Consider the following 56,492-nt stretch of genomic DNA (forward strand, 5'->3'; position numbering starts at 1 on the left):
AAGAACTCACAGACTTGACTTGGAGTACTCTCATGCAGAAGAAAAATCTGGCAGCACTTGTTGCATCCCTGTTCATCGTCCCGGTCGCCGCGCACGCTGACGTCACCATCTACGGCTTCATCAGCGGTGGGATTGAATCCTCCAAGGCCACCGGCAACACTGCCTCCCCGTACAGCTCCCGCACCCGCGTAGTCGATGACAACTCGCGCATCGGCTTCAAAGGCAGCGAAGACATCGGCAACGGCACCAAGGCCATCTGGCAAGTGGAAAGCAGCCTGCGCAACTTCGAGCAAGGCGGTGTCAACGACAAGGGCCAAAGCGCGACTCTCGGGACCCGCAACACCTTCGTCGGCATCAGCGACAGCGACATCGGCAAGGTCATCTTGGGCAACAACGACACCGCCTACAAGATGTTCACCGGCAGCGGCAACAGCGCTCTGGGCACCGACGTCATGGTCAACACCACCGCAGACAACTTCGGCTCCAGCTCGGTCAACAGCCGCGGTGAAACCCGTCTGGTTAACTCGCTTCACTGGTTCTCGCCGAACTGGTCCGGCTTTACCCTGGGCGCTTCTTGGGGCGTGGACGAAGCTCGCGCCAACGACGCGAACAAGCAAAGCACTGACGCCAAGCGCATCTCCCTGGGCCTGGGCTACAACTGGGGCGGCTTGAACCTGGCCACCGCCTATGACAAGCAATACGACAAGGGCACTTCCTTTGACCCGAAATCCGGCGCCCTGACCACGGCAATCGGCTCGGGTAAAAATGTTACGTTCTACAGCATTGCAGCCAGCTACAAGTTCGACTTCGGCACCTTCATCGGCGGCAACTACGAATGGGGCACCTACGATCAACTGGCTGGCGGCCAAGTCAAGCAAGACGACTGGCTGATCGCTCTGGGACAGGATTTTGGCGCTGCTTCGGTTAAGTTGTCCTATGGCGAACTGGGCACCCTGAAGAATGTCGCAACCGGCATCAATGGCGATGACTTCAAGGCCAAGCAATGGACCCTGGGCGGCACCTACAATCTGTCCAAGACCACCCAGCTGCTGGCCTACTACACCAAGATCACCAATAACGCCAAGCAGAACGCCAACTTTGCCAACAACCCGGTTTTCGACAACGGCACCTCCTTGTCCGTTGGCAACGATCCGCAAGCTCTTGGCATGGGCATCAAGGTTTCGTTCTAAGAAGAACGACACTTCAAATCAAAACCCTGCGGATTTCCGCAGGGTTTTTTTATTGAAGCCATTCCGTCAATGACGGACTAGGGTCCGTTTAGCTCTTATGCATCATGATCCGCAAAATCTGGGTATCGGTCTGCGCCATGCCGTCATAAGCCAGCTTGCCGAGATTGGCGATGGACACATCGACATCATGCGCCACGATGCCTTCATTGCCGGTCACTCGCGTGCCGTCCAGCGCCATCAGCACTGACTTGTAGGCAGATCCAGCCGAGGTGGACACCTTCATCGCGCAGCTATTGGATGCGCCGTCGCAGATCATGCCGGCCAAGTCGCCTATCATGCTGGAAATCGCCATGCTGACCGCCGGATAGCCGCCATTCAGCAGCTCGGCCATGCCCGCCGCGGCGCCCATCGACGCCGTTGTCACCGCGCATAGCGCGGACAGCCTCGGCAGACGCGTATGAATATAAATGGCGATCAGGTGCGACAACACCAAGGCGCGCGTCAGCCTCTCCTGGTCCGCCTTGACATGTTCCGCCACCACCACCACCGGCATGGTCGCGGCGATGCCTTGGTTGCCGGAGCCGGAATTGCTCATCGCCGGCAGGGTGGCGCCGCCCATGCGCGCATCGGACGCGGCCGTGGTGCGCGTGAGAATTCGAGACAGCAAACCTTCGGACAACAGGCCGGCCTCGATCTGACGCTGCAGCGTCGCGCCGATATGCAGGCCATAGCGGCCGCTCATGCCCTCATCCGCCAGGGCGCCGTTCAACACAGCGGCCTCATGAATGAAATACATCATCTCCAACGGCGCATGCATGGCGAAGTCATAGACATCGCGCGCGGTCGCCCCGTCGATATCGTACTGTTCCACCGGCTGCCGTTGCGACAGATCTCGCTTCAGCAGCACTTCGCCATTATGTTCGATCGCCACCACATTGGTATGTGCGTCGGCGATGGCTACGCGAGCGTACTCCTCGCCATGCCAAACACAGGCCTCGGCGTAAAGGATGTTCGGCACATCCGCCACGCCCAGCTTGACCTTGCCCTCTTCCAGCATGCGCTTGCCGCTCTGCACATGCTCAAGCGTCAAGCTCTTCAACACCTCAAGCTTGGCATCCGCATCGCCGCCCAGCGCCCCGACAGCCGCCGCGATAGGCAAACCCACCGTCCCCGTTCCCGGCACCGTCACGCCCATGCCGTTTTTCATCAGGTTGGCAGAAACCCATGCCTCGATGCGCTCGGGCTGCTTGCCTAGATGACGAGCGGCCAAGGCCGAAGCCAAAGCCAGGGAAATCGGCTCGGTGCAACCCAAAGCCGGCACCACCTCCTGCTTCAACGCTTTGACGAACTCGGCCCACAGGTTTGCATCACGTTCTGACATGCTCGCTCCACCACACAAAACAAATTGATATAAGCAAATAACTTTCAGCTTACTTTACCATCAACTTGCCCTGCTGTGGCTTAAAAAATAGGCAAACTGCGCCTGCTCAAGCTTACAGACATCACGCGGCCTCCCCTCGCCTGGCCAATCCATCGCCAGGCAGGGGCTCACATAAGCTTGCAGACCATCAGGCCCGAATCCAGCCTGCCGCGATAGGCCTGGCCAACAAGCGTCGATAGCATGACTCCAGCGCGGCAACGACAGCTGTCTCATACCGCCCCCACAACGGGGACAATGCGGCGTACCAACACAGCGACACCAGCAGCGCGCCCAACATGTCCAATGGGAAATGCACGCCCAGAAAAACCCGGGACCAAGCCACCAGCACCCCGGCAATCGCCAGCAAGCAGCCCCAGCCTCGCGCCGGACTAAAACTCCAGCACAACGCCATCATGGCGAAAATGCTGCCGTGATTGCTGGGGAAGGACGGCGTCGCATCGTGCGCCAGAAAGGTATAGCCGATAGGCATGGCGAAAGGCCGAGGATGCGGCCAGACCAACCCGATAAGGTAATTTCCCAGCAGCGCGATGATCGTCAACACGCTGCTTTTCACGATGGCGCCGCGCAACTCTGGCCTGCCCCATAGCCATAACGCGGCCAGCATGACCGGCAGCAATTTCAAAACATCGCGGGCGATGAACATCGCGACATGAATGGCCATGGCCGAGCTTGCTGGCGTCGCATTGATTTGCAGAAACAGGGCGAGATTCAGTTCTTCAACAAAGGACATAAATAGATAGGCGCTTACTGCTGCGCTGAATTGAAAATGAAAGGTCGTAATGTTAGGACTATTTCGCTTGTTTTGGTTCCACATCAAATAAAAATACCATTGACATCAATCAAAAGGCTATGTCCCAATTCCGTGTTGGGAGCTATGCTGAATACAGTAGCAGACCGGGAGTCGCGCCATGGATGCCCAGAGTTTTCAGCGTTTTCTTGCCCAACTGGATCAGCTCACGCTCAAACAGAGGAGCTTGCTGTCTTCTGCGCTTAAACATCCCACTCACCATGACGCCATTCAGGACGCCTTGCCTGACCTGACGGCTTGCCCACACTGCCAGGCCGAGGCCAACCAGTTGGCGTTATGGGGCTGGAGCCGAGGCCTGCGGCGTTATCGCTGCAAACAGTGCCACCGGACCTGCAATGCCTTGTCGGGCAGTCCATTAGCCAAATTGCGCAAGGCCGATCGCTGGCTGAGCTACGCCCAAGCACTGCAGGATGGCTTGACCGTGCGAGCAGCCGCTCGTGCATGCGGCATCAGCAAGAACACGGCTTTCCTATGGCGGCATCGCTTCTTGCATCGCGCATCAGACCATCTGGCGGCGCAAGCCCGAGGCATCGTCGAAGTAGATGAAACCTTCATTCTGGAATCATTCAAAGGGCAGCGGTGCCTCCCCCGCGCGCCGCGCCAGCGGGGTGGCGTCAGCCAAACACGGGGAACCGGGCCGGATCAGATTCCCATCATGGTGGTGCAGGACCGAGAGGGACATATAGCGGACTTCAAGTTGAAGAAGCTCAATGGCGCTCATGTGGAAGCGGCTTTAGCCCCGTTGGTGGATAGCGACGCCATCCTGTGTTCGGACGGCGCAGCGGTGTACTCGACCTTTGCCAGGCAGCATGGCATTACCCATCGAGTCGTGCATGCCAAGACGGGACAGCGGGTACGCGAGGGGGCGTTCCATATCCAGCATGTGAATGCCTACCATAGCCGCTTGAAGCTTTGGATGGCTCGATTCCACGGGGTTGCCACCAAATACCTTGAAAACTATCTGGGGTGGCGACGGATGCTGGAGCGCTATCAGCAAACCATGCAGCCTTGCCACTGCTTGCAGGAGGCAGTGGGTCGTCCCTTGCAACACATTATTGGGACATAGCCAATCAAAAACAGAGACAAGCCAATTTTAAATTTAGACTTACAACTGCACTAAAGTACAGCTCACGCCATTTGCATGCGCGCCTGTCCCCTTTCTATTCTGGCAAGAGATTCCCCCATTCCTTGATGCCCTGGAGATTCGGACATGAGCTATCTCGATACGCCCCGCATCCACTTCGCCGGCGTGTTTCAAGCAGACCCCTCCACCGTCAACAACGATGTCCGCTACTACAACAATGACACCTTCCGCGAGCGCTACCAGCATCAGCACTATCCCGGCGGAGATGCATCGTACGATGCCGCCGAGGGTTACTGGAACCCGGACGGCACCGGCATTTTCCGTTTCATCGATTGCAAGGTGACCGGCGCGCGCCTGGGCGACCAACTACTGACCTGTTGCGATGACGACCCTGTCATCGGCATGCGGATTGAAAACGCCGACCGGCAAGCGCCCGGCAAGATCGTGGATCTGGATCCGCAAATGCAATACGTCTCCCAGGTCTGGGGCCTTCAGGTCCGTTTAGCCAGCGCCACTCAACGCGCCTTGTTTTGCGGCGACTTACTGCCCGTCGCCTTGATGAATCTATGGAGCCGCCAGCTGAATAAGACATTGCGCTGGGAGCAGACCATGGCGGCGAACTTTCAATCACTGCTTCAACAGGTGGAATGGGGCGATGATTTGAACTCCCCGCTGCTGCAAGCCCTGCGCGACAACAGTGATGACGGCCTTCTGTCCATTAACTTCAACCTGTACGGCTACACTCGCGAAAGACAAAGCCAACGCTTCACCATGGGCCTGCTCAGCGGCAGCATCGGCCCAGGCCGCAAACATGAACCCAAGCATTTCGTGCTGGGCAGGCACCTCAGCACCGCCTTGATGCCGGCGCAAGGCGCGCCCTTCCCAACCCAGCCCTTGGGCGGCGTCTATGGCTTTTCCTGTTCGCACCACACCGATAGCCAGGCGCTGACCGCCGATTTCGGCCTGGCGCTCCCCATAACGGACGGCAGAGGAAAACTGCACAACCTCGGCACTTTGACCCTTGCGCTGACGAACCCGAAAGAGGGATTCGATCCGACGCAAGACACGATCACCCGGCAATATTTCGCCATTCTTGGCGAGCTGGATTACCAGCAAGCCGATTGGTATTTGCAGAACGCCGGCATCCAGACCTTTAGCTACAAGCTTGGCGAGGAAGACCAAGACCAGGACGGCGATACGCTGGAAGAACAGACTCGCAAGAAGCAAAGGCGGGAAGACAAGGCGTTCATCGCTGAGCATATCAACGAACTGCCCTTGCTGCTGCTGGGGCCCCAGCGTTGCGACGGCAGCTACCCCATCTTGACCAGAGAGTCATTGGATGGGTTTTACGCCCGCGCCGACGGACACGTCTTCCGGCTGAACCCCGATCAGCCGCAAACCGTCGAATTTTGGAGCACGCAATTCGGCCAGCCGCTGGCCTCTCGCCTGCACGTCTGGCAACAGCCACCCGGCAACCAGAACAGCAATCCGATGGGCGGCACCGGCATGGGCGACAACTCGCTGCATCCGCCGGTCAACACGCCGGCAGTCGGCGCGCCGGAACGCAATCTATCCTTTCCCGATACCGTTGACACCAACGCGGACGGCAAAGGCAGCCTGGCTTTGACAGCCAGCCCGCCGCCCGGCGATTCCCCGCGCGGCTATATAGACGGCCAGCTTTACGCGCTGCGCTGCAGCTTCCAGCCGCCGCCGGCCTCGCTAGAGCAAAAGCAAGCCACCCCGGCTGGCGGCCCGTTCTGCGAATACTGGAATTTCATCAGCGCGCTCGCCTTCAATCGCATCGTCGCGCCGGAGCGGCCAAATTGGGAACGAGACATCCGGCCCATTCTGCGACAGTACGGCAACCTGTACCCGATCATGAGCAAGCATCTCGTCGATCTGGGCTGTTACGACTCGGTGTACGCGCATCGGTACGCACTGCGCCAGGCATTCTCGCTGCCGCCGTCCGACCCCAACTACATGCCGGTGACCCGCGATCTGTCCGACGCCAAGCGCGCCATGCTGCTGGCCTGGCTGAACGAGCAGATAGAATCGCCGCCGGCCGCCGTTCCTGGCAGCAAAACCGAACCCGCCGCGCCCCAGGATGCCGGCGCGCAAACCGCGCGATAAGGAGCCGCCATGCACAAGATCGACCCCAAATTCATCAATCGGCTCCTGGCCGCCACAGAACCGGCGCAATTGCACGAGTTCCTGCAAAAGGCGGTTGAACTGGAGCACAGCACCATTCCGCCCTATCTGGCTGCGATGTTCTCGCTGAAGCCGGGATGCAATCGTGAAATCGGCGGCATTCTGCACGGCATCGTGATGCAGGAAATGCTGCACATGACCATCGCCGCCAACATCCTGATCGCCATCGGCGGCCACCCCAAAATCAATACCCCGGAATTCATTCCAAAGTACCCTGGCCCGCTGCCGATGGGCATAGGCGATGGGCTGATCGTCGGCATCGAAGCCTTCAGCCTGGAACTGGTGAGCACAACCTTCATGTCGATCGAGGAGCCTGAGCACCCCATTCCCATCCAGAAACTGAAGATGCAGCAGGACTACCGCACCATCGGCCAGTTCTATCAAGCCATCAAGGACAAATTGATCGAGCTGCAGGATGCGCTCACCTTTGGCAATCGCGAGCGCCAAGTCCTGAACTACTTCCCCGATGATGAGCTATTCGCAATCGACAGCCTGGACAGCGCGCTTGACGGCATCGACATCATCGTCAGGCAAGGCGAAGGCGCCTGCGATACGCCATACCAGAACCCCAATGCGCCGGAGCGCTTCGACGATCTGGCCCACTATTACAAATTCGAATCCATCGCCAATCAGCGGCAAATCAGCCCCTGTCCTGACCAGAAAGGCTATTGCTTCGGCGGCCCGGCGATTCCTTTCGACAAGAACGGCGTCTGGGAGATGAGACCCGACCCCAAACCGGAAGATTACCCGCCCAATAGCCAAGCCAGAGCGTTGATCGAACGGTTCGCCTACAGCTACAGCAGCCTGCTCAATTGCCTGCATCAGGCCTTCAATGGCCAGCCCGAGAAAATGGATTCCGCCATAGGCTTGATGTTCGACCTCAAGGTGCTGTCCGCCAGCCTGATGAACCCCTCGATCCTGCTTGGCTTCGACGATAAACACCAGCCCCTGCCGCCCATAGGCCTCAGCTTCGTCTACCGGGACGTTCAGAGCGGCATGAGTTACGACTGAAATGGCCAAGCCTACATCACCATCGGAGCCTGACATGCCGGTATTGGACCACGCTTTGCAAACGGACAGCGCCCCCTGCGATGCCGTCCACCAGAAGATCACCGTGACGTTCGACTATCCGGTTCTGTTCACGCGCAAATTGCTGGAGCCCGCCAACACCACCCTGCTCCACGCTATCTCGCGCAATGAGCCCCAGCGCCGCCACCGTTTTGTCGTGGTCATCGATCAAGGCGTCGCCAAGCTCCGGCCCGATATGGCGGAGGAGTTTGAGCGCTATGCGGACCATCATCGCCATCAATTGCAGCTTGCCACCACGCCGCGGATTCTGCCGGGAGGCGAATCAGTCAAAAACAACACCGCCATGCTGGAAGCCTTGCAGCAATGGCTGCACGATGAGCACATCGATAGGCAAAGCTGCGTAGTCATCGTGGGCGGCGGCGCGCTGCTGGACATGGCGGGCTTCGCCGCCGCCACCGTGCATAGAGGCGTCCGGGTCATCCGAGTGCCGACCACGGTGCTGTCGCAGAATGACTCCGGCGTCGGCGTCAAAAACGCGGTCAACGCATTCGGCAGCAAAAACTTCCTCGGCAGCTTCGCCCCGCCCTATGCCGTCATCAACGATTATGACTTCATCGCCACGCTGCCGATGCGCGACAGGATAGCCGGCATGGCCGAAGCGGTAAAAGTGGCCGCCATCCGCGACCTGGCTTTTTTCAATTGGCTGCAAGCCCACGCCACCGCTTTGCGTCTGGGAGAGGAGGCGGAATGCCAATACATGATTCGGCGCTGCGCCGAATTGCACCTGGCCCACATCGCCCAGGCCGGCGATCCTTTTGAATTCGGCAGCGCCCGCCCTCTGGATTTCGGCCACTGGGCCGCGCATAAGCTGGAAGCCATGAGCGGATATCAGCTCAGCCACGGAGAGGCGGTGGCCATCGGCATGGCGCTGGATACCTGCTACGCCGTGCTGACCGGGCTGCTGACCATGGGTGAAGGCAGCCAGTTGTGCCGGCTGCTGGAACAGCTGGGCTTCACGCTATGGACCCCTCTGTTGGAGTTGAAGGACGAATCCGGCCGCCATCTCTTGCTCAATGGCCTGGACGAATTCCAAGAACATCTCGGCGGCGAACTGACCGTCACCCTGCTCCAAAAGCTGGGACAGGGCATCGAGGTCCATCAAATGGACAAAGCCATGCTGGCAGCCGGCATTCAATGGCTAAGGCAGGGCCTGCCTGAGACCTGCGCATGAAACTATCGCCTCCCGAAAGCGTGGATCTGGGGCACCTGTGCTATTGCGCCAACATCCATCCCGGCGAAAGCTGGGATGAAACCCGAGCGGCGCTGGGGCGCTTTCTTCCCCTCGTCAAAGCCCGCATCTCGCCGGATGCGCCATTCGGCGTGGGCCTGCGGCTCTCTGCGCTCGCGGCTCAGCAGCTGGAGCAACAAGCGCCGCTCCTGGCCGAATTCCAACAATTCCTGGCGCGGCATCAGTTCTATGTCTTCACGATCAATGGTTTTCCCTACGGCCGCTTTCACGGCGCCAAGGTGAAGGAACAGGTCTACCAACCGGATTGGCGACACCCCGCCAGGCTGGAATACAGCAATAGATTGGCCAGACTGCTGACCGCGCTATTGCCAAAAGATCAACCGGAACTGAACGGCAGCATCAGCACGGTGCCCGGAGCCTTCGCCGCGCACCTTGCCGACGCCGGCGGGCTGGATCTCATTATCGGCCAGCTCTTGGCCCATATCGCCGAACTGCATCGGCTGCATATGGAAAGCGGCCGCCAGATTCAATTGGCGCTGGAGCCCGAACCCGGCTGCCTGCTGGAAACCTGCGACGATGCCATACGGCTTTTCCAGCAGCGCCTGCTCTCGCCGGATACGCTGGCGGAGCTGGCGCGGCTGTGCAGCTGTCCGGCCAATCACGCGGAAACGCTGTTGCGCCGCCATCTGGGCCTGTGCCTGGACTGTTGCCACGCCGCGGTGGAGTTTGAAGACATCGAAACCAGCCTGAATCGCCTGCGACAGGCAGGCATCGCCATTGCCAAACTGCAATTGAGCGCCGGCTTGCGGCTTCCTTCGCTGCACAAGCGGCACGAACCCGCCCTCCAGGCTTTCGCCGAAGATGCCTATCTACACCAGGTTGTCCAACAGGCTAACGGCCAGCTGACCCGCTTCAACGACCTGCCCGAAGCGATGGCCCGACTGGACGCGGCCTACGGCGCGGAGTGGCGCATCCACTTCCACGTGCCGCTGTGGGCCGAGCGATTCGGCGAACTGGAAAGCACGCGCGATCAAGTGGAGCGGTTGCTGGCCCTCCATCGCGCGCACCCCGTCAGCCGCCACCTGGAAGTGGAAACCTATAGCTGGGGCGTTTTGCCGGAGACCTACCGATCCATGCCCCTGGAAGACAATCTGGCGCGCGAGCTCGCCTGGGTGAAGGAGAAACTGCAATGATGAATTGGCGCGTCGCCTTGCGTCTAGGACGGGTTTCCAACCTGCCGACGGTGTGGAGCAATGTCGCCGCCGGCGCGGCGCTATCCGGCCGGTTGCCCGCAGCCCAGACCCTGCTCTCGCTGCTGTTGGCCATGTCGCTGATCTACTGCGCCGGCATGTTTCTCAACGATGCCTTCGACCATGAGATCGACGCGCTGGAGCGCCCGGAACGGCCCATCCCCTCCGGCCAGGCCTCCCGACGCGAAGTATTGGCTTTCGGCTTCGCCATGCTGGCGGGCGGCGTCGCGCTATTAAGCAGCCTGGGCCTGCCCGCCTTGCTGGCCTCGCTGCTGCTGGCCGCTTGCGTGGTGTTCTATGACTTGCGCCACAAACAAAACCATTTCAGTCCGCTGCTGATGGGTTTGTGCCGGGCGCTGGTTTATTTCACCTCCGCCCTCGCCGCAACCGGGGGGCAACTGCCCGCGCCGGTATGGCTGGGCGCCATGCTGCTGCTGGCGTACCTGATGGGGCTGACCTATGCCGCCAAGCAGGAGGGAGCCGGCCGCATCACTCGCGCCTGGCCCCTGCTGGGGCTGGCCGCGCCCGCGCTCTACTTGCTGACCCAGCCCGCCAGTTGGCAAGCCTGGCTATGCCTGGGACTGTTCTCCGCCTGGGTCAGCCGTTGCGCCTGGCTGTCGCTGTTCCGCGCCAAACCGGACATCCGCGCCGCGGTCGGCGGATTGATCGCCGGCATCTCGCTGTACGACGCCTTCCTGATGGCCATGCACGGCCTCCCTCTTTGGGCGCTGGGCGGCGGAGCCGCCTTCCTGCTCACTTGCGGATTTCAAAAAAGGATAGCGGGAACATGAGGGTACTCGACGAACTGCTATATCGCGAACTGCGGGAGCGCGCCTCGCCCGCAGGGCTGGCTTGGCTTGAACGCTCGACCGAAAGCTCGATGCGGCAGGATGACGGGAATTTCCTGCGTTTGTACGCCAGCGCCGCGCGCAAGCTATCCAATCGTCCTCTGCAAGAGCCGGAACTGAACGCGCTCAGCCGCGCGGGGGTGACCGATGCCAGCGCTTGGCATGCCGCCGTTATCGGCCGCCTGCTGTTGTTGCGCGCCGTTCTGCTCGACAGAGCGCAGGCCTCGGCCCATAAACTGGTATTTGAACTATATCGGCAAGGCGATGCCGGCGAACAACAAAGCTTGCTGCGCTCGCTGCCGCTTCTCCCTATGCCAGAAATCCATCTGGACACCGCGATAGGTGCCTGCCGCAGCCATATCCAGGGCAATTTCGAGGCCATCGCCTGCGACAACGCCTATCCGGCGCGTTTTTTCCCGGAACTGAATTTCAACCAGATGGCGATCAAAGCCCTGTTCACCGGCGCGCCCCTCGCCAAGGTGCAAGGCCTGGCCCAGCGCCTGACGCCGGAACTGATCCGCATGGCCGAGGATTTCCTCAGCGAGCGCCAAGCGACCGGATACGCCATTCCCGCCGACATCCAGCTGATACTGAAAGGAAGCCGCCATGAAAATGTTTGATCCGCACATCCATATGAGCTCCCGCACCACCGACGACTACCAGGCCATGCAGCGCGCCGGCATCGCCGCCATCGTCGAGCCGGCTTTCTGGATGGGCCAGCCGCGCACCCATGTCGGCACTTTCGAAGACTATTTCCTGTCCCTGCTGGGCTGGGAGCGATTCCGCGCCGGCCAATTCGGCATTCGCCATTACTGCACGCTGGGCCTGAATCCCAAGGAAACCAATAGCGCAGACATCGCAGACGGCGTCATTGAATTGCTGGACCGCTATCTGGATAAAGAAGGCGTGGTCGCCGTGGGAGAAATCGGCTTCGATGACGAAACCGAAGCGGAAGAGCGTTACTTCCTGCTGCAACTGGAGTTGGCCATCAAGCATGACTTGCCGGTGCTGATCCACACCCCTCACCGCGATAAAAAGAACGGCACCATCCGCAGCCTGGCGCTGGTGCGCGAAAGCGGCATAGACGAAAACCTGGTGCTGATAGACCACAACACCGAGGAAACTTTGCCGCTGGTGCTGGAAAGCGGCTGCTGGGCCGGACACTCCATCTATCCCAACACCAAGATGAGCGAACCCAGGATGGTGGCCCTGGTGCAGCAGTACGGCAGTGAACGCATCATCATCAACAGCGCCGCCGACTGGGGCATCAGCGATCCGCTGAAAGTGCCAAAAACCGCCCAAGCCTTCCGCGAGGCCGGCATCAGCGAAGAGGCCATCGAGACCATTGTATGGCGCAACCCGGTGCGCTTCTTCGCGCAAAGCGGCAAGCTGGACATAGAGGAAACCGAGTCCGAGCTGCCGGTAGACCAGCGCAAGCAATGGGAAGGCAATTCCGTGCTACGCGGCCAGCAACCGCGGGTAGACGAACTGGAAAACTGATATGCCGCGCCTCATGGTCCTCAATGTTGTGGGCTTGACGCCCTCTCTGCTGCGCCATGCGCCTGCCCTGTCCCGTTTGGCGCGCGAAGGCGGCTGCCGCCCCATCCGTGCCGTCACGCCCGCCCTCACCTGCCCCGCCCAGGCCAGTTACCTGACTGGCCTGCCGCCATCCGGGCATGGCTGCGTAGCCAATGGCTGGTACTCGCGCGAATTGGCCGAGCCGATGTTCTGGAAGCAGAGCAACGCGCTGATGCAGGGAGAAAAACTGTGGGAGGCTGCGCGCCGCCGCCATGCCGACTTCAGCTGCGCCCAGCTGTTCTGGTGGTACAACATGTATGCGGACGTGGAATGGAGCGTGACGCCGCGGCCCATCTACAAGGCAGATGGCCGCAAACTGCCCGACTTCTACAGCGCGCCCAGCCCATTGCATGCCGAACTCAGGCAAAAACTCGGCGACTTTCCGCTGTTCCATTTCTGGGGGCCGGCCAGCGACATCCGCTCCAGCCGCTGGATCACCGATTGCGCCTTGCATCTTTATCGCAGCCGCAAACCTATGCTGACGCTGGTCTACCTGCCGCATCTCGACTATTGCTTGCAAAAACTGGGGCCGGACCACCCTTCCATTGCGGCGGAAGTGGCGGCGGTAGACGCATTGTGCGAAGAACTGATCGCCGCGGCCCAAGCCGACGGCACGCGGGTTCTGGCGCTTTCGGAATACGGCATCACGCCGGTTCGCGGCGATATCGCCATCAATCGGGCTTTGCGCCGCGCGGGCTGGCTGAGCGTGCGGGAAGAGCAAGGAGAAGACAAACTGGATTGCGGCGCGTCCGAAGCCTTCGCGCTGGCCGATCACCAGATTGCCCATGTCTATGTCCGCAACCCCGCGCGCATCGCCGAAGTCAAGGCCATGCTGGAGCGGCTGGATGGCGTGGAAACCGTGCTGGATGCGGAGGGCAAGCGCGCGGCTGGGCTGGATCACGCCCGCTCGGGCGAGCTGATAGCCATCAGCTCAGCCGAGCGTTGGTTCAGTTACTACTATTGGCTGGACGAGGCCAAAGCGCCTGACTTCGCCCGCACCGTCGACATCCATCGCAAGCCCGGCTATGACCCGGTCGAGTTGTTTCTCGATCCGCAGCTGCCTTCGCCCAAGCTCAAGATCGCCTGGACCCTGCTCAAACGCAAGCTAGGACAACGCAGCCTGATGGAAGTGATTCCCCTAGATGGCTCGCTGGTAAAGGGTTCGCATGGCCGGCCCACCGATCATGCCGAACACTGGCCCTTGCTGATCAGTTCCGAAGGCATGCCCGCCGGCGATGGCGCCATCGCCGCCGAAAGCGTCCGCGACATCATGCTGGCCCACCTTGAAGCCAACGCCTGGCCAAGCAGGCCCAGCAGCGCAGCGACGATGCCGGCCTGAAGCCGCCCGGCGCCCAACGCAAAAAGCCCATGCATTTCTGCATGGGCTTTTTTGGATTCTTGGCTCCCCGAGCAGGGCTCGAACCTGCGACCTGCGGATTAACAGTCCGTCGCTCTACCAACTGAGCTATCAGGGAAAAGAGAATGCAATATTAACCACCAAAATCTATCTCGTCAATAGGCCGAGATAAAAAAAGAGGGCCTTTCGGCCCTCTTCTCATCCATCAAGATTAATCCTGACGGGAAGTTTCGATCTGCACTAGCTGCATCGGCGCTGCTTCCGCCGCCTCAGCGACCACGACATCGCGACGACGCGGGCCTTGTTGCAGTTCCGGCTCAAGCGCGGCCGGAGCCTGCTCGCCAGTCGGCTTGGTCGAAATCATCACCAGCCCGCCGAGGTCCAGCGGCTTGGCTTCCACCGGCGCAGCCTCGACTTGAACCATAAGCGGAGCCGTCTCGACCACAACCGCCTCCACCGCAGCAGGGGCAATCTGCTCGACAACAGCCTGAGCAAGCGCCTCGGGCTGGACTTCCACAGCCGCAGCAAGCGGAGCGTCCACAACCGGCGTTGCCGCCTCGACGACAGCCTCAACCGCTTCAACCGGAGCCGTCACAACCGGCTCAACAACCGGAGCAGCCTCAACCGGCGCTTCCGTTTTCGGCGCCGCTTCGACAACGACCTCAACCTGCGGCGCGACAAGCGCTTCGGTCACGACAGCCTCAACCGCCGGCTTGGCTTCTTCCGCTTGCGGCTTGGCTTCAACAACTTCAGCAACCGCCTCTACCGCCACGGCGGCAGCTGCGACAGCGCCGGCAACCATTGCGCCCTCGACCACCGGAGCCGCGCTCTCGGCCGCGCCTTCCGACGCCACGCCTTCTGCTTGGACTTCCGGATTGTCGCGGCGACGATCACGGCGGCTGCGACGGCGGCGGCCGCCGCGCTCCTGCTGCTCGGCTTGATCGCCTTCCACGCCATCGGCGCGCAACGCTTCCTGAACCGCCGGCTTTTCAGCCTCGAGCGGAGCGGCAACCGGAGCCTGCGGACGGCGGCGGGCTTCCTGCTGCGGCTTCTCCTGCTTTTCGGCCTTGTCGCTTACGCGCTCTTCGCGCGGCGCCTGCTCGCGCACTTCCTTCGGCTCGCGCGGCTCGCGGGCTTCGCGCTCGCGGCGGCGGTTGCCGCGCTCGCGCTGCTGCTCGTTACGCTCTTCGCGCTGAGTCGTTTCCTTGCGCTCCTGACGCTCGTTTTCCTTGCGCTCGACGCGCTCGGCATCCTTGCGGTCCTGGCGCGGCGGCTTGACGTCATCTTGCTGATGACGGCGCTGCTCGTGCTCGCGGCGGGCCTGGCCGCCGGTGCGACGGTCTTGCTGACGCGCACGGTTGCCGCGCTGTTCGTTGCGCGCCGGCGCGGCCGCCGCTTTTTTCTTTTCCGGCTCAGCCACCGCTTCCGGCTCGGCGAACAGACCCTTGATCCAGGACACCAGACCGCCAAACAGGCTGCTGGCTTCCGGCGCCTTGGCCACAGGCGCGGCTACCGTCGGAGCCGGCTGCTGCGGCGTAATGCCCTTCACGGCGGCTTCCTGACGCTCCACCTTCGGCTTTTCCTGGCCGAAGTTGGTGATCACGTCTTCCTCCTGCACTTCCACGCGGGTGTAGCTCGGCGCCTCGCCGGTTTCGGCCAGGTCGTCGTGGCGCACGCGCACGATCTTGTAGTGCGGCGTTTCCAGGTGGATGTTCGGGATCAGCACCACGTCCACATCGAGACGCTCTTCGATGGAGTGGATTTCGGCGCGTTTCTCGTTCAGCAGGAAGGTGGCCACATCGACCGGCACCTGCGCGTGCACCGCGCCGGTGTTTTCCTTCATCGCCTCTTCCTGGATGATGCGCAGGATGTGCAGAGCCGACGATTCGGTGCCGCGGATGAAGCCGATGCCATGGCAACGCGGACACGGCTCGTGGCTGGTTTCGCCCAAGGACGGCTGCAGACGCTGACGGGACAGCTCCAGCAGGCCGAAACGGGACAGCTTGCCCATCTGCACGCGTGCGCGGTCATGCTTCAGAACGTCGCGCAGGCGGTTTTCCACGTCGCGCTGGTTCTTCGGGTTTTCCATGTCGATGAAGTCGATCACCACCAGGCCGCCCAAGTCGCGCAGGCGCAGTTGGCGGGCGATTTCCTCGGCCGCTTCCAGGTTGGTCTTGACCGCGGTTTCCTCGATGTCGGCGCCCTTGGTGGCGCGAGCTGAGTTCACGTCAATGGAGACCAGCGCTTCGGTGTGGTCGATCACGATGGCGCCGCCGGACGGCAGCTGCACGCTGCGCGAGAAGGCGGTTTCGATCTGGTGTTCGATCTGGAAGCGGGAGAACAGCGGCACATGATCCTTGTACAGCTTCACACGCGACAGCATGTTAGGCATCACATGGCTCATGAACTGGCGGGCCTGGTCGTGGATTTCCTCGGTGTCGATCAGCACTTCGCCGATGTCCGGATGGAAATAGTCGCGAATGGCGCGGATCACCAGGCTGCCTTCCTGCAGGATCAGGAACGGTGCGGACTGAGCGCCGGCCGCGCCTTCGATGGCGCGCCACAACTGCATCAGATAGCCCAGGTCCCACTGCAGCTCTTCCAGATTGCGGCCGATGCCGGCGGTGCGCGCGATCAGGCTCATGCCGTGCGACACTTCCAACTGCGACAGCAGATCCTTCAGCTCTTGACGCTCTTCGCCCTCAATGCGGCGCGATACGCCGCCGCCGCGCGGGTTGTTCGGCATCAATACCAGGTAACGGCCAGCCAGGCTGATATAAGTGGTCAGCGCCGCGCCCTTGTTGCCGCGCTCGTCCTTCTCCACCTGCACCACGACTTCCATGCCTTCGCGCAGCACATCCTGAATGCGCGGACGGCCACCGTCATAGCCCTGGAAATAAGAGCGGGACACTTCCTTGAACGGCAGGAAGCCATGGCGGTCGGTGCCGTAGTCTACGAAGCAGGCTTCCAGGGAGGGCTCAATGCGGGTGATGACACCCTTGTAGATATTCCCTTTGCGCTGTTCCTTGCCGACAGTTTCAATGTCGAGATCGACGAGCTTCTGCCCGTCGACGATGGCGACGCGCAGCTCTTCAGCTTGCGTCGCGTTGAACAACATACGTTTCATTTACATTCCTTGCGCAGCACTCACGCAAGGTTGCAGCCAGTATTTGACGGCCCAGTGTTTATCGATGGGCGCTTTCCGAAAGAAGTGTGGACGTAAAGATCGAGAAAAACGGGTTTTATCAAGCCTACTTCCTGATTGATTCACGCGTTGCCCCGCAATTTTGTGCGCAACCGGCGCATCGGCTCGTGGCCGATCCTGCCTTCTAGGCAGGACAAACATTGACTGGTCGGCGACGCGCCGGGTCAAACTTCGCTGCAAAATCTCCTGACTGGCTTAGCATCAGGAAATGGAATACTCGTGAGTGCGTTATGCGTATAAATGCATTACCATCGCTACTTTTCGGTGAGCGAGTTAACCTTGGCTGCGGCCGGCGCGAAAGGCATCAGGTCGGAGCTGGGCTCTGCCGGCCAATTCGAATTTTCCGCAGCGGCATCACGCAAAACCGCCGTGATCTTGGCTTTCCGGTCAGCCGCCTCCACCATGCGCCGCATGGCGAGACAGCGCCACAAGTATAAGCAATATGACAGACATTCGCAAAGATTCCGTAACCTTCCTTGAAGTGACCGCAGAAGATGCCGGCCAACGGCTGGACAATTACCTGCAGCGCCTGCTCAAGGGGGTGCCCAAGAGCCATATCTACCGCATTCTGCGCTCCGGCGAAGTCCGCGTGAACAAGGGCCGCGTCGACGCCAGCTACCGCGTGGCCGACGGCGACACCCTGCGCATCCCGCCCATCCGCATCGCCGAGCGCGCCGAAAAAGTCGTGCCGGCCGCCACTTTCCCGGTGGTTTACGAAGACGACGCGCTGCTGGTGATCAACAAACCGGCCGGCGTGGCGGTGCACGGCGGCAGCGGCGTGTCTTTCGGCGTCATCGAACAGCTGCGCCAGGCCCATCCGGACTGGCGCTACCTGGAGCTGGTGCACAGGCTGGACCGCGAGACCTCCGGCCTGTTGATGCTGGCCAAGAAACGCTCCGCGCTGACCAAGCTGCACGACATGATGCGCGACAATGTGCCGGACAAGCGCTATTTGGCATTGGCCGCCGGCCACTGGCCGGAAAACGTCAAGCAAGTAAAGCTGCCGCTGTTCAAGTTCCACACGCCGGACGGCGAACGCCGCGTGAAAGTGGCCGAAGGCGACGATGGCCAGTACGCGCACACCAATTTCTCCATCCAGCAGCGCTACACTGAATTCACCTTGGTCGAAGCCCATCTGCGCACCGGCCGCACCCACCAGATCCGCGTGCACATGCAGGCCAACGGCTGCGCCATCGCCGGCGACGAGAAGTACGGCGACTTCGGCCTGAATAAAGAGCTGGCGCGCCGCGGGCTGAAGCGGATGTTCCTGCATGCCAGAAGCCTGACCCTGCCGCACCCGCTGACTGGCGCGCCACTGAGGCTGGAAGCTCCGCTGCCGCCGGAACTGGAAAAATTCATGAAGACTCTGGAGCCGCGCTGATGCGTGAATTCGATCTGGTAGTGTTCGACTGGGACGGCACGCTGATGGATTCCACCAGCCACATCGTCCACGCCATACAGCAAGCCTGCCGGGAGATGTCGCTGCCGGTGCCGGAGCGCGACGCAGCCAGCCATGTCATCGGCCTGCGGCTGGCCGACGCGATGCGCCGCTTCTGCCCGGATGCGCGCGCATCCGAGCTGCCCGAGCTGGTGGATGCCTTCCGTCGCCACTACCAGGCGAATCTCGACCAGGTCACGCTGTTCGACGACGCCCGCGAAACGCTGGAAGCCATCCGCGGCCAAGGCGTGTTTGTCGCCATCGCCACCGGCAGCAGCCGCGCCGGCCTGGATCGCGCGCTGGGCGTAGCCGGCATAGCAGAACTATTCGACGCCACCCGCACCGTCGACGAATGCCACTCCAAGCCCCATCCCGACATGCTGCTGCAGCTGACAGACTACTTCGGCGTCGCGCTGGACCGCACCCTGATGGTGGGCGATACCAGCCACGATCTGCTGATGGCGCAAAACGCCGGCAGCCATGGCGTAGGCATCAGCCATGGCGCGCATGACAGCGCCGAGCTGCTGCGCTGCCAGCCGCGCATCATCGTTCATTCCCTGGCGGAGCTGAGCGCATGGCTGAGCCCAAAACTCGCCTGATATGCGCCTCGGAGGCGCTGCGAAACAGCGGCGACGCGCAGCGCTTCACCCTTGAGCTGGCCGATGGCAGCCGGCAAGCCGCCTTCGCCGTCCGCTACAACGGCAAGGTCTACGCCTATCTAAACCGCTGCTGCCACATCCCGGTGGAAATGGATTTGCAGGACGGCAGACTGTTCGACCTGACCGGCCACTATCTGATCTGCAGCATGCACGGCGCCCGCTACGTGCCCGACAGCGGCTATTGCAGCTGGGGCCCTTGCCGCGGCCAAAGCCTGACCCCGCTGGAAATCATTGAAGAAAACGGCCAAGTCTGGCTCAATGTCATGTCTGAATAGCCCGCAAACAGACTTTTGGAATAGCCGAAAGCAGGAGCCACCATGAACGAAACCCCAGGCTGGGAACGCCAGCTGCTGGAAAAACTGGCCCAAGCCGCCCTGATCGAACAAAGACGCAGCCGCCAATGGAAGATTTTCTTCCGCCTGGCCTGGCTGCTGCTGATAGGTTTCATCGCGGCCAGCCTGTTCATCAAGCACGAAGACAAGAACGGCGACGGCCTGGGCGGCAAGGGCCATACCGCGGTGATCTCGCTGGACGGCGTGATCAGCAGCGAAAACAATACCGCCAACAAGATGGACGAAGCGCTGCAACAAGCTTATCGCGACAAGGGCACGCGCGGCATCGTCATCGACGCCAACAGCCCGGGCGGCAGCCCCGCGCTGTCCGGCATGGTCTACGATGAAATCCGGCGCCAGAAAAAACTGCACCCGGACATTCCGGTTTACGTCGCGGTCACCGATGTATGCGCCTCCGGCTGCTATTACATCGCTTCGGCGGCGGACAAGATTTTCGTCGACAAGGCCAGCATCGTCGGCTCCATCGGCGTGCTGTCGGACGGCTTCGGCTTTACCGGCGCGATGGAAAAGCTGGGGATAGACCGACGGTTGCGCACCGCCGGCGACAACAAGGCGATGGGCGACCCCTTCTCCCCGCTCAACCCCAAGCACGAGGCCATCCGCCAGCAACTGCTGGACGACATCCATCAACAATTCATTCAGGCGGTGAGAGCCGGCCGCGGCAGCCGTCTGAAAAACGATCCGCAAATGTTCAGCGGCATGGTCTGGATAGGCGAAAAAGCCATTCCGCTGGGCCTGGCAGATGGCTACGGCACAGTCGCCTCGGTGGCCCGCGATGTGGTCAAGGCCGACAAAACGGTGGACTTTACGCAGCAGGACGATTTCTCCAGCCGCGTGGCCCGCCGCATCGGCGTGCAGTTCGCCGGCGGCGTCAAGTCGCTGTTCGACACGCAGCTGTTCTAAACGGAGGCTGAGATGGCGTCCAGACGCAAACGGCACGAAGAAGAGCACGAAAACCACGAACGCTGGCTGGTTTCCTACGCCGACTTCATCACCCTGCTATTCGCATTTTTTGTGGTGATGTACGCCATCTCTTCGCTGAACGAGGGCAAATATCGGGTGATGTCATCCGCCATCATGGACGCCTTCCGCACCGGCTCGGTCATCGCCGTGCAAACCACGCCGCCCACCGGCGGCGCCAACACCATGATCGAGATTCCGCAGACCAAACCCATTTCCAAAGCGATCAAATCCGATCACCATGTCGAGGAAACCGCCAAACTTGGCCAACTGACGCAGAACCTGGCCAAGGTCATGGGTCCGCTGGTGCAGAGCGGCGAAGTCACCATTACCCAAACTTCGCAAGGCATCAATATCGACATCCGCGACAGCGCGCTGTTCGCCGTCGGCCAGGCCGAACCCAATCAACAGTCGCTGCCGCTGATGTCGAACATGGCCAAGCTGCTGGCCGACGTGGACAACTCGATCAAGGTGGAAGGATTCACCGACGATGCCCCCATCCGCACGCCCGCCTTTCCCTCCAACTGGGAGCTGTCCGCCGCCCGAGCCGGCGGCGTCGTGCGGCTGTTCCAGGAAAGCGGCATCTCGCCGCAGCGAATGGTGGCGGTAGGCCACGGCGCCAATCTGCCGGTGGCCGACAACGCCACTGCGGATGGCCGGGCCCGCAATCGGCGCGTCACCATTTCCGTGCAAGCTAATAATCAAGATGCGGCGGCATCCGAACCCGCCGCCGCCACGCCCACCCCTAACGAGGTCAAACCATGAGCACACCTGTTCATCAAGCCACGCTGGAACAATTGTTCCTCAATGCCCGCACTCATAGCCACTGGCAGCCGCGTCCGGTCAGCGACGAGGTGCTGCATCAGCTGTTCGACCTGCTGAAGCAAGCGCCGACCAGCGCCAACTGCTCGCCAGCGCGCTTTATCTTCGTCAAGAGCGCGGAGGCCAAAGCCAAACTCAAGCCTTGCCTGGCCGAGGGCAATGTGGAAAAAACCATGGCGGCGCCGGTTTGCGTCATCGTGGCGCAAGACACCCGTTTCTATGAGCACCTGCCCAAGCTGTTCCCGCATGCCGACGCCAAGAGCTGGTTCGAGGGTAATCAGCCGCTGATCGACGCCACCGCCTTCCGCAACAGCACGCTGCAAGGCGGCTACCTGATTCTGGCGGCCCGCTCGCTCGGCCTGGATTGCGGCCCGATGTCCGGCTTCGACCCTGCCGCGCTGGATGCGGCCTTCTTCCCGGATGGCCGCCTCAAGTCCAACTTCCTGATCAATCTCGGCTACGGCGAGGCTGACAAGCTGTTCCCGCGCTCGCCCCGCTTCGATTTCGCCGACGCCTGCCATATCCTGTAATTTCCCGCTGGCCCGATCGCGATGCCCGGTTATAATGCCGGGCATTTGTCTGCCCGGAGAATGCCATGCTGTACCCGCTGCTGCGTCCGCTGTTGTTCAAGTTCGATGCGGAAACCGCCCATGAACACACGCTGAAGATGCTGGACCGGGCCCACAGCCTGCGCCTGACCGCTCTCGCCGCCGCGCCCGCCATCCGCCAACCGGTGCAAGCCATGGGCTTGACCTTCCCCAACGCCGTCGGCCTGGCCGCCGGCCTGGACAAGAACGGCGCCCACATCGACGCGCTGGCCGCCCTCGGCTTTGGCTCCATCGAAATCGGCACCGTCACGCCGCGCCCGCAAGACGGCAATCCCAAACCGCGACTGTTCCGCCTGCCGGAGCATGAAGCCATCATCAATCGGATGGGCTTCAATAATCATGGCGTCGCCGCCCTGCTGGAAAATGTGAAGCGCAGCCGCTTCAAAGGCGTGCTGGGCATCAATATCGGCAAAAACGCCATCACCCCGATCGAAAACGCGGTCGACGACTACCTCGCCTGCCTGGATCAGGTCTACAGCGCCGCCAGCTATGTGACGGTCAACATCTCCTCGCCCAACACCAAGAACCTGCGCCAACTGCAACAAGGCGATGAGTTGGGCCGCCTGCTGGCCGCGCTCAAACAACGTCAAAACGCGCTGACCGACCAGTATGGCCGCTACGTGCCGCTGGCAGTGAAGATCGCGCCCGATCTGGACGACGAGCAAATCGCCGAAATCGCCCGCCTGCTGACCGGCAATGGCATCGACGGCGTCATCGCCACCAATACCACGCTGTCGCGCAGCGAAATCGCCGGCCACCCGCTGGAAAACGAAGCCGGCGGCCTGTCCGGCGCGCCGGTGCGCAGCCGTTCCACCGCCGTGATACGCAAACTGGCCAAGGAACTTGACGGCGCGCTGCCTATCATAGGAGTTGGCGGCATCCTTTCCGGCAACGACGCCGTGGAAAAGCTGGATGCCGGCGCCAGCCTGGTGCAACTGTACAGCGGCCTGATCTATCGCGGCCCCGACCTCGTCGACGAGTGCAGCCGCGCCGCGGCGCAATATCTACAAGCTCGCAACTGATAAATATGGAGAAAACAATGAATGCTATGCTAGGAAAAATCGGCATCGCCGCCTTGCTCGCCGCCGGCCTGCTCAGCGGCTGCGCGACATCCGACTCTTCGATGGTGTATTCCAAAGACCAGATGCGCCAAGCCCAAACCGTGCAACTCGGCACAGTGATCTCGGTACAGAACGTCAAGATGGAAGGCAGCAACAATGAGCTGCTGACGCTGGGCGGCGCCGCGCTGGGCGGCCTGGCCGGCAGCAATGTCGGCGGCGGCAAGGGCCAGGCCGCAGGCGCCATCGTCGGCGCGCTGGCCGGCGGCTTCGGCACCCAGGCCGCGCAACGCGCCATGACCAAGAACGCGCTGGAAATCACCGTCAAGCTGGATTCGGGCAAAATGATTTCCATCGTGCAGGAAGCCGATGTGCCCTTAGTGGTGAATCAACGCGTCCGGGTGCTGAGCGGCGGCGGCAATGACCGCGTGGTCGCCTACTGATATCCGCAAACGACAAGGCCCCGCAAGCGGGTAATGCCGTTCATTTAAGGATTTCTGGGCGACTTTTCTGGCCTTGAGAGCACAGGAATCCACAAAAAAACTATGGTCAGCCTGACCTTTGCAAGAACAGCGTGCTGATGAATCATGACGGGGTAGGCTTGCTCTAATCTATCCGGATTCTTGATGGGCACAATAGAGCCCGATCCATGATGTGAGCCGCTCCTGCAAGTCCCTAAAAAGCCCTCAGTCTGTCATGACTGTTTTTACGTTCGGGGTATCCTGCAGGCCGTGGGCCGGTTGTCGTCATCAGTATCTGTCTTGGCAAAAGCAGGCTTTTACTCGCCGCCGGGTTTACCCGGCGGTTTGCATTTCAGTCAGTTCGCGGGTCTGGAGACGGTACTCGCCGCCTTTGGCGAGTAGCGCCCACACGACCCGTGCCAGTTTGTTGGCCAGCGCGCAGGCCACGATATTCGAGTGGCGACGCTGCATCAGCGCCACCGTCCACGCTGCCATCGCACTCTTCCAGCGCGGCGCGTTCTGCATGATCACCCGGGCGCATTGCACCAGCAGGCGACGCAGGCGCTTGTCACCGCGTTTGCTGATGCCCAGCAGCTTGGACTTCCCGCCTGTCGAGTATTGTCGCGGCACCAGGCCCAGCGATGCCGCAAAGTCACGGGCATTGCCATAGCCCTTGGCATTGCCGGCGTCCGCCGACAACTGGCTGGCGGTGATCGCACCGATGCCGGGAATGGTCATCAGCCGCCGGGCGACATCGTCCTGTCGGGCTTCTGTGGCAATCTCGTGATCCAGCTCGTCGATCTCGGTCTTGAGCAGACGGTAGTGATCCAGCTGGCGTTGCAAGATCTGCCAGGTCCTGACGGGCAAACCGTTGGTCTCGTCCATCAGCAGCATCGGCAGCTGCGTGATTCCCCGTACTCCGACGGGAAGCGCGATGCCGAACTCCAGCAGTAGCGCATGGATCTGGTTGTTGGTCTGTATCCGTTCGGCAATGCGTGACTCCCGCAGGCGATGCAGTGCCGACAAGGCTTGCTGTTCGGCACTCTTGGCGGCGACGTAGCGCATGGTCGGGCGCGTAGCCGCCTCGCAGATGGCTTGGGCATCGATGAAATCGTTCTTGTTGCCGGAGACAAACGGGCGGATGTACTGCGGTGCGATCAGTTGCACGGTATGACCGAAGCCCGTCAGCTTGCGTGCCAGCCAGTGCGCGCCGCAGCAAGCCTCCATCACGATGCGGCAGGGAGGCTGTTTCGCAAGAAATTCGATGAGACTGTTGCGATTGAACGGCTTCTTGAGGACTGGGTTGCCGCGCAGGTCGTGCCCGATCAGATGAAAGCTGTGCTTGCCGATATCCAGACCGATGAGTGTGACGGTTGCCATGATGCGCTCTCCGAAGAAGAAAAAATGCCTCAGCAGGTTTGACGCCTGCTGAGACATTTAGGTCAGGCTGACCATCACATTAAGCACCGTTTCCCATGCTCGGAGACGGTGCTTTTCTCTTAAGTGAACGGTATTACCCGCAAGCGGGGCCTTTTTTCATCGCGCGCCAGCGCCTCGGCTAGCTATCCGGGAACATCTGCCAACGTCCGTCCTTCAACATCTGCAAAGGCCGGTAAGTCGACTTGTACGACATCTTGCGACACTCCTCGATCCAATAACCGAGATAGACATAGGGCAGTCCAAACGCCTTAGCCTGTTCGATTTGCCACAACACGTTGTATACGCCCAGGCTCATATGCGCATCGGCAGGATCATAAAAGGTGTACACCGCGGACAAGCCATCCATCAGCCTATCCACCAGGCTCACCATCTTGAGCTCGCCATCCAGGCGAAACTCCACCAGATGGCTATCCACGCCGCTTTTCAGAATGAATTCCGAGTATTGCTGGCTGTCATCATCCGACATGCCGCCGCCGACATGGCGGGTTTGCTGATAAAGCCGGTACAGCGCGTAATGTTCGGCGTGAAAGCTTAAAGGCAGCCAGCGCGCCTCAAGCCCTTCTCCGCGCCGCCACACGCGCCGCTGCGTGCGATTCGGCCGAAACTGATCGACCGCCAGACGAACCGGGACGCAAGCCTGACAGGCGTCGCAATAGGGCCGGTAGGTATACAGGCCGCTGCGGCGAAAGCCCAGTCTCACCAGCTGGCTGTACACGCCGCCATCTATCGCCTCAGCGGGAATGGCGACCTGCGAGCGGGCCTGCCGCCCTGACAGATAGCTGCAAGGGTAAGGCGCCGTGGCGTAAAAATGGATGGCCGCGATGGGCCCGGCTTCACGATGGCTCATGTCGATAATGATATTCCCACATCCCGATTGGCTGAGATTGCGCGATCTTCTCCTTCAGCGTAGCAAGAAAAACCTCGCGCGCCAGCAAACGCGCGCCCAGGCTGGCCAAATGCGAGGTGTGCATCTGGCAATCTATCATTTCCACGCCCTGAGCCGCCAAATGCCGGACCATGTGGACAAACGCCAGCTTGGAGGCGTCGGCCCGCCGGGAAAACATCGATTCGCCATAGAACATGCGGCCGATGGAAATGCCGTACAAGCCGCCCGCCAGGCGTCCATCTATCCAGGTTTCAAAACTGTGAGCGAATCCCAGCTGATGCAGGCGGCAATACGCCGCCACCATTTCGGGCACGATCCAGGTGCCGTCCTGGCCGGGGCGCGGCTCGGCGCAGGCGCTCATCACCGCCTCAAAGGCGGTATCGACCCGGATCTCGTAATCGAGATTGCGCAAGGTTTTGGACAAGGAGCGGCTGACCTTGAGCTCGGCAGGGATCAGCACCATGCGCGGCGCGGGCGACCACCAAAGAATGGGCTCGCCAGTGGAAAACCAGGGGAAAATGCCTTGAGAATAAGCCGCCAGGATGCGGCCAGGCGACAAATCCCCGCCGGCGGCCAACAGGCCGTTGGGATGACTCAAGGCCTGCGCGACCGGCGGGAAAACAGGCTCGGGACCGAGCCAGGGTATCATCCGCGGCGACCGGTCTTGCCGAGACAGTCGGGGCACTCGCCGTACATATACAGCGCGTGATCCACAATGCGGTAACCGTGTTGCTCGGCGATGCGGTTCTGCAGCGCTTCGATTTCAGCGTCGAAGAACTCCACCACCTTGCCGCAGCTGACGCACACCATATGGTCGTGGTGGCCGCCTTGATTGAGCTCGTACACGGCCTTGCCGGTTTCGAAATGGTGGCGCACCAGGATGCCGGCCTGCTCGAACTGAGTCAGCACGCGGTAAATGGTGGCGAGGCCGATATCGATGTTTTCGGCAAGCAGTTTGCGATACACGTCTTCCGCCGACATATGGCCGGAATCGGCCTCCTCGAACAGATCGAGGATCTTCAGACGCGGGCCTGTGGCCTTGAGGCCGATATCTTTGAGGTGACTGGCTTTGCTCATCGTGATATAAAGTGAGTCGATTTTCGGATCATGATAAAGCCTTTTGACGGCTTTGCCTAATTACAGCCTCATAAACATTTGAGTCATTCGGAGTATCATGCGCGCCCTGATTTTCGCCGCCGTCATCGCCGTCTCCGGCTGCAGTTCCCTCAATCCCATGGACTGGACCCACAAGATGGAAATCCAGCAGGGCAACTACGTCACCCAAGACGCCGTGGCCAAGCTCAAACCTGGCATGACCCGCTCCCAGGTTCGCTTCCTGCTGGGCACGCCGCTGCTGACTGACGCTTTCCATGCCGACCGCTGGGATTACAAGTATAGCGATGTTCAGAAAGGCAAGCTGGACAAGGATAGCAATAAGCTGCTGACCGTTTACTTCAAGGGCGACACGCTGGACCGCGTCGAGGGCTCCTCCCAGCCCGCCCCGATCAAGCCGCAAGAGGCCTCCGCTCCCGCCCAGGAAGCGAAAAAGCCATGAGCGCGCAAAACATCGTGATCGTAGGCGCCACCGGCCGCATGGGCCGGGTGCTGATCGAATCCGTGCTGGCTACGCCCGGCGCCAAGCTGCACGCGGCGATAGACCGCGTCGACTCCGGTTTCATCGGCCAGGATGCCGGCTTGTTCTGCGGCCGCGCCAGCGGCGTGGCAGTCAGTTCCGACTTCATCGCCGCGCTGGACGGCGCCGACGTGGTCATCGACTTCACCCGCCCGGAAGCCACGCTGGAGCATATGCTGGCCTGCGCCGAGCGCGGCGTGCGCATGGTGATCGGCACCACCGGCTTCGACGACGCCGGCAAGGCCGCCATCCGCGCCGCCGCCGACAAGATCGGCATCGTATTCGCCGCCAACTTCAGCGTCGGCGTCAACCTCACCTTCAAGCTGCTGGACATGGCCGCCAAGGTGTTGAACGAAGGCTACGACATCGAAATCATCGAAGCGCATCACCGCTTCAAGGTGGACGCGCCCTCCGGCACCGCGCTGCGCATGGGCGAAGTCATCGCCGACGCGCTGGGCCGCGACCTGAAGCAATGCGCCGTCTACGGCCGCGAGGGCGTGACCGGCGAACGCGATCCGCAAACCATAGGCTTCGCCACCGTCCGCGGCGGCGATGTGGTGGGCGATCACACCGCGCTGTTCGCCGCGCTGGGCGAACGGGTGGAGATCAGCCATAAAGCCTCCAGCCGCGCCACCTTCGCCAACGGCGCCGTCCGCGCCGCGCGCTGGCTGGCGGAGCGTCCTACCGGTCTCTTCGACATGCAGGACGTGCTGGGCCTCAAATAAGCCCAAGGCGGGGCCCTCCACCCCGCCTTTCACCTTCCCCCATGATCCCACCCCGCCGTCTCGCCCTGCTCCTCGCCGCGCTTCTTGCGCTCACCGCGCTCGCATCGTTAGCGCACCATAGCCAATTGCGGCTTTCCAGCCTGCTGCAGCTGCATCCGCAACCGGAGCTGGAATGGCAATTGCTGCTGCAATTGCGCCTGCCCAGGCTTCTGGCCGCCGCCTCCTCCGGCATGCTGCTGGCCAGCGCCGGCTGCGCCATCCAAGCCCGCTTCCGCAATGCGCTGGCCGAGCCTGGCCTGATCGGCATCAATAGCGGCGCGGCGCTGGCCGCCGCGGCCGCCTTGAGCCTGGGCTGCGGCTTGTACGGCACCGCGACGGCCGGCTTTTGCGGCGGCCTGGCCGCGCTGTTGCTGGTGCGGCTGTTGGGCGACAGCGCAGACGGCAACCGCCTGATCCTCAGCGGCCTGGCGGTCGGCACCCTGCTGGGCAGTCTGCTGACCCTATTGGTTTCCACCCTGCCCGACGGCTCGCTGCGCGTGATCACCTTCTGGCTGATGGGCAGCTTCGCCTCCATCGAATGGCCGCAGGCCTTGATCATGCTGACCGCCGCGCCGCTGATCTGGCTCGTCTTGTTCAGCCGGTGGCGCTTCCTGAACGCGCTGCAGTTGGGGGAAGACACTGCCTACCACCTGGGCTTTTCGGTGCGCCGCCAGGAGTGGCTGATCGTGCTGCTGTCCTCTCTAGCCGCCGGCATCGTGGTCTCCGCTTGCGGCATGATAGGCTTTGTCGGCCTGATGGCGCCCCACTTGGCTCGCCAGCTGATAGGCGGCGATTCGAAGCGCTTGCTGCTTATCGCGCCTCTCCTGGGCGCCTGGCTGACGGTACTGGCCGACGCCATCGCCGGCGGCCTGCTGGCGCCTGCCGAATTGCCGGTAGGGGTGATCACCAGCCTGCTGGGCGCGCCCTTCTTCCTGTGGCTGTTGCGCAAACAAGGGCATCGCCATGCTTGAAGCCCAATCGCTCTCCCTTGTTCGCAACGGGCGGCAATTGCTGCGCGAGGTCAGCCTGAGCCTGCAGCCAGGCGAACTGCTGATGGTGCTGGGCCCCAATGGCGCGGGCAAAAGCAGCCTGCTCAAGCTGCTGTCGGGCCTATGGCCGGCGCAAGAAGGCTCGGTGCGCATAGCCAGGCAAGCCGTCTCTGATATGGACAGCCGCGAACTGGCCGGCTGGCGCGCGGTGCTGGAGCAACACCCAGCCGCGCCGGAAGGCTGGACGGGACAAGAGCTGGCGGCGGCAGGCGCTTATCATTGCCACGCCGACGTTCGCCGCGTTCGCGAGGCCATTCAGCAAGCGCTGGCGGCTACGGACAGCAAACAGCTGGCGCACAGGAAGCTCGACAAACTGTCCGGCGGCGAGAAGCAACGGCTGCAATTGGCCCGCGCGCTATGCCAATTATTCCTGTCCGACCGCGCAGAGCGCTACCTGTTGCTGGATGAACCCACGTCGGCGCTGGATTTCGCCATCGCCGACACGCTGATGGCGGAAGTAGGCCAATTGTGCCGCCGACATCAAATCGGCGGCCTGGCGGTGGTGCACGACCTCAACCTGGCATTGCGCCACGCCGACAAAGTGCTGCTGCTGCATGAAGGCCGATCCGCCGGATTCGGCCCGCGCGACGAAATCATGCGGCAAGAAAAACTGGAGGCGGTATACGGCATACGCCTGGCGGAATTGACGCATCCGGACGCCTCGTTGCGAGCTTTCGTTCCGTGGCGAGGTTCGGAAGATTAAGCTGGCGCAACAATTGCAATGCCAATGCCATCCCAGCCAAAGACCGTCTGGGCAAGTCAATAAAAATGCCAATTGAATTAAATCGTCACCAAGAATAGACTGGACTCCCCGCCCATCAGGAGTCGATATGGATTTGCCCAACGCCTTGCTAACCCTGCCGTTCCCCCTTCGCGGCAGCGGCATCAACCACGAAGACCAACATTTCTCCGGCACGCTCCAACTGCAAATCCTACCCGGCGCGAACATGATTTTGGGTTACGCCGCGCATGGCGAAAACAGCGAGCTTTATCACCAAGAATCCACGCTGCTGGGATGCCTGCCGGATGGGGCGCTTTGCCTCTGGCCGGCCATGGACGAACTACCCTTCATCCTTGCACACCCAGTCACCCGACAGCGACGCCCCTCCACGGATCTGCTGATCGCTGAATTCGCCAGCGGCCCACTGGATGACACCCACCGATTCAGACAGCAAATCTCCATCGAGCTCGATCTGAATGGCCGGCTGCGCTATGCCCACGCCTGGGGACTGCCAGACGGCGAATTTGCCGACCGCTCTTATTGCGATTTCACCTTCACGCCCACGACTGGCCATAGATGACTTCTCCGCCGATTCTCAGACAATGAGGAACGGCGCAGCCCCATTAAAGGAACCGCGCCGTTCGTGATTGCGTCAGCGCTCAGTCAAACGCCAGCAGGCCGTTCCGCGCCTCCACCAGCACCGTGGACTTGGGCGGGTACTTGCCGGCCAGAATCGCCTTGGCCAGCGGATTTTCCAGTTCGGCCTGGATGGCGCGCTTCAGCGGCCGCGCGCCGTACACCGGATCGAAGCCGGCCTCGGACAACAGCGCCAGCGCCTCTTCGCTGATCTGCAGATTCAGGTCCAGCTTGGCCAGGCGGCTCTCCAGGCCCTTGAGCTGGATGCGGGCGATGGATTGGATATGCTTCTCGTCCAGGCCGTGGAACACCACCACCTCGTCGATGCGGTTGATGAACTCCGGCCGGAACTGGGTCTTCACCTCGGCCATCACCGCCAGCTTGATCACCTGGTAGTCGTCGGTGGCCATCGCCTGGATCTGCTGGCTGCCGATGTTCGACGTCATCACGATCACCGTGTTCTTGAAGTCCACGGTGCGGCCCTGGCCGTCGGTCAGCCGGCCATCGTCCAGCACCTGCAGCAGCACATTGAACACGTCCGGATGCGCCTTCTCCACTTCGTCCAGCAGGATTACGCTGTACGGCTTGCGGCGCACCTGCTCGGTCAGGTAACCGCCCTCCTCGTAGCCGACATAGCCCGGAGGCGCGCCGATCAGCCGCGCCACCGAATGCTTCTCCATGTATTCCGACATATCGATGCGGATCAGGTGCTCCTCGCTGTCAAACAAGAAACCGGCCAGCGTCTTGCACAGCTCGGTCTTGCCGACGCCGGTCGGCCCGAGGAACAGGAACGATCCATACGGCTTGTTCGGATCGGCCAGGCCTGAGCGGGAGCGGCGGATGGCATCGGCCACCGCTGTCACCGCCTCATCCTGCCCCACCACGCGCCGGTGCAGCACGTCCTCCATGTTAAGCAGCTTCTCGCGCTCGCCGGTCAGCATCTTGGACACCGGAATGCCGGTGGCGCGGCTGATCACCTCGGCGATTTCCTCCGCCCCCACCTGGGTGCGCAGCAGGCGGTTGGGCTTGGCTTCGCCCTGTTCGCCGGCGGCCTCCGCCTCCTTCAGCCGCGCCTCCAACTGCGGCAACTTGCCGTATTGCAGCTCTGCCAATTTCTGCCAGTCGCCCTTGCGCTTGAGGTCTTCCATGTCCACCTTCAGACGGTCGATTTCCTCCTTGATGCTCTGCGAGCCTTGCTGAGCGGCCTTTTCCGCCTTCCAGATCTCTTCCAGATCGGCATACTCGCGCGACAGGCCGGCGATCTCGTCCTCGATCAGTTGCAGGCGCTTTTGCGAAGCCTCGTCGCTCTCGCGTTTTACCGCCTCGCGCTCGATCTTCAGTTGGATCAGCCGGCGATCCAGCTTGTCCATCGCCTCCGGCTTGGAATCCAACTCCATCTTGATCTTGGACGCGGCTTCGTCGATCAGGTCAATCGCCTTGTCCGGCAGGAAGCGGTCGGTGATGTAGCGCTGGCTCAACTCCGCAGCGGCGACGATGGCCGGGTCGGTGATGTCCACGCCGTGGTGGATTTCGTACTTTTCCTGCAGGCCGCGCAAGATGGCGATGGTGTCCTCGACGGACGGCTCGCCCACCAGCACCTTCTGGAAGCGGCGCTCCAGCGCGGCGTCTTTTTCGATGTACTTGCGGTATTCGTCCAGCGTGGTGGCGCCGATGCAGTGCAATTCGCCGCGCGCCAAAGCGGGCTTGAGCATATTGCCAGCGTCCATCGCGCCATCGGCCTTGCCGGCGCCCACCAGGGTGTGGATTTCGTCGATGAAGATCAGCGTCTGGCCGTCGTCCTTGGCCAGATCGTTCAGCACCGCCTTCAGCCGTTCCTCGAACTCGCCGCGATACTTGGCGCCGGCGATCAAGGCCGCCAGGTCCAGCACCAACAGGCGCTTGTTCTTCAGGCTTTCCGGCACTTCGCCGTTGACGATGCGCTGCGCCAGGCCTTCGACGATGGCGGTCTTGCCCACGCCCGGCTCGCCGATCAGCACCGGGTTGTTCTTGGTGCGGCGCTGCAGCACCTGGATGGCGCGGCGGATTTCGTCGTCGCGGCCTATCACCGGGTCGAGCTTGCCCTGGCGGGCGCGCTCGGTCAGGTCCATGGTGTATTTCTTCAAGGCTTCGCGCTGGCCCTCGGCGTCGGCGCTATTGACGTTCTCGCCGCCGCGCACCGCGTCTATCGCCGCCTGGATGGAGGCGTGGCTGCCGCCGTGCTCCTTCAACAGGCGGCCGGTCTCGCCCTTGTCCTGGCTGAGCGCGGACAGGAACAGCTCGCTGGCGATGAACTCATCGCCCAGCTTCATCGCGATCTTGTCTGTGACATTCAGCAGATTGGCCAGATCGCGCGAGACGGTGATCTCGCCGCCATGGCCCTGCACCCGCGGCAGCCGTTCGATGGCCAGCTTAAGGCCGGCCTTCAGCGCCGGCACATTGACGCCGGCGCGCGCCAGCAGGCCGCCGACGCCGGCTTCGGCGTCGTCCAGCATCGCCAGCAGCAGATGCTGCGGCTCGATATAGGCGTTGTCGCCCGCTACGGCCAGGCTTTGGGCATCGCCCAGCGCCTGTTGGAATTTGGTGGTCAGCTTGTCGAATCGCATGGTTTGCGGCTCCCGTGAAAACTGTCGATGACTTCCATTTTGGGGAGAGCCTCAACCATTTCAAGAGTTGCGTTTTCAAAGGAATTGACTACGCTCAAATCAGAAGGACATGTCCAGATTCTAACTGTTACAACAATTGGATTGTTTCAGGGGAATGTCATGAATCTCTATCGGATTCTGCTGGCTGGACTGGCTCTTCAATCAACCATTTGTCATGCCGATGATTTTTCCTTGCTTGCTTTCGGCGCCTCGGATCATCATGGCTGCACAACCTGCCACTTGAACGAAAGCAATCCCGGCGCGGGCCTGGAGTGGGCATTCTCCGGTGATGACGACCAAGGCAGGTGGTTCACCCGCGCAGGCAGCTATCGTGACTCTTTTCGCAAAACCGCCTATTTTGGCGCGGTCGGCTGGCGCAAGGAGTGGCAAGTGGCAGGGCCTGCCACGCTGGGCATAGGCTTGCAGGGTGGCTATCTTGATGGTTCCGGCCGGCATGGCTTGGCAGCCCTACCCTTCATCAGCATAGGTTTTCGTAAAGTGGCTCTGGAGGTGGGCTACCTTCCCAAAGTCACAGTAGGCGATCACCATGCCAAAACATCGGTCACCACCTTTAACCTTCGCTGGACATTTTAAGCGCGGAAGGTTCTGACCTCCTGCTTGAGCGAATCCGCCAGCGACGCCATTTCGCTGGCGGTTTGCGCCGAGCGCTCCGCCGCTTCATTGCTGGATTCCGCCAAGCGGGCGACATGCGCCACCTGCACCACGATGCTTTCCACCGTTTTTCGCTGCGAGGACAGTTCCTGATTGATGGACGCCACCACGTCCAGCGAACGCCTGGCATCCTCGACGATGGACGCCATCGCCTGCCTGGCGTTGACGGTTATGGCCGCGCCTTCGGAAGCGCAGCTTACCGACTGCCGCATCGCCTGCACGGCCTGTTCGGTAGCCTGCTGCATGGCGGTGATCATGCCGCCTATCTGCTGCGTGGACTGGCTGGTGCGTTCCGCCAACTTGCGCACCTCGTCCGCCACCACGGCGAAGCCGCGCCCCTGCTCGCCCGCGCGCGCCGCCTCGATGGCTGCGTTCAATGCCAGCAGATTGGTCTGATCGGCGATTTCATGGATGACATTGACGATGGCGCTGATCTGCCGCGCGTTCTGCTCCAGCGCCTGCAGGCTGTCCGCCGCGCCATCCAGGGTCACGCCTATCCGGCTGACCTCATCGGCGGCCGCCACCAGGCTTTGGCTGCCGGTTTGCGCCGCCACGCTGGAGGCCTTGGCCGCCTCGCTGGCTTCTTCCGCCACCCGCTCAATCTGCGACACGCCGGCAATCAGCAGATCGGCATGCTCGGACATCTGCTGCGCGCTGCTTTTCTGCTCGCCCGACGAGGCCGCTGCGGCGTCCGCCTTCTGCGACAACTCCTGAGCCGCGCGGTCCAGGTCAAGCGCATGATGGCTGGTGCGATTCAACGCATGCTGAAAACTTTCCAGCAGGCCGTTGAGCGCCTGGCCGATCTCGCCGACTTCATCCATGCGGGCCAAATGCAAGCGGGATTGCAAATCGTGATTGTCCCGTATCGCCGCCACCTCGTTCACCAGCTTGCGCACCGGCCGCGTCACCAAGCGGCGCGCCACCAACCACAAGGCCGCGCCCAGCAGGGGCAAGAGCAGCGCGCAGCCGGCGCCCAGCCACAGCAGCAGTGTCTGATTATCTTTCTGCAAGGCCGCCTTGGACTCGTCGCTGACCACCAGCCAGCCCCATGGCGCAAAGCTGGAATAGGAAATCATATGCGCGCTGCTGCCCTTCTCGTCCGGCAGCCAGGACTCCATATCGCCCTCCTTTTGCTGCAACAGCTCGCGCAGATAGGCCTTGCCGCCCGCATCGAGCGACTGATCCGCAGGCTTGCCGCTCAGCTTGGGATGGAGCAGATATTTGCCGAAATTGGGCGAGCCGGGATTCGCGTCTATCACATCGATATGCCCGCCTTCGGCCAATTTGACCTTGCCCAGCCGCACCAACAGGCTGGCGATGCCCTCAGTGGCGCCCACGCCGACGAAAGTCGCGCCTATCACCTTGCCCTCGGCGTCCTTGATCGGGCTGTAGCTGGTGACGTAATCCTGTCCAAACTGGCTGGACAAGCCGACGTAGCTGTCGCCAGCCTGCAATTTGGCGTATGCCGGAGAGGCGCGCTCCAGGGCGCTGCCCAAGGCCCGGTTGCCATCCTGCTTCAACACCGTGGTGGCGACGCGGACGAAATCGTCGCCGTTCTTCACATAAATGGAAGCGACGTTGCCGCTGACCGTGGAAAAATGATCCACCATCTGCTCATTGCCATTGATCAACACATCGCCCATATACATGGCCGGCAAGGACACGCCGGCCACCTCGGCTTTTTGTCCCGGCTTGAGGCTGAACACGCCTTTGAACTCGGCGAAGAAAACCTTCTCGAACTGCCGCGTGGACAAACGCAGCGACTCGTTGAAACCATCAATCATGTTCAGCGACTGCGCCAACAGCTGGCGCTGCACCTGCTGGGTGCGCTCTTGCATCACCTGTTCGCTGAATCGGTACAGCGGGTAAACAATCGCCGCCGCCGCCAAAACCAGCAGCAGAATTTGCGTCAACACCAGCCTGCTGCCTATGCTCATCGCCCGTTTCATCTCCCGCCTCCCTGCCGCAGCGGCCGCTCGACACGGCGGCCTGCTGCAACTGATGAATTCTATTCCAAGCCATTGTTGAATAAAGAGAAAGCTTTCATCCATCCGCAAAATTGCCGCACCGCAATGACATTGTCAATAAGTATGCGCCAAGTTTACAGCGCGCCTACCCAGGCGGACAGCCGTATCCCGCCCGCGCCTGGCCTGTCATCCGACGACATGCGACAATGCCGCATTACTTTCCGCCCGACGCTCCGCCTGCCGCCGCAGGCCGCCTACGCATGACAAGCTCTCAACAAGAACCTTCCCGCGCCGCCCTGGAATGGCAAGACGGCCAGCCGTTTTCCGTCGTGTTCGGCGATGTCTACTTTTCCCGCGACGCCGGCCTGGACGAAACCCGCCATGTTTTTCTGCGCCACAACCAACTGCAAGAGCGCTTCGCCGCGCTGCCCGAGGACGGCGGCTTCTGCATCGCCGAAACCGGCTTCGGCACCGGCCTCAACTTTCTGTGCGCCTGGCAACTGTTCGATGCCCATGCGCCGGCCGGCGCGCGCTTGCACTTTGTCAGCGCCGAAAAATTTCCGCTGTCTCCGGATGACTTGCGCCAGGCACTGAATCTATGGCCGGAACTGCAGCCATGGTCCGCTCCGCTGCTGGCCCAATACGGCGAGATGACGCCCGGCTGGCACCGTTTGCCACTGGCCGGCGGCCGCGCAACCCTGACATTGATGATAGGCGATGTGCTGGACGTATTGCCGCAGCTTGACGCCCGCGTCGACGCCTGGTTTCTGGACGGTTTCGCGCCAGCCAAAAATCCGGACATGTGGCAGCAAAGCCTGTTTGACCAAATGGCCAGGCTGTCGGCCCCGGGTGCCAGTTTCGCCACCTTCACCAGCGCCGGCATCGTGCGGCGCGGTTTGGCGGCGGCCGGATTCGAAGTGAAAAAAGCGCCGGGGCATGGCCAGAAGCGCCACATCAGCCAAGGCTGGCTGCGTGAGCCGCCCAAGCAAGACTGGCAAGCGCCCTGGTATGCCCGCCCCAATGCGCAATGGCCTGAGCGCAGCGCCATCGTCATCGGCGGCGGACTGGCCGGCGCGGCCAGCGCCCACAGTCTGGCGCAACGCGGCTGGCAAGTGACGCTGCTGGAAAAGCTGCCCGCCCTGGCCGGCGCGGCCTCCGGCAATCCGCAGGGCGTGCTCTACACCAAGCTGTCGCCGCATCTGACGCCGCTCACCCGGCTGGTGCTGTCCGGCTACGCCTACAGCCTGCGCTTATTGCAAGACAAGCTGCCAGTCGGCGAGGACTGGGATGACTGCGGCGTGCTGCAACTGCCGCAGGATCAAAAAGAAGCGGACAAGCAGAGCGCCTTGGCCGCGCTGGGCTTGGGTGAAAAAGTGATGCGCGAGCTCGGTCAACCGCAAGCGGAGGCGATAGCCGGCCTGCCGCTGCCATCCGGCGGATTGTTCTTCGAGCAAGGCGGCTGGGTGCATCCGCCGGCCTTGGTCGCCGCCTTGGCCGCGCATCCCAATATCGCCATTCAAACGCATCGTGAAGCCTTGTCCCTGCGCTACGACGAGGCAAGCCGGCTATGGACCGCCGGCAGCAGCGAAACGGATCTCGCCAGCGCCGCCGTGGTGGTGCTGGCCGGCGCGGCGGAGACCCGGCAATTCGAAGCCGCCCGCCACCTGCCGCTCAAAGCCATACGCGGCCAGATCAGCGCGATGGCGGCGACCGAAACCAGCAGCCGGCTACGCGCCGTCGTGTGCGGGGAAAGTTATATCTCGCCGGCCCGGAATGGCAGCCACTGCCTGGGCGCGACCTTTAAATTCGACACCGACGATCTGTCAGTCAAAGATGAGGAGCACGCGGAAAATCTGCAGATGCTGGCCAAGCTTGCTCCCGCCTTGCATCAAAGCCTGGCAGGCGACGGCCAAGCGCCGATTGGCGGCCGCGCCGCCTTCCGCTGCACCAGCCCCGATTACATGCCGCTGGTCGGCCCGCTGGTCGATGCCCGCCGCTTTGTCCAGACCTACCGCGAGATGGCCCGCGACGCGACTAACCGGCCAGAGGCCGACAGCCCTTGGTTGCCGGGGCTGTTCGTCAATGTCGCTCACGGCTCGCGCGGGCTGATCACCGCGCCCTTGGCCGGCGAAGTCTTGGCGGCTTATCTGGAAAACGAGCCGGCGCCGCTGCCCCTGGACCTGATGCAAGCCGTCCACCCCAGCCGCTTCCTACTGCGCGACCTGATCCGCCGCAAACTCGATCCGGACGCTGTTTAATCCGTCCCCGCGGCCGGGAGCGATCGCTCAATCGCCTCCCGGATGCCGTCCGGAATCGGCACCGACTTTTCGGCCTTGTAGTCCACCCATACCAGCAACACCTCGGCGCTGGCGTAGACCACGCCGGGATCGTCCTGACGATAAAAGTGATGACGCAGCTTGAGGCTGCTGCGGCCTAGTTTTTCCAGCTCTATGGTGATGTCCAGCGTGGCCGGATAGGTCAGCTGTTTGCGGAAGGCGCAACTGGTGCTGGCCAGCACCGGGCCTATGCCTTCCGGTTCGATCCCATAGCCCAGGCCATTGAGCCAGTCGATCCGAACCTGCTCCAGATAGCGGAAGTAATAAGTGTTGTTCAGATGCCCGACCGCATCCATGTCCCCCGAGCGCATCGTGATGGCCCGCGTATCCAAAACCGGCAGTTCATGCGTCACAACTCTCTCCCGCGACTCGTTAGAAATGTCCAAATCATAACCCGATTACTCCGCCGCGCCTGCGCCTTGCCGTTTTTGGCATATTCCACCCCAGTGTTTTGCTGAAATGTTAAGGCGAATGGCATTTCTATTACACCTCGTCACAGAAGGCCTCAACAATCACGCTACCGCCCAAACCCCGCCGCAGAGATAATCACTCCGTCAGTTCGCGATGCCCGCAAGGCTTAGCGAGCCGGACGCGACCGGATGATTGCGCCGCCAGGCCAAAAATCTGGTCACCTGAGCGAAGGTGCAATTCAGAGCCCCGATGGGGCTCTTTTTTTTGGCCCCGCTCCGCCAGGCCTCAACCATCCCCCTCTCCTGCGCCGCAATCCATCCGCCTGTACGCCAAGCCAGGAGCCGGGCAAAATGCATGCACCTCACCAAACCTTCGTCCGACGCCATGTGGAAATCCATACTCGCCATCGCCATTGGCGCCGCCTCCGGCGCGCTGCTGCGCTGGTTTCTCGGCATGCGCCTGAACAGCCTGTTTCCTTCGCTGCCGCCCGGCACCCTGGCGGCCAATCTGATAGGCGGCTACATCATAGGCCTGGCCGTCGCGCTGTTCGCCGACATGCCCGGCTTGTCTCCGCTGTGGAGGCTCCTGATCATCACCGGCTTCTGCGGCGGCCTCACCACCTTTTCCACGTTTTCGGCCGAAGTGGTGGACTTGCTGCGCCAAGGCCAATTGCTGCCCGCCTTCAGCGCCATCGCCGTTCACGTTAGCGGCTCCTTGCTGATGACCCTGGCCGGCATGGCAAGTTGGCAGTGGATGCGCCGGTAGCGCCCCATATCTTGCGACGCCTATCCCGTCACTCGCCGCACATCTCCTTAGAGCTACTAACAAAACCCTGATGCTGCGTTGCGCTGACTTGCCGTACTGCTTGCACTGTCTGTGTCAGTGCGCCTTGCCTCAGGTGCTCTACGAGGTTTTGTTAGCAGCTTTTAGTTGATTCAATTCAACAAACCTCTCCAATACCATAATTTGTATTGCAATGAGGATTCGCGTTGTTGCATAAATCCTGAACAGCGCGAGACACCCTTTCCCCAAACGGATTTACGCCACAGCCACCATGCAAGGACAGCCCAGCATACTGCTGCGGTTCAAAGCGCTACGCGCACTTGTCGCTCTGCCACTTGACCATCGAAATGCCGGGCCCTCACCCTTTCACCCTGCAGTTTGAACCAATGCATCTTGGTTTGCACCAAGCTGCGGTGGTGGTAGCCGCTCCAACTCTGCCAAAGCGCTCTGCCGAGTTGTTTGCGGCCCGGAGAGTTTCGTTTCGTACCAGCACACCCAGCAAGCTTCCTTTCCATGGCCTCGCATTCTTGCGCGTCGTGATGCACCCGATCGCTCCTCAAGCGGCAATCGCTTCATGGCACGCCTTGGCATCGAAAACCCCATCACCGCTCACACAGGCTATCGACTCACCGGCCGGGATTTGCGTCAATAGCGAAGGTAAATTTGCGTATATTCCTGGCGGTTGTCTGTCAGCTCGATGGCGTGAGTTTGCCTCACCATGACGCCACCATGCCAACCTAGGGGAGGGGCGTCCATACCATTAACAAAACCCCAATCACACCCACAATAAAACATGACAATAACATGTCAAGTAAATTGAATAAAAACCATACGTAAAAGTAATTTCAGAAAAAGACCAACTGGGCTAAACCATATCGAAACAAGCAAAAATGACACAGTAATATTCGGTGCGCGCAAACTTTTTTGACAAATATTAAAATCAAGAAAATAATCAACCTCGATTCCATAGAAAATCACTTAACCTGTGCCAATCTGTAAAAAGTAATTTTCATGAAATCGCACCTCCAATCTCAAAGAAGGAATTTAAAATGCTAAACAATGATCTGAAATATCAAATTAGCGAACTGATTGAAATGGGAAAAATTGAAGAACAAGATCTTCAATATATTTCTGGCGGCATACAGTATGACGCAGAGGATAGCTGCTCAAGAGGCTATAAAGTTGTAACATGTGAAGATAATTACTCTAGCGCTCAGTAATTAACAATAGCAGCCCCGAAAATCACATCTTTTGGGGCTGCTCCTCACACCAAACAAACATAAGCAATAAAATAATACAGCTTAACCATTATTGAGCACCCAATTGCAGCACATGATTACATCTCATCACTCGAAAATTGAAAACACCCCACACCAAATTTATATAATAATAAAAAGTTTGAAAATAATTATAACCATAGAATATAGCAAGAGGCCTACTCATAATGAACACAACCCATGTCAAATCAAAATACCTTATTGCATCCGCACCATTTAAACCACCCGGCAGAGAAGAGCCCAGCCGTATCCTGTTTGCAACACGAAGTGGAAAAACTTTCCTAATAAAAGAAAAAACCTTCCAAGCATTAGAGCAAAACATGCTCGAATCCATTCCACCAGAAATCATTGAACAGCTAGTAGAGTGTGAGGCACTTATCCCACCTACTGAAAACGAATTCGAACAGATTCTTCAAATAAATCAAAGTGAGAACAAAAAAAACACCACACTATCAATAACCATACAACCCACAGCAAATTGCCAGCTCGGTTGTCATTACTGCGGACAAAGCCATAGCAAAGATAATATTACACAAGACCTTAGCATTAAAATGCTAGACAGGATAAAAAGCACGATTAGTAAAAATTCACATCAGTATCTTCATATAACATGGTATGGTGGAGAGCCAATTTTGGCGTTAAAAAAAATCCAATCCATTAGTAATAATCTGATAGAGTATTGCAATGAGAATAATATAAAATATGATGGGTTTATGATTACAAACGGACTCAGCCTTAAGCCGGAGGTTTATAAGAAACTAGCATCCACAAAAATAAATCGATTTCAAATAACAATCGATGGAGTTGAACCTATACATAACGAAAACCGGCCATTAAAGAATGGGAAAGGGAGCTTTTCCACAATCATTCACAACATTGAACAAGTAACATCACTTTCCGAGTACTCTGGAAACAAAAGCCATATCATAATTCGCATCAACATAAATCAACACAACCAAGACTCAGTTACTGAATTAATCGACTACTTATCAGAAAAGAATTTACAAAAAAAAGGGATCAGCCTATCCTTCAATCCAATATCAGACTGGGGCGGAAACAATGCTGATCGAGACAGTCTAAGCGCGGCCGATTTTAGCAACAAAATGATTAGCTGGATCATATATGCAATCAATAAAGGCTTCGCCGTTGGCCGCCAAATTCCAGATCGAAGCTTTGCTCCATGCATGGTAGTAATGCCAGACAACGAGGTGTATGATGCATTTGGAAATATATATCCCTGCTATGAGTTTCCTTACACAGCCCAGTACGAGAAACCTGAATATAAAATTGGCAACTTACAAACCATTCAGCTGATTAAAAATGACAAGGCAATAACTCGAGAATGGTATAAAGACATTCATAAAAATATGTCTCCCTGTCCAAACTGCCCACTTTTCCCAGTTTGTGGAGGAGGATGTGCTAAACACTGGTACAACGGCAAGAGCGGCTGCCCGTCATTCAAGTCAAACATTCAAGAACTTTTATTACTAGACTATTGGATGACAATCAAAAAGAACAACCTCGCTCATAAAGAAAATGCAAATCCATCAGAAATTCTATTCAATGTCCAGTCCTGACATAGGTTGACACCTGCCAGCGCGCCGCATGCGCTGGTCAGATGCTCGCGACAGACGCCCGATGTACCTCATCGGGCGTCTTGTATTTCAAGCCCTGGTGAGGGCGCTCCTGGTTGTAGATCCTCACCGACTGCTCCACCATTTTCCTCGCCTGCTGCAAATCGGCTGGGCGATGCAGCAGCAGTTCGCCTTTTAGAATGCCGTTCACCCGCTCTGCCAGGGCATTCTGGTAGCAATCGTAGCCATCCGTCATTGAGCACATCAGCCCGTGTCGTTCGTGGATCTGCTGATAGTAGGCCGAACAATACTGAATGCCGCGATCGGAGTGGTGAATCAACGGCTGCCGTGAACGTCGCGTCCGCAAGGCCATTTTGAGGGCTCCGCTGACTTCCTCCGCCTGCAGGCTGTCATGCACGTGATACCCAACAATTTTCCTTGAGTAAGCGTCAGTCACGAGACTCAGGTAAGCAAACCGCTGCGCTGTCGGCAAGTAGGTGATATCCGCCACCCAGACCTGCTCCGGCCCCGTCGGGACGACTTGGTGCGGCCCGGCCTTGAGCAGATTAGGATGGCGGTAAAAGCGATGGTGACTGTGTGTGGTCTTATGGTACGCCCGCTGCGGCACGACCAGCAGGCGGGCTGTACGCAACAGATCGAACAAACCGTCCCGTCCCAGCTTGATCCCCGCTTCCGCCATTCGCGATTGCAGCACATGGTGCAGCTTCCGCGTTCCCAGTCGGGGCTGGCGCAAGCGCACGTCCCTCACCCACGCGATCACTTTGCCATTCCGTTCGGCACGATGGCTTTCGCTTTGGCGGCGCTTGTAATAGGCCTGGCGGCTCAGCTGGACATATCGACAGGCCCGGCCCACGCTCAACCCCTGGACGAGCCTTTGGGCAAGGACCTGCCCGAAGGCTTTTTTACTACGCGCACCCCGTAGTCTTTCTTCAAGACCTCAAGCATCGCTTCGAATAGCTGCGCCTTCTCATTGGCCTCTTTGAGTTGGGTTTCCAGTTCCTTGATCCGCTGTTCTGGCGTCAGCGGCTTGTTGCCTTGATTCCCCATCGCGATCCCCTGGGCGCTACGGGAGGGCTGGGCACTCCAGTCCTGCAAACCGTGCTTACGTAACCATACCAGCACCGTCGAACGACCTTGAATACCATAGCGGCGTTGCGCCTCTTTGTAAGTCAGTTCGCCTTTTTCTACCTGCTCTACGACCGACAGTTTAAAAGCCAGGCTGTAGTCTTGCTGGGTACGTTTAATCCTTGATTCCATGTGACTCTCCTTCGTTACGGCGAAAAAGTGTCAACTTATTCCAGGACGGGACAGGCACAAGGATGTAAAAAAGGCGCGTCATCGACGCGCCTTTTCTTTCACTACAAAACTCTACATGATCACTTCAACCGAATACGGCGCAGCACTTCTTCCTTGCCGATCAGCGCCAGCACCGCGTCCACCGACGGGGTCTGGGTGGTGCCGCACACCAGCACGCGCAGCGGCATGCCCAGCTGGCCCATCTTGATGCCTTCGTCGGCGCAGAAGGGCTTGAACAGCTCATGGATGCTCTCGGCGGTCCAGGCTTCCAGCGCGGCCAGACGGTCGGCGAAGCGGCCCATGCGCGCTACAGCGTCACCGGCCAGATGCTTCTCCACATCGGCGGCGGCCGGCTCGCGCTTTTTGTAGAAGTAATCGACTTCCAGCGCCAGCGCGTTCAGATCCTGCACGCGCTCCTTCACCAGCGCCAGCACGTCGCCGATGGCCGGGCCGCTCGTCGTATCCACATTGGCGGCGGCCAGGCGCGGCGCGATCAGCCCGGCCAGACGCGCGTTGTCGGCGGCCTTGATGTGTTGGGCGTTCAGCCACATGAATTTTTCTTGGTTGAAACGGCTGGCGGACGGGCTCACCGCCTCCAGCGTGAACCACTCGACGAACTGCTCCATGCTGAAGAACTCTTCGTCGCCGTGGCCCCAGCCCAGGCGCGCCAGGTAGTTCAGCAGCGCTTCCGGCAGAATGCCCTTGTCGGCGTAGTCCACCACGCTGACCGCGTCGCGGCGCTTGGACATCTTCTGGCCGTCTTCATTCAGGATCATCGGCAGATGGCCGTACACCGGCAGCGGCGCGTTCAGCGCCTTCAGGATGTTGATCTGGCGCGGAGTATTGTTGACGTGGTCGTCGCCGCGGATCACGTGGGTGATCTGCATGTCCCAGTCGTCCACCACCACGCAGAAGTTATAGGTCGGGCTGCCATCCGGGCGGGCGATGATCAGATCGTCCAGTTCCTGGTTGCCGATTTCGATGCGGCCTTTCACCGCGTCGTCCCAAGCCACCACGCCGTCCAGCGGAGTCTTGAAGCGCACCACCGGCTGCACGCCTTCCGGGACGGCCGGCAGGGTCTTGCCGGCTTCCGGACGCCAGCGGCGGTCATAACGCGGCTTCTCGCCGCGCGCTTCCTGCTCGGCGCGCATCGTTTCCAGCTCTTCCTTGCTGCAATAGCAGTGGTAGGCATCGCCGGAAGCCAGCAGTTGCTGGATCACTTCCTTGTAACGGTCGAAACGATGGGTCTGGTAGAACGGGCCCTCATCGTAGTCCAAGCCCACCCAGTGCATACCGTCCATGATCGCCTTCACCGATTCCGGCGTGGAGCGCTCCAGATCGGTGTCTTCGATGCGCAGCACGAACACGCCCTTGTTCTTGCGGGCAAAGGCCCAGGAGAACAGCGCGGTGCGCACGCCGCCGATGTGGAGATAGCCGGTGGGACTGGGAGCGAAACGGGTACGGATCATGATGGATGGGACTCTAAAGAAACGCAAAGGGGCTTATTGTACGCTGCCAACAAAACAGCCCGCAAACGCGGGCTGCAGAAACTTTATCAAGCCATCCAGGCGGCCATGGAGTTGGCCGGCATCATTTCCGCCAACAGCCACATCGCAGTCAGCGCCAGCAAGGCCGCCATGCTGCAATTAAACGCTTTCAGGCGCGGCGGAGAATCCAGAAAGCGGCGGATCGCCACGCCGGAGCCGGCCCACACCGCGATGCAAGGCAGGCTGGTGAAAAAAGTGATCAGCGCGAACAGCGCCGCGGCATGCCACGGGTTCATATGCGCCGGCAGAAACACCATCACCAGATTGAAGCCCATCAGCCATACCTTGGGATTGAGCCAATTGAACATCACGCCGCTGATGAAGCCCATCGGCTTGGCGCCGGTTTCGCCGCCCTTCACGCTGCCGGCGCGCGCCATGCCCCAGGACAGCCACAGCAGATACGCGCAGCCGGCGATGGCCAGATACAGCTGCAGAGACTCCATCGCCGACATCAGAGCGCCCAGACCCACGCTCAGGATGCCGACTTGCAGCGACAAGCCGAGCGCCATGCCCAGCAAGGACGGCAAAGTGCGGGAGAAACCGAAATTCACGCCGGACGAGGCCAGCACCAGATTATTGGGGCCCGGGGTGATGGACATCACCAGCAGGTAAGTGACAAGCGCAAGCAGATTCATGACCACTCCAAAACCGCAACCGGCCCATGCCGGCATTGACGAGGCACCGCCCCGATTCATGGCAGCCATATTAAGCGTTTGGACTGGACAATTACAGATTCAGAAAAATAGAATTGAGACCATAACAGTTTTGAGATTGCCAAACTGTTATGGTTACAAACGCCACCAACTGTACCGACAGGAGCAGCGCAACATGAGCGCAGAGCCGCTATACCAACAGCTGGTCAATGAATGGACCACCCTGATCCAGGACGGCACCGTGCGGCCGGGCGAACGGATGCCCTCGGTGCGCAAGGCCTGCGCGCTGCACAAGGTCAGCCCGTCCACCATTCTGCAAACTTACCGCACCCTGGAAGACCGCGGCTTGATAGAGGCGCGGCCGCAATCCGGTTTCTACGTCAAATCGGCCGCCAGCCTGCCCTTGCCGCGCATGCGCCGCCAAAGCGCCGCCCACCATACCGGCGAGGTGGTGGACCAGATCGAGGCGGTGATGGGCGCGCAAACGCGCGAGGACTTCATCGACCTGTCCTTGGCCAGCCCGCGCGGCAGCGACTTCTACCCCACCACCCGCTTCAAGCACATTATGGGCCGGCTATTGCGCCAGCACCCGGAACTGACCACCGACTACCCCTTCCCGCCGGGATCGGAAAGGCTGCGCCGCCAGATCGCCCAGCGGGCGGTGGGCTGGGGCTGCGTATTGGCGGCCGAAGACCTGGTGATCACCAATGGCTGCACCGAAGCGCTGCAAATGGCCCTGCGCGCCACCTGCAAGCCGGGCGACACCGTGGGGGTGGAATCGCCCACCTATTTCGCCATGCTGCCCATGCTGAAAGACCTGGGCCTGTCGGTGATCGAAATCCCCACCCACCCAACCAGCGGTTTGGCGCTGGACGCGCTGGAATTGTTATTGTCGGAAAAAAGGCTGAACGCCATCGTCGCCATGCCCACCGTGCACAATCCGCTGGGCAGCACCATGCCGCCGGAAGCCAAACAGCGGCTGGCGCAATTGGTCAACGACTATCAAGTGCCCTTGATCGAGGACGTGCCGCACGCCGACCTGTTCTACGGCGCGACCACGCCCGATGCGGTGAAAGCCTACGACCGCGACGGCTGGGTGCTGCTGTGCGCCAGCTACAGCAAAACGCTGGCGCCGGGCTTCCGCATAGGCTGGATCGCGCCCGGACGCTTCCTCAGCGCCGTGCGGCGGCTGAAATTCTCCAGCAGCCTGGGACAGCCGGCGCTGCTGGAGGAAACGCTGGCGGAATATCTAGAGAGCGGCGGCTACGACCACCACTTGCGGCTGATCCGCCGCCATTTCATGAGCCAGATGGAAAAACTGCGCGGCGCGGTGGCGCAGCATTTCCCGGCCGGCACCCGCGCCACCCTGCCTTCCGGCGGCTGCCTGCTGTGGGTGGAGCTGCCCAGCCACGCCGACACCATGCAATTGTTTCAGGCCGCGCTGGCCGAACGCATCACCGTAGTGCCGGGCGCGATGTATTCCGCCAAGGGCCGCTATCGCAACTGCTTGCGCTTGTCTTGCTGCTACCCCTGGAACGAAGCTTACGAGCGCGCGCTGATCAGAGTGGGAGAATTAGCGGCGGCGTCCTGAGCCGCCGCCGGCGGTCAATCGTCGTTGGCGGCGGCGGCCACGACAGCCTTGCGGCGCGGAGGAGAGGCGGGAATCAAGCTGGCGTTCAGGGCCGCGATGTCCATGAACTCATGCAGCATATCCAGGCTGCGCGTAGTCGTTTCCTGTTTGACCAGGATGTTTTTTTCCTGCATCGACAAGGTTTCGCGGATCGCCGCCAAGATCTCGCTCTTGCCCCGCAGGGCTTTGTCCTGCTCCACCTCGTCCAGTTTATGGAAGAGATGCTGGACTATCATCCGCGGCGAGCCATCGCGCTCCTGCTCCGCCTGCTGCTCATAGCTCTTCAACAAATCGTCGATTTCGCGGGCGATGATCTGGACTTGCGGCTCAGGCTTGACCTGCTTGCGCTCCCAATGCGATACCGCCACCTTGCGGCGGCCAAACAATTGGGCGAAGGAATCCTGATTGATGGACAAGCGCAAACGCAGTGTCGGCATATCCACCTGGCCGAACGGAAAACGCTCGGGATGCGCCGCATACCAGCGCACCAGATTGGCGATCGCCCCATCCACCGGCTTGTCGGCGTTTTTCTTGACGATGGTAGACCAGCGGCCGTGGGTTTGAATGCCCAGCGCCGCCAGCGCCTGCGCCACAGTGGCGCCGAAATACTCTTTGAACACATCCAGATCGCTGCCGACGATAGGCCGCTCATCCGGGAAAGTCAGCACCGCCGGCAAGCCCGCCTGCCAAGCGCCGCGCGCCATGGTTTCCTGCGCGCCGCCAAAAAGGGAATGTTGTTCCGCCATTTCTACCCCGATACGATTATGCGGCTTGCCGCCGCAGAATCGTCGGAGTATACCCCAGGCCGGCCATGCGCAGCTTCATGCCGCGCTCATTGCTGGCGGGCATCGCCCAGCAAGGACTGGAAAGCTTCGCCGGTGACCCCGGGCGAAAACAGAAAGCCCTGCCAACAATCGGCGCCCATGTCCTGGATCGCCGCCAATTGTTCGGCGGTTTCCACGCCTTCGCACACGCTCTCCATGCCCAGTTCGCCTATCATGCGGATCAGGTTTCGCATGATGGAATAGTCGCGCGGCGAAACCAGTATCTGCCGGGTCAAGCTGCCATCGATCTTGATCCGCGTCGCCGGCATGCGCCGCAGATACTCCATCACCGAAAAGCGAGTGCCAAAATCATCAATGGCGATGCCCAAGCCCATGTCGCGCAATCGCGAGGCGACATTCGCCATCAAGCCGATATCCTGGTGACTGTAAGATTCCGTAATTTCCAACTCCACCCACTCGGGAGCGACCTCCACCTCCTCCAGCAAGGCCGCCACCTTGCTCGGCAAACCTGCCGTCATCTGCCTTCCTGAGAGGTTGATCGCCAAACGAAAACCACTCTCGAGCGAAACCGCCCGCCGCCAGCGCAACAACTCTCGCAAGGCCGCAGACATGCTCCAACCGCCCAACTCGACGATAAAGCCATTCCGCTCGGCCTGCGGAATGAATTCCGCCGGGCTAACCGCTCGTCCAACGACGCTGCTGTTCCAACGCATCAAGGCCTCGGCGCCGACGACCCTCAAGCTCCGGCAACATAGCTGCGGCTGATAGCACATTCGGAACTCGCCGGCGCGCAGAGCACTCGACAGCATGGTCAGATCGGGCAGAGGCGCCGCTTCACGCATCAAGATGTTTCCCCTCCGCCTCCTCCCCCCTTGTCAGACGCGCAATCACCGCGACGACATCGGCGACAGTGCGCATCGCTGCGACATCCTGAGCCTGGATATCGATGCCAAACTCATTATTCAGACTCAAAACCATATCCAGCAGCTCCATCGAGTCAGCGTACAAATCGTCAACCAAACGCAGATGCGGAAGCAGCCTGGCCTCCGCCCTGCCCAAACTGACATGCAACACGCGCCTCACTCTGCCCTCCATCTGCGTGGAGATGGTTGCATTATCTACACTTCCTAACACATCGCTCTCCGCCTTATATTTGGAAAAACGCTTTTGCCGTTTCCATACATGCCGTAATCGTGCTGCTCAATACCTTCACCAGATTATCGAATATCGAGTTAGCATTGCTGTATTTCTGCGTCAGCGTTTGCAAAGTGTTTTTCAACTGTTCAGCTTCCGAATCGAACCCTGATTTCCAGGCCTGGAATTTTGCGCTGTTCATTTCTGTATCCAAGCCATCTCCATCCAGAGAATGAATCATGACCTGTAGCACGCCATTATCGGCCCCGTCCTTAGCTGACCAATCCGTATTGACATAAATTTTGTTATTCCAATACCAAAAGCCACCCGCCTTGGTATCCTGAGCCGCTTCTTTTCCTGTCAAATCCTTGAAAAACTCCGCCGCCTTTTCTCCAGTATAAAGAACTTTATCTTCTTTACTAAATTCATCATTCAGCGTTTTCAAGGCCCCCTGTATTTTATCCTTATCAATCTTTACCTTATCACCCTTATCCCCAGCATCGTGAACCCATCCACCTAAATTTGCCAACACATTAGAGCTGAATTTTTTATAAAACTCAGTATAGCCAGCAACAATCTCCTGATATTTCAACAAATATTCTTTATTTATATTTCCAATATAACCAGCCACATCCCCCCACAGCTTGAAGTCGCCAGAAGCGAGGATATCAGCTCCTTCACTTGATGAGCCGCTTTCAAAAGCAGCCCTTTTAAACCTTGCCGATCGCGCGAAGCCTTCTGTTTCCGGCATGACAAAGCTTGCTTTCGGGAATCGTGCCAAGGGCAAGCCTCCCGCATCCAGTCCATGCATAGCCCCACTCAACTGATGCATGGCCAGATTTTTAGCCGCCACATCATCAGATGATGGCACATTACCGGCAATAACCTTTTCCGAAATTGCACGTTGCGCACTACCTAAGCTACGCGCTTTCTTCCCTGCATCTTGCAAAAGACTCAACTCATTGCCAGATAATGGTTTGTCTCCTTGAGACGCTGCAGGGAGGACATTACGCCTATCCTCATTTGCATTAAAATTATCTGACGTCCAAACCGCCACAGGCGCGCCGCCCAATCTCTCTAGCATATTTTTTGCGCCACATGACTAGCCGCGCCATCAATACTGTCAATCAACTTTCCGACAGCGCCAAACAACTCTTGTATAAAATCGCCCATGGATTTTTTGGCATCTGCGGCATCCTGCGAGGTTCGTCCCCACATTTCAGCATCCGCGCTAAAAAGCATGGAGTCCGCATTAAACGATGCCGACATGTATTGAAAGGGCGCAGAAAGCAAAGCCCCCGTCGGCGTTGCCAAATTCATCATGGTATCGCCCCTTGTTTTTGCCAGTTCAGCCTTAAACTTAAGGTCCACTTCAAAACCATCGGAATGATCCTGTGCTTTCCCACTTTTCCCTGCAGGCATCAGATCTTTTTTTTCCATTGAAAGATTGAAATCTCTTTCTTTGCTCAACCCATTCGCTTTCATAAGACCGCCTCCCATGCCTAGCGAAATCCCTGCCGCCCCTTGAAAAACTGCGCTCATCATATTGGCAATGCCTTCCGCCCGCTTTGCATCCGCAGCCTTCTCCGTCGAATTGAATTGCAACTGAGCAAATTGTCCGCTCAACTTGGCGTCTACTATTTTCATCTTAGCGGCTATCTCTATAATCAATATCAACATATTGATCATTGGATTCGACATGCCGGCAATATTAATATCATCGCCTCCATTGATATCGACTTCCACTTTAAGTTTAGCTTTCCAAGGAGTGATACTGTCTGTGTTTTTCTCCGCCACCGGCGTCGCCAACCCAGGCGCATCTTTTCCTATCACAACCTCAACATCTACCTGCACCACATCAGCAACTCGACCAGGCTTGGCAGGAAGCGGATCATTGCTGGAGTACGTGTGATCATCCATCACCACACATTGGGAAAACCCTAGTTTGAGCGCGACATCCATGGCAATCTCCTAATTACGCTTTTGTTTCTCTGAGAACGAACTTGCCTGCTTCCTCATTCTTGGCGATATACCCGGATATGGTAACCACCATATCCTGAGTCCCCTGGAATGCCTTATTAAATGTATCGATAGACTGCTGAATCCATTCTTTTATTTGATCCATCGATGCCTTTGCCACCATAAAATCAGCAGTCGCATCTGCCTTATGCTTCTCAGCAAATCCCTTCTCTATATCTGTCCCCCCCTTGAGCACAACCCCTCCAGTTTGCGCATAGTTGGCGCCACGCTCAATGAGGTTTTGTGTCTCTTTATCTCCACCGCTCATGAAGTTTTGGAGCCGCTGCGTCGTCTTCCCCATGCCTTGGCTTACCCCAGTTCCCAAATCCTTTAGAATTTGGGGCATAAATTTCCCTAGCTTATCCGCTATCAGGTCTGTCATCTTGGATGCCATATTATTTACAGCCCCCCTCCCCACCATTGATACTGCCGCCACCATGACTAATGCCACGACCACGCTAGCCAATGCATTGCCGACAATATCGGCCGTTTCTTTATCCACACCAAAAGCCATCAGGATACCGCTAAGCATTTTCCCAAGTTTTTCCATCAGGGGCTTAATAATATTGTCCATCAAAGGCTTCAAAGCCGCTTCTATGAATGACTTCCCCGTAACCGCCTTGCATACCTCATCCGCGGCCATCAACGCCAAGCCCACCACAGCTAGCGCCAAAGTAGCCCCTCCGGTGAAAATAGCGCCAACCACGCTTACAAGGGTCACCAAAAAACCGAGAATCTTACCAATACAACCCAGGGCTTCAGACTTCTTTTCCTGCTTATCAATATCCTCCGCCTTCTTATCCATTTCCTTTATTCTTGCATCTTGCATTGCTTTGAATATAGCCAGATCGTTATTTAAGCTTTTTTCACTATCCTCACCCATCGTTTTACTTGCATCCGCCAACAATAACGTCATCTCAGCCAAATTTCCAAGATGGCGCTTTCCATTGGCGACTACCGCATCATTATCCACTCCCGCCTTATTGCACTCGGTTAGGCAAGCATCTGCTTTATTTGCCGCCGCTGTCGCTTTTTTTTCAGCGGCATCTAAAGCCGTTTTCAAACCATTAACTGTCTTTTCAGCCGATGTGACTTTAGCCGTCGCACTCTCTACTGCATTTTTAGCGGTTTTGTACTCGTCACTCTCTTTGTCCACACCTTTCTTATCAAGATCATCCAGTTTACTCTTTGCACCCCCCTCATCACTCACCGCATTGTCATAAACGCTGCGCGCTGTTTCATATTCGCTTTTACTGCTCTTATAATCACTCGTCGCAGTTTCCGAATTGTTTACAGCGGTCTCAAACTCATCCGATAGCTTTTTCCCGCTTTCCTGAGCAGACTTCATTTGAGCTTTGTAAATTTCAAGCTTCGACTCCAAATCCTTAACATTCGAGTCTCCGATAAGACTGATTAACTCGGCTAAAAATTTTGCCAAGACGCCAGAGCGACTCAGCCGAGGTGGCGGGGACAAATTAGGCGCATTGGAAGGTGTGCTATCTACAGTGCCATTATCTCCATCCACCGTAAGCATTTGTTCATGAACAGAGTTTACATTTGCAACATAATTATCATCCTTACGAACCTGACCATGAACAACCGTTTTAACAGCATCATAATTTGACCCACCTCTATCAACCGCCCAGTTCATACCCCTTCCTCCTCAGGCTCCCGACTCTCATTATCCACCTCAGCCATGGCTTCCAAATACAGCTTGGCTTTACCCTTTAAAGGTTCGTCATCACTGTACTCGCAAACCAATTCAAAGCATTGCTTCGCCTTGGCTGCTTTCTTCATCATCAATTGGCACTGTCCTAAAAAGAAGACAGGCTTATAATCATCCTTTGACTGTGCGAATGCCAATCCATACAAATCCGAAGCTTTTTGATAGTTTTTTCTTAATTGACTGACTGCCGCCATCCCCATAATGTAATCAGGATTGTAAAAGTCATAGATGCACAGGAATTTAAAGAAGACTTCCGCATCATCCAGCCTGCCCTTGTTGTAAAAATCATAGGCATAGGCATACAACCCATCCATCATCTCCTGCGGAATGCCGTGCAAGTCTTTCAAAGTCGCGCCTTCATTAATCGCTTCCCAGATCAACTCCGCCACGCGCTCATCATTCATTTCATTAGCCTGATCCATCACTTCACTCCTAGATAATTGATCTCAAGCCGGGCTGATTGGCCTTTTCCAATCCTGTTCATGCATCGAGCGTTCCATTCCATGCATTAAACCCGGTTAAACCATCATTCACATTCAAGAATCGCTCATTTCCGCGGCAAGCACGGTCGATGCGTCCATTTCGGACTGAACGCTGCCCGCGTTCTCCACTTCTTCCAACCACACCAGCAAGCGCAAGACCGCGTCGATTTCCTTAAGGCTGATGAAGGAGTAACGCCTGTGAGTGGCGTAAATTCGTCGCGCCAGCGCAATATCCTGCACCACTGGCACGCCTACTTTCTCCGCATACGCCCGCACCGCCAGCGCGCGCTGATTGGTTTCCAGCACTGACACCAGCGGAATCGGCGACAAGTCCGGCCGGAAATAAATGCCGACGGCGATGTGCGTGGGATTGGCCACCACCAGCCTGGAGCTGGCCACATCCGACTTCACTTGCTCGGACAGAATCTCCATATGTACTTCGCGACGGCGCGACTTCACTTCCGGATTGCCGTCCTGCTCTTTCATTTCCCGTTTCACCTCCTCCTTTTCCATCTTCATGTCCTTCATGAACAAGAAGTATTCGGCCAAGGTATCCAGCACCACGATCAGCGCGATGCAGCCCAAACAGGTCAACACCAGCGACAGCAATAGTTCGCGCCAAACTGTCGCCAGATTGGCCGGCGTGCCGTAAAGCTGGGCAAACAGCAGCACCTTGTGCTTATTCCAGACCACCATGCCGGCCACCATGAAGCTGGCCAGATACAGCAGCGCCTTCACCACCTCCTTGACGGTCCGCAGGCTGAACAAGCGCTTGACGCCCTCCACCGGATTCAAGGCCTCCCAGTTCAGCTTCAAGGCCTCGGTAGCGAGCACGAAGCCGCTGAACAACAGGGAGGGCAAGGCGGATGACAGAATGCAGACCAGCAAAACCGGCAGCATCAGCTTGGCGCTGAGCCACAGCACCGCCAGCGCATAACCATGGATTTCGAGTTGAAAACGATGAGCGACCGCCTGGCGGAACATGCCCATCACCTCGACCAGCGAGCCGAAGGACACCAGGCAAGCCACGCCGGCCAGCGTCATGCAGCAGATAATCAGGTCGCGCCCTTTAAAGGACTGGCCTTTTTTGGCGGAATCGCGCAGCCGCTTATGAGTGGGTTGTTCGGTTTTTTCTGCCATGTCAGCTCGGCGCGGGCAGCCAGACGCTCAAGGCGGCGGGATGAACAGAAAGCTGCCCCACCGCGCGCGACAGCACCGGTTCGAAATACAGCAGCAGGATGATCAGCGCGACCAGGCTCTTCACCGTCATCGCCACTGAAAAAGCATTGAGTTGCTGGGCGAAGCGAGACAACAGCCCCAAAGTCATTTCGGTCAGCAACAAGGCGGCGATCATGGGGCTGGCCAGCACCACGGCCTTGCCCATGATCCGCCCCGCCACGCCCAGCACCGGCTGCAAGGCAGGCATGCCGGCGGACAAGGGATCGCACAGCCGGTAGCTTTGCGCGAACATCTCCAGCATCAGCGCCATGCCGCCGCCTTGCAGATAGATCACCGCCGAAAACAGATTGAACAGATTGGCCAGCTCCGAGGTATCGACACCGTTGGCCGGGTCCACGCTGCTGCTGAAGGTGGCGCCGCGCTGGTTGTCGATGACGCTGCCCAGAACATGGAACACCCAGAACGGCCAGGCCAGCAGCACGCCCAATAGCAGGCCTATCATGGTTTCCCGCAGCAGCAGCAGCGGGAACGGCGGCATATCGACAGGCATGGCGGCTCCGGCCTCATGCGGCCATACGCCCTGCGCCACCAGCATGGCGATGGCGCTGCGGGCCACCCCGGTCAACACATTGCTGTTCAAAAACGGCAAGATGAAGAACACCGGCCCCACGCGGGCAAAGCCCAGCGCCGCCGTCGCCGCCCAGCCATGAATGTCGAAATACAATCCCGCGGCCATGCGGCTATCCCTTGCGCAGCGCCAGCCGCATCGCCTCGTGCGCGAAGCCCAGCAGCGTTTCGCCATACCAGCCCGACAATAAAAACAAGCACAGGCTGACGCCGACCAATTTGATGCCGAAAGGCAGGGTTTGCTCCTGCAGCTGGGTAATCGTTTGAAACAGGCCGATCAGCAAGCCGATAACCGTCGCCACCACGACGGGCCCGGCCGACATCAGCAACACCAGGTACAAGGCGCGGTTGCTGGCGAAAACCAAGTCATTCATTCCGCGCCCTCCTAAGCCGGCACATCCAGATACTGTTGCACCAGCCCCTTGGACAGCAGCGTCCAGCCATCCAGCGCCACAAACAGCACCAGCTTGACCGGCACCGAGATCGTGACCGGGCTCATCATCATCATGCCCAGGGCCAGCAACACGCTGGAGATCACCAGATCCACCACCACGAAAGGCAGATACAGATAAAAGCCGATCTTGAACGCTCCCTTGATCTCGCTGAGCGCGTAAGCCGGCAACAGCGCGAAAATCGACGCCGGCTCAGTAGAGGCCACGCTGGCCGGCTCCGCGCCCAGCCGCTGGGCCTGGGCTTTTTCAAAGAATCGCACCAGCTCCGGCTCGGCATACTTTTGCAAATACGAGCGGTAGCCTTCCATGCCGTTCTGCACGAAATCGCTTATCGAATCGATGCTGGCGAAGCTGACGTGTTCGTCTCTATAGTATTCATAAGATTGCTGTGCAATAGGCATCATAACGAACATTGAAAGCATCAAGGCGATGCCATTGAGCGTCATGTTGGAAGGCACTTGCTGCAGGCCCATCGCGTTGCGCACCATCACGAACACAATCGAAAACTTGATATAACAGGTGCCGGAGGCGATCAAGAAAGGCA

53 protein-coding genes, 1 tRNA gene and 1 pseudogene (1 of these 55 only partly in view) are annotated in these 56,492 nt (G+C 59.4%); 29 read left to right on the forward strand and 26 right to left on the reverse strand.

The annotated features are described in order from the left end of the window. The first annotated feature begins 32 nt into the window (after positions 1 to 32). Positions 33 to 1,190, forward strand: a complete 1,158-nt coding sequence (locus tag NKT35_RS21300; RefSeq protein ID WP_254297044.1) for a porin — start codon at positions 33 to 35, stop codon at positions 1,188 to 1,190. 88 nt (positions 1,191 to 1,278) lie between these two features. Here NKT35_RS21300 and NKT35_RS21305 read toward each other — a convergent pair whose 3' ends face one another. Together NKT35_RS21305 and NKT35_RS21310 are read right to left on the reverse strand one after the other, a co-directional pair. After that, a complete protein-coding gene (locus NKT35_RS21305) occupies positions 1,279 to 2,571 on the reverse strand; it encodes an L-cysteine desulfidase family protein (protein WP_254297047.1) in 1,293 nt (430 codons plus the stop codon). Positions 2,572 to 2,758: 187 nt separating this feature from the next. Beyond that, a complete protein-coding gene (locus NKT35_RS21310; protein ID WP_254297049.1) occupies positions 2,759 to 3,292 on the reverse strand; it encodes an undecaprenyl-diphosphatase in 534 nt (177 codons plus the stop codon). Positions 3,293 to 3,539: 247 nt separating this feature from the next. On the opposite strand from NKT35_RS21310, the gene NKT35_RS21315 reads away from it, so the two are divergent. The 9 genes from NKT35_RS21315 to NKT35_RS21355 all read left to right on the forward strand — a co-directional run bounded on the left by NKT35_RS21315 (position 3,540) and on the right by NKT35_RS21355 (position 14,024). After that, positions 3,540 to 4,505 (forward strand): IS1595 family transposase, encoded by a 966-nt coding sequence (locus NKT35_RS21315; protein ID WP_254293992.1) that lies wholly within the window; start codon positions 3,540 to 3,542, stop codon positions 4,503 to 4,505. Between the two features lie 144 nt (positions 4,506 to 4,649). Further along, entirely contained in the window at positions 4,650 to 6,653 is a 2,004-nt protein-coding gene (locus NKT35_RS21320) for a hypothetical protein (RefSeq protein ID WP_254297051.1), read from the forward strand. Between the two features lie 9 nt (positions 6,654 to 6,662). Continuing rightward, positions 6,663 to 7,742: a ferritin-like domain-containing protein gene (locus tag NKT35_RS21325; protein ID WP_254297054.1), complete on the forward strand. Its 1,080-nt coding sequence runs from the start codon at positions 6,663 to 6,665 to the stop codon at positions 7,740 to 7,742. A 34-nt stretch (positions 7,743 to 7,776) separates the two neighbouring features. Next, positions 7,777 to 8,991: a 3-dehydroquinate synthase gene (locus NKT35_RS21330; RefSeq protein ID WP_254297056.1), complete on the forward strand. Its 1,215-nt coding sequence runs from the start codon at positions 7,777 to 7,779 to the stop codon at positions 8,989 to 8,991. Continuing rightward, positions 8,988 to 10,202, forward strand: a complete 1,215-nt coding sequence (gene eboE / locus NKT35_RS21335; protein WP_254297058.1) for a metabolite traffic protein EboE — start codon at positions 8,988 to 8,990, stop codon at positions 10,200 to 10,202. Before NKT35_RS21330 ends, eboE begins: the two co-directional genes overlap by 4 nt. Further along, the gene (locus NKT35_RS21340) at positions 10,199 to 11,050 is read left to right on the forward strand and encodes a UbiA family prenyltransferase (protein WP_254297060.1); all 852 of its coding nucleotides are present in this window, start codon (positions 10,199 to 10,201) and stop codon (positions 11,048 to 11,050) included. The genes eboE and NKT35_RS21340 overlap by 4 nt, the downstream gene beginning before the upstream one ends. After that, positions 11,047 to 11,727, forward strand: a complete 681-nt coding sequence (locus tag NKT35_RS21345; RefSeq protein ID WP_254297061.1) for an EboA domain-containing protein — start codon at positions 11,047 to 11,049, stop codon at positions 11,725 to 11,727. Before NKT35_RS21340 ends, NKT35_RS21345 begins: the two co-directional genes overlap by 4 nt. Continuing rightward, the gene (locus tag NKT35_RS21350; protein ID WP_254297063.1) at positions 11,714 to 12,607 is read left to right on the forward strand and encodes a TatD family hydrolase; all 894 of its coding nucleotides are present in this window, start codon (positions 11,714 to 11,716) and stop codon (positions 12,605 to 12,607) included. The genes NKT35_RS21345 and NKT35_RS21350 overlap by 14 nt, the downstream gene beginning before the upstream one ends. Position 12,608: 1 nt before the next feature. Then, positions 12,609 to 14,024 carry an alkaline phosphatase family protein gene (locus tag NKT35_RS21355; protein ID WP_254297065.1) on the forward strand — a complete coding sequence of 472 codons (1,416 nt, stop codon included), beginning with the start codon at positions 12,609 to 12,611 and terminating at the stop codon, positions 14,022 to 14,024. A 60-nt stretch (positions 14,025 to 14,084) separates the two neighbouring features. Here NKT35_RS21355 and NKT35_RS21360 read toward each other — a convergent pair. Next, a tRNA-Asn gene (locus tag NKT35_RS21360) sits at positions 14,085 to 14,160 on the reverse strand. 93 nt (positions 14,161 to 14,253) lie between these two features. After that, positions 14,254 to 17,169, reverse strand: coding sequence for an Rne/Rng family ribonuclease (locus NKT35_RS21365; protein ID WP_254297068.1), 2,916 nt, complete (start codon positions 17,167 to 17,169; stop codon positions 14,254 to 14,256). Between the two features lie 520 nt (positions 17,170 to 17,689). Between NKT35_RS21365 and NKT35_RS21370 the strand changes: the two genes are divergently transcribed. The 8 genes from NKT35_RS21370 to NKT35_RS21405 all read left to right on the forward strand — a co-directional run bounded on the left by NKT35_RS21370 (position 17,690) and on the right by NKT35_RS21405 (position 23,588). Further along, positions 17,690 to 18,628: an RluA family pseudouridine synthase gene (locus NKT35_RS21370; protein WP_254297070.1), complete on the forward strand. Its 939-nt coding sequence runs from the start codon at positions 17,690 to 17,692 to the stop codon at positions 18,626 to 18,628. Further along, entirely contained in the window at positions 18,628 to 19,284 is a 657-nt protein-coding gene (locus NKT35_RS21375; RefSeq protein ID WP_254297072.1) for an HAD family hydrolase, read from the forward strand. Before NKT35_RS21370 ends, NKT35_RS21375 begins: the two co-directional genes overlap by 1 nt. Then, positions 19,260 to 19,619, forward strand: a complete 360-nt coding sequence (locus NKT35_RS21380; RefSeq protein WP_254297074.1) for a Rieske (2Fe-2S) protein — start codon at positions 19,260 to 19,262, stop codon at positions 19,617 to 19,619. Before NKT35_RS21375 ends, NKT35_RS21380 begins: the two co-directional genes overlap by 25 nt. Positions 19,620 to 19,661: 42 nt before the next feature. Beyond that, complete coding sequence (locus NKT35_RS21385) at positions 19,662 to 20,600, forward strand: S49 family peptidase (RefSeq protein WP_254297076.1); 939 nt, start codon at positions 19,662 to 19,664, stop codon at positions 20,598 to 20,600. A 12-nt stretch (positions 20,601 to 20,612) separates the two neighbouring features. Next, positions 20,613 to 21,422 carry a flagellar motor protein MotD gene (gene motD, locus NKT35_RS21390; RefSeq protein ID WP_254297078.1) on the forward strand — a complete coding sequence of 270 codons (810 nt, stop codon included), beginning with the start codon at positions 20,613 to 20,615 and terminating at the stop codon, positions 21,420 to 21,422. Beyond that, positions 21,419 to 22,009 (forward strand): malonic semialdehyde reductase, encoded by a 591-nt coding sequence (locus NKT35_RS21395; RefSeq protein ID WP_254297080.1) that lies wholly within the window; start codon positions 21,419 to 21,421, stop codon positions 22,007 to 22,009. The genes motD and NKT35_RS21395 overlap by 4 nt, the downstream gene beginning before the upstream one ends. 65 nt (positions 22,010 to 22,074) lie before the next feature. Beyond that, entirely contained in the window at positions 22,075 to 23,109 is a 1,035-nt protein-coding gene (locus NKT35_RS21400) for a quinone-dependent dihydroorotate dehydrogenase (RefSeq protein WP_254297082.1), read from the forward strand. A 17-nt stretch (positions 23,110 to 23,126) separates the two neighbouring features. Further along, a complete protein-coding gene (locus NKT35_RS21405) occupies positions 23,127 to 23,588 on the forward strand; it encodes an outer membrane lipoprotein (protein ID WP_254297084.1) in 462 nt (153 codons plus the stop codon). A 351-nt stretch (positions 23,589 to 23,939) separates the two neighbouring features. On the opposite strand, the gene NKT35_RS21410 is transcribed toward NKT35_RS21405, so the two are convergent. The 4 genes from NKT35_RS21410 to fur form a co-directional block, all read right to left on the reverse strand. Beyond that, positions 23,940 to 24,986: an IS110 family RNA-guided transposase gene (locus NKT35_RS21410; RefSeq protein WP_254297086.1), complete on the reverse strand. Its 1,047-nt coding sequence runs from the start codon at positions 24,984 to 24,986 to the stop codon at positions 23,940 to 23,942. A 178-nt stretch (positions 24,987 to 25,164) separates the two neighbouring features. Beyond that, the gene (locus NKT35_RS21415; protein WP_254297087.1) at positions 25,165 to 25,893 is read right to left on the reverse strand and encodes an arginyltransferase; all 729 of its coding nucleotides are present in this window, start codon (positions 25,891 to 25,893) and stop codon (positions 25,165 to 25,167) included. Next, on the reverse strand, positions 25,880 to 26,530 hold the full coding sequence (gene aat, locus NKT35_RS21420; protein WP_254297089.1) for a leucyl/phenylalanyl-tRNA--protein transferase: 651 nt from the start codon (positions 26,528 to 26,530) through the stop codon (positions 25,880 to 25,882). The genes NKT35_RS21415 and aat overlap by 14 nt, the downstream gene beginning before the upstream one ends. 47 nt (positions 26,531 to 26,577) lie before the next feature. Next, positions 26,578 to 27,009, reverse strand: coding sequence for a ferric iron uptake transcriptional regulator (gene fur / locus NKT35_RS21425; protein WP_254297091.1), 432 nt, complete (start codon positions 27,007 to 27,009; stop codon positions 26,578 to 26,580). A gap of 97 nt (positions 27,010 to 27,106) precedes the next feature. Between fur and NKT35_RS21430 the strand changes: the two genes are divergently transcribed. The 5 genes from NKT35_RS21430 (at position 27,107) to NKT35_RS21450 (ending at position 30,679) form a co-directional block, all read left to right on the forward strand. After that, a complete protein-coding gene (locus tag NKT35_RS21430; RefSeq protein WP_254297093.1) occupies positions 27,107 to 27,487 on the forward strand; it encodes an outer membrane protein assembly factor BamE in 381 nt (126 codons plus the stop codon). Further along, the gene (gene dapB, locus NKT35_RS21435) at positions 27,484 to 28,290 is read left to right on the forward strand and encodes a 4-hydroxy-tetrahydrodipicolinate reductase (RefSeq protein WP_254297095.1); all 807 of its coding nucleotides are present in this window, start codon (positions 27,484 to 27,486) and stop codon (positions 28,288 to 28,290) included. Before NKT35_RS21430 ends, dapB begins: the two co-directional genes overlap by 4 nt. A gap of 41 nt (positions 28,291 to 28,331) precedes the next feature. Then, positions 28,332 to 29,300 (forward strand): FecCD family ABC transporter permease, encoded by a 969-nt coding sequence (locus tag NKT35_RS21440; RefSeq protein WP_371926404.1) that lies wholly within the window; start codon positions 28,332 to 28,334, stop codon positions 29,298 to 29,300. Beyond that, positions 29,293 to 30,081, forward strand: a complete 789-nt coding sequence (locus NKT35_RS21445; RefSeq protein ID WP_254297100.1) for an ATP-binding cassette domain-containing protein — start codon at positions 29,293 to 29,295, stop codon at positions 30,079 to 30,081. The genes NKT35_RS21440 and NKT35_RS21445 overlap by 8 nt, the downstream gene beginning before the upstream one ends. Before the next feature lie 127 nt (positions 30,082 to 30,208). Next, complete coding sequence (locus NKT35_RS21450) at positions 30,209 to 30,679, forward strand: hypothetical protein (RefSeq protein WP_254297102.1); 471 nt, start codon at positions 30,209 to 30,211, stop codon at positions 30,677 to 30,679. Positions 30,680 to 30,758: 79 nt separating this feature from the next. On the opposite strand, the gene clpB is transcribed toward NKT35_RS21450, so the two are convergent. Continuing rightward, positions 30,759 to 33,338: an ATP-dependent chaperone ClpB gene (clpB, locus tag NKT35_RS21455; RefSeq protein WP_254297104.1), complete on the reverse strand. Its 2,580-nt coding sequence runs from the start codon at positions 33,336 to 33,338 to the stop codon at positions 30,759 to 30,761. A 27-nt stretch (positions 33,339 to 33,365) separates the two neighbouring features. On the opposite strand from clpB, the gene NKT35_RS21460 reads away from it, so the two are divergent. After that, a complete protein-coding gene (locus NKT35_RS21460; protein ID WP_254297106.1) occupies positions 33,366 to 33,971 on the forward strand; it encodes a hypothetical protein in 606 nt (201 codons plus the stop codon). On the opposite strand, the gene NKT35_RS21465 is transcribed toward NKT35_RS21460, so the two are convergent. Beyond that, a complete protein-coding gene (locus tag NKT35_RS21465; protein WP_254297108.1) occupies positions 33,968 to 35,998 on the reverse strand; it encodes a methyl-accepting chemotaxis protein in 2,031 nt (676 codons plus the stop codon). The two genes, NKT35_RS21460 and NKT35_RS21465, sit on opposite strands and share 4 nt — an antisense overlap. 278 nt (positions 35,999 to 36,276) lie before the next feature. Here NKT35_RS21465 and mnmC point away from each other — a divergent pair, with 278 nt between their 5' ends. Continuing rightward, on the forward strand, positions 36,277 to 38,274 hold the full coding sequence (gene mnmC / locus NKT35_RS21470; RefSeq protein ID WP_254297111.1) for a bifunctional tRNA (5-methylaminomethyl-2-thiouridine)(34)-methyltransferase MnmC2/FAD-dependent 5-carboxymethylaminomethyl-2-thiouridine(34) oxidoreductase MnmC1: 1,998 nt from the start codon (positions 36,277 to 36,279) through the stop codon (positions 38,272 to 38,274). Here the strand turns inward: mnmC and NKT35_RS21475 are convergent. Further along, entirely contained in the window at positions 38,271 to 38,705 is a 435-nt protein-coding gene (locus tag NKT35_RS21475) for an acyl-CoA thioesterase (protein WP_254297113.1), read from the reverse strand. The genes mnmC and NKT35_RS21475 overlap by 4 nt on opposite strands. 412 nt (positions 38,706 to 39,117) lie before the next feature. On the opposite strand from NKT35_RS21475, the gene crcB reads away from it, so the two are divergent. After that, positions 39,118 to 39,528 (forward strand): fluoride efflux transporter CrcB, encoded by a 411-nt coding sequence (gene crcB / locus NKT35_RS21480; RefSeq protein ID WP_505190930.1) that lies wholly within the window; start codon positions 39,118 to 39,120, stop codon positions 39,526 to 39,528. 273 nt (positions 39,529 to 39,801) lie between these two features. On the opposite strand, the pseudogene NKT35_RS21485 reads toward crcB, so the two are convergent. Then, positions 39,802 to 40,257 (reverse strand): annotated as a pseudogene (locus NKT35_RS21485) (transposase); the annotation flags it as partial. Between the two features lie 338 nt (positions 40,258 to 40,595). Between NKT35_RS21485 and NKT35_RS21490 the strand changes: the two are divergent. Both NKT35_RS21490 and NKT35_RS21495 read left to right on the forward strand, forming a co-directional pair. Further along, positions 40,596 to 40,766 carry a hypothetical protein gene (locus NKT35_RS21490; RefSeq protein ID WP_254297115.1) on the forward strand — a complete coding sequence of 57 codons (171 nt, stop codon included), beginning with the start codon at positions 40,596 to 40,598 and terminating at the stop codon, positions 40,764 to 40,766. A 224-nt stretch (positions 40,767 to 40,990) separates the two neighbouring features. Beyond that, a complete protein-coding gene (locus NKT35_RS21495; protein WP_254297117.1) occupies positions 40,991 to 42,400 on the forward strand; it encodes a radical SAM/SPASM domain-containing protein in 1,410 nt (469 codons plus the stop codon). 37 nt (positions 42,401 to 42,437) lie between these two features. Here NKT35_RS21495 and NKT35_RS21500 read toward each other — a convergent pair. From NKT35_RS21500 to NKT35_RS21510, 3 genes are all read right to left on the reverse strand, one after another. Further along, positions 42,438 to 43,675 (reverse strand): IS3 family transposase gene (locus NKT35_RS21500; RefSeq protein WP_254294910.1). Its coding sequence is split into 2 segments (ribosomal slippage): positions 42,438 to 43,322 and positions 43,325 to 43,675, totalling 1,236 coding nucleotides; the frame shifts between segments, so codons are not numbered across the junction. A 119-nt stretch (positions 43,676 to 43,794) separates the two neighbouring features. Continuing rightward, positions 43,795 to 45,186 (reverse strand): glutamate--tRNA ligase, encoded by a 1,392-nt coding sequence (gene gltX, locus NKT35_RS21505; protein WP_254301422.1) that lies wholly within the window; start codon positions 45,184 to 45,186, stop codon positions 43,795 to 43,797. 83 nt (positions 45,187 to 45,269) lie between these two features. Next, the gene (locus NKT35_RS21510) at positions 45,270 to 45,896 is read right to left on the reverse strand and encodes a LysE family translocator (RefSeq protein ID WP_254297119.1); all 627 of its coding nucleotides are present in this window, start codon (positions 45,894 to 45,896) and stop codon (positions 45,270 to 45,272) included. 193 nt (positions 45,897 to 46,089) lie between these two features. On the opposite strand from NKT35_RS21510, the gene NKT35_RS21515 reads away from it, so the two are divergent. Continuing rightward, positions 46,090 to 47,505, forward strand: a complete 1,416-nt coding sequence (locus tag NKT35_RS21515; RefSeq protein ID WP_254297121.1) for an aminotransferase-like domain-containing protein — start codon at positions 46,090 to 46,092, stop codon at positions 47,503 to 47,505. 14 nt (positions 47,506 to 47,519) lie between these two features. Here NKT35_RS21515 and NKT35_RS21520 read toward each other — a convergent pair whose 3' ends face one another. From NKT35_RS21520 to NKT35_RS21570, 11 genes are all read right to left on the reverse strand, one after another. Further along, on the reverse strand, positions 47,520 to 48,290 hold the full coding sequence (locus NKT35_RS21520) for a hypothetical protein (protein ID WP_254297124.1): 771 nt from the start codon (positions 48,288 to 48,290) through the stop codon (positions 47,520 to 47,522). Between the two features lie 86 nt (positions 48,291 to 48,376). Then, the gene (locus tag NKT35_RS21525) at positions 48,377 to 49,171 is read right to left on the reverse strand and encodes an EAL domain-containing protein (RefSeq protein WP_254297127.1); all 795 of its coding nucleotides are present in this window, start codon (positions 49,169 to 49,171) and stop codon (positions 48,377 to 48,379) included. Then, complete coding sequence (locus tag NKT35_RS21530; RefSeq protein ID WP_371926517.1) at positions 49,164 to 49,424, reverse strand: acyl carrier protein; 261 nt, start codon at positions 49,422 to 49,424, stop codon at positions 49,164 to 49,166. The genes NKT35_RS21525 and NKT35_RS21530 overlap by 8 nt, the downstream gene beginning before the upstream one ends. Positions 49,425 to 49,476: 52 nt before the next feature. Then, positions 49,477 to 50,547: an IpaD/SipD/SspD family type III secretion system needle tip protein gene (locus NKT35_RS21535; protein ID WP_254297130.1), complete on the reverse strand. Its 1,071-nt coding sequence runs from the start codon at positions 50,545 to 50,547 to the stop codon at positions 49,477 to 49,479. After that, a complete protein-coding gene (locus NKT35_RS21540; RefSeq protein ID WP_254297132.1) occupies positions 50,541 to 51,425 on the reverse strand; it encodes an IpaC/SipC family type III secretion system effector in 885 nt (294 codons plus the stop codon). The genes NKT35_RS21535 and NKT35_RS21540 overlap by 7 nt, the downstream gene beginning before the upstream one ends. Before the next feature lie 13 nt (positions 51,426 to 51,438). Then, on the reverse strand, positions 51,439 to 53,133 hold the full coding sequence (gene sctE / locus NKT35_RS21545) for a type III secretion system translocon subunit SseC family protein (protein WP_254297134.1): 1,695 nt from the start codon (positions 53,131 to 53,133) through the stop codon (positions 51,439 to 51,441). Next, complete coding sequence (sicA, locus tag NKT35_RS21550; RefSeq protein ID WP_254297136.1) at positions 53,130 to 53,630, reverse strand: type III secretion system translocator chaperone SicA; 501 nt, start codon at positions 53,628 to 53,630, stop codon at positions 53,130 to 53,132. The genes sctE and sicA overlap by 4 nt, the downstream gene beginning before the upstream one ends. Positions 53,631 to 53,744: 114 nt before the next feature. Continuing rightward, a complete protein-coding gene (locus NKT35_RS21555; RefSeq protein WP_254297139.1) occupies positions 53,745 to 54,830 on the reverse strand; it encodes an EscU/YscU/HrcU family type III secretion system export apparatus switch protein in 1,086 nt (361 codons plus the stop codon). A gap of 1 nt (position 54,831) precedes the next feature. After that, complete coding sequence (sctT, locus tag NKT35_RS21560) at positions 54,832 to 55,605, reverse strand: type III secretion system export apparatus subunit SctT (protein WP_254297142.1); 774 nt, start codon at positions 55,603 to 55,605, stop codon at positions 54,832 to 54,834. Between the two features lie 4 nt (positions 55,606 to 55,609). Further along, positions 55,610 to 55,870, reverse strand: coding sequence for an EscS/YscS/HrcS family type III secretion system export apparatus protein (locus tag NKT35_RS21565; protein ID WP_254297148.1), 261 nt, complete (start codon positions 55,868 to 55,870; stop codon positions 55,610 to 55,612). Between the two features lie 11 nt (positions 55,871 to 55,881). After that, positions 55,882 to 56,492 carry the 3' portion of an EscR/YscR/HrcR family type III secretion system export apparatus protein gene (locus NKT35_RS21570; RefSeq protein ID WP_254297155.1) on the reverse strand. It continues 49 nt past the right edge of the window, so only the last 611 of its 660 coding nucleotides appear in the window; its start codon lies off the right edge, out of view — the gene reads right to left on this strand; the stop codon is at positions 55,882 to 55,884.

Origin of the sequence: Chromobacterium sp. IIBBL 290-4 (genome assembly GCF_024207115.1) — a bacterium.
Lineage (GTDB): Bacteria > Pseudomonadota > Gammaproteobacteria > Burkholderiales > Chromobacteriaceae > Chromobacterium.

Excerpts from the sequence above, each read along its gene's own strand:
- clpB (WP_254297104.1), bottom strand. The coding sequence starts at position 33,338 with ATGCGATTCGACAAGCTGACCACCAAATTCCAACAGGCGCTGGGCGAT.
- NKT35_RS21510 (WP_254297119.1), bottom strand. The coding sequence starts at position 45,896 with ATGAATCTGCTTGCGCTTGTCACTTACCTGCTGGTGATGTCCATCACC.
- NKT35_RS21400 (WP_254297082.1), top strand. The coding sequence starts at position 22,075 with ATGCTGTACCCGCTGCTGCGTCCGCTGTTGTTCAAGTTCGATGCGGAA.
- NKT35_RS21430 (WP_254297093.1), top strand. The coding sequence starts at position 27,107 with ATGCGCGCCCTGATTTTCGCCGCCGTCATCGCCGTCTCCGGCTGCAGT.
- NKT35_RS21340 (WP_254297060.1), top strand. The coding sequence starts at position 10,199 with ATGATGAATTGGCGCGTCGCCTTGCGTCTAGGACGGGTTTCCAACCTG.
- NKT35_RS21530 (WP_371926517.1), bottom strand. The coding sequence starts at position 49,424 with ATGGAGGGCAGAGTGAGGCGCGTGTTGCATGTCAGTTTGGGCAGGGCG.
- NKT35_RS21520 (WP_254297124.1), bottom strand. The coding sequence starts at position 48,290 with ATGGCGGAACAACATTCCCTTTTTGGCGGCGCGCAGGAAACCATGGCG.
- NKT35_RS21380 (WP_254297074.1), top strand. The coding sequence starts at position 19,260 with ATGGCTGAGCCCAAAACTCGCCTGATATGCGCCTCGGAGGCGCTGCGA.
- dapB (WP_254297095.1), top strand. The coding sequence starts at position 27,484 with ATGAGCGCGCAAAACATCGTGATCGTAGGCGCCACCGGCCGCATGGGC.
- NKT35_RS21345 (WP_254297061.1), top strand. The coding sequence starts at position 11,047 with ATGAGGGTACTCGACGAACTGCTATATCGCGAACTGCGGGAGCGCGCC.
- NKT35_RS21565 (WP_254297148.1), bottom strand. The coding sequence starts at position 55,870 with ATGAATGACTTGGTTTTCGCCAGCAACCGCGCCTTGTACCTGGTGTTG.
- NKT35_RS21415 (WP_254297087.1), bottom strand. The coding sequence starts at position 25,893 with ATGAGCCATCGTGAAGCCGGGCCCATCGCGGCCATCCATTTTTACGCC.
- NKT35_RS21395 (WP_254297080.1), top strand. The coding sequence starts at position 21,419 with ATGAGCACACCTGTTCATCAAGCCACGCTGGAACAATTGTTCCTCAAT.
- NKT35_RS21555 (WP_254297139.1), bottom strand. The coding sequence starts at position 54,830 with ATGGCAGAAAAAACCGAACAACCCACTCATAAGCGGCTGCGCGATTCC.
- NKT35_RS21460 (WP_254297106.1), top strand. The coding sequence starts at position 33,366 with ATGACTTCCATTTTGGGGAGAGCCTCAACCATTTCAAGAGTTGCGTTT.
- NKT35_RS21325 (WP_254297054.1), top strand. The coding sequence starts at position 6,663 with ATGCACAAGATCGACCCCAAATTCATCAATCGGCTCCTGGCCGCCACA.
- NKT35_RS21515 (WP_254297121.1), top strand. The coding sequence starts at position 46,090 with ATGAGCGCAGAGCCGCTATACCAACAGCTGGTCAATGAATGGACCACC.
- NKT35_RS21315 (WP_254293992.1), top strand. The coding sequence starts at position 3,540 with ATGGATGCCCAGAGTTTTCAGCGTTTTCTTGCCCAACTGGATCAGCTC.
- NKT35_RS21305 (WP_254297047.1), bottom strand. The coding sequence starts at position 2,571 with ATGTCAGAACGTGATGCAAACCTGTGGGCCGAGTTCGTCAAAGCGTTG.
- NKT35_RS21350 (WP_254297063.1), top strand. The coding sequence starts at position 11,714 with ATGAAAATGTTTGATCCGCACATCCATATGAGCTCCCGCACCACCGAC.
- crcB (WP_505190930.1), top strand. The coding sequence starts at position 39,118 with ATGCACCTCACCAAACCTTCGTCCGACGCCATGTGGAAATCCATACTC.
- NKT35_RS21310 (WP_254297049.1), bottom strand. The coding sequence starts at position 3,292 with ATGGCCATTCATGTCGCGATGTTCATCGCCCGCGATGTTTTGAAATTG.
- NKT35_RS21410 (WP_254297086.1), bottom strand. The coding sequence starts at position 24,986 with ATGGCAACCGTCACACTCATCGGTCTGGATATCGGCAAGCACAGCTTT.
- NKT35_RS21525 (WP_254297127.1), bottom strand. The coding sequence starts at position 49,171 with ATGCGTGAAGCGGCGCCTCTGCCCGATCTGACCATGCTGTCGAGTGCT.
- NKT35_RS21320 (WP_254297051.1), top strand. The coding sequence starts at position 4,650 with ATGAGCTATCTCGATACGCCCCGCATCCACTTCGCCGGCGTGTTTCAA.
- NKT35_RS21535 (WP_254297130.1), bottom strand. The coding sequence starts at position 50,547 with ATGCTAGAGAGATTGGGCGGCGCGCCTGTGGCGGTTTGGACGTCAGAT.
- NKT35_RS21385 (WP_254297076.1), top strand. The coding sequence starts at position 19,662 with ATGAACGAAACCCCAGGCTGGGAACGCCAGCTGCTGGAAAAACTGGCC.
- NKT35_RS21365 (WP_254297068.1), bottom strand. The coding sequence starts at position 17,169 with ATGAAACGTATGTTGTTCAACGCGACGCAAGCTGAAGAGCTGCGCGTC.
- NKT35_RS21375 (WP_254297072.1), top strand. The coding sequence starts at position 18,628 with ATGCGTGAATTCGATCTGGTAGTGTTCGACTGGGACGGCACGCTGATG.
- NKT35_RS21450 (WP_254297102.1), top strand. The coding sequence starts at position 30,209 with ATGGATTTGCCCAACGCCTTGCTAACCCTGCCGTTCCCCCTTCGCGGC.
- NKT35_RS21445 (WP_254297100.1), top strand. The coding sequence starts at position 29,293 with ATGCTTGAAGCCCAATCGCTCTCCCTTGTTCGCAACGGGCGGCAATTG.
- NKT35_RS21540 (WP_254297132.1), bottom strand. The coding sequence starts at position 51,425 with ATGGATGTCGCGCTCAAACTAGGGTTTTCCCAATGTGTGGTGATGGAT.
- sicA (WP_254297136.1), bottom strand. The coding sequence starts at position 53,630 with ATGGATCAGGCTAATGAAATGAATGATGAGCGCGTGGCGGAGTTGATC.
- NKT35_RS21370 (WP_254297070.1), top strand. The coding sequence starts at position 17,690 with ATGACAGACATTCGCAAAGATTCCGTAACCTTCCTTGAAGTGACCGCA.
- eboE (WP_254297058.1), top strand. The coding sequence starts at position 8,988 with ATGAAACTATCGCCTCCCGAAAGCGTGGATCTGGGGCACCTGTGCTAT.
- NKT35_RS21490 (WP_254297115.1), top strand. The coding sequence starts at position 40,596 with ATGCTAAACAATGATCTGAAATATCAAATTAGCGAACTGATTGAAATG.
- NKT35_RS21300 (WP_254297044.1), top strand. The coding sequence starts at position 33 with ATGCAGAAGAAAAATCTGGCAGCACTTGTTGCATCCCTGTTCATCGTC.
- sctT (WP_254297142.1), bottom strand. The coding sequence starts at position 55,605 with ATGGCCGCGGGATTGTATTTCGACATTCATGGCTGGGCGGCGACGGCG.
- NKT35_RS21440 (WP_371926404.1), top strand. The coding sequence starts at position 28,332 with ATGATCCCACCCCGCCGTCTCGCCCTGCTCCTCGCCGCGCTTCTTGCG.
- NKT35_RS21330 (WP_254297056.1), top strand. The coding sequence starts at position 7,777 with ATGCCGGTATTGGACCACGCTTTGCAAACGGACAGCGCCCCCTGCGAT.
- motD (WP_254297078.1), top strand. The coding sequence starts at position 20,613 with ATGGCGTCCAGACGCAAACGGCACGAAGAAGAGCACGAAAACCACGAA.
- sctE (WP_254297134.1), bottom strand. The coding sequence starts at position 53,133 with ATGAACTGGGCGGTTGATAGAGGTGGGTCAAATTATGATGCTGTTAAA.
- mnmC (WP_254297111.1), top strand. The coding sequence starts at position 36,277 with ATGACAAGCTCTCAACAAGAACCTTCCCGCGCCGCCCTGGAATGGCAA.
- fur (WP_254297091.1), bottom strand. The coding sequence starts at position 27,009 with ATGAGCAAAGCCAGTCACCTCAAAGATATCGGCCTCAAGGCCACAGGC.
- NKT35_RS21355 (WP_254297065.1), top strand. The coding sequence starts at position 12,609 with ATGCCGCGCCTCATGGTCCTCAATGTTGTGGGCTTGACGCCCTCTCTG.
- NKT35_RS21495 (WP_254297117.1), top strand. The coding sequence starts at position 40,991 with ATGAACACAACCCATGTCAAATCAAAATACCTTATTGCATCCGCACCA.
- NKT35_RS21465 (WP_254297108.1), bottom strand. The coding sequence starts at position 35,998 with ATGAAACGGGCGATGAGCATAGGCAGCAGGCTGGTGTTGACGCAAATT.
- NKT35_RS21405 (WP_254297084.1), top strand. The coding sequence starts at position 23,127 with ATGAATGCTATGCTAGGAAAAATCGGCATCGCCGCCTTGCTCGCCGCC.